This is a genomic window from Paenibacillus sp. J23TS9, from assembly GCF_018403225.1.
Classification (GTDB): domain Bacteria; phylum Bacillota; class Bacilli; order Paenibacillales; family Paenibacillaceae; genus Paenibacillus_AQ.
This window is the reverse complement of sequence record NZ_BOSG01000001.1, coordinates 3,050,992-3,108,662: the sequence shown is the minus strand read 5'-3', so window position 1 is coordinate 3,108,662 and position 57,671 is coordinate 3,050,992. Positions and strand designations below refer to the sequence as shown.

Here is a 57,671-nt window from a genome sequence, read left to right as displayed (position 1 = left end):
GGAAATACGTAAGCTTGGACTTGTGATCCGCATTCTGCGGACGCCGTCATCAGCCGATATTGACAAGTCTGGAAGTATTTCGGGTTTTGAAGCGATGTGGCTCGGGATCGCCCTCTCATTGGATGCATTTGGAGCGGGCCTCGGTGCTGCACTACTCGGATTCTCACCTATCTGGACGGCCCTTGTCATCGCGCTGTTCAGCGGTACCTTTTTAGTGATCGGCATGAAGACCGGCTTCCGGTTTGCATCCAGATCATGGATGCGGCATTTTACGGCTCTTCCGGCGTTATTATTAATAGCTATGGGAATAATAAAGCTGTTATGAGGTGAGTTTAGCACATGAATATCGGGTTAACCGGAGGTATAGCGACTGGAAAAAGCACCGTATCCGCTCTCTTGATAAACAAGGGAGCCCTGCTTGTTGATGCTGATGTAATCGCCCGGGAGGTTATGCTCCCGGGTCATCCCGTTTTGGCGGCCGTTGCCGATCATTTTGGACAAGCTATGATTCTTGCGGATGGTACTTTGGACAGAAAAAAACTGGGAGACATTGTTTTCCATGATCCTTCCCAGCGTCAAGCTTTAAATGATATTACGCATCCGGCAATCCGCAGTGAAATCCGTAAGCAGATGGAGTCTCTGGAACGGGAGCACCCAAACCGGCTTGTGGTTGTGGATATTCCCTTATTGTTTGAATCGGGACTTGAGCACATGTTTGAACGAGTCATGGTGGTATATGCCCCGCGGGTCATTCAATTGGAGCGCTTAATGCAGCGCAATCAATTGAACAGAGATGAGGCGTCAGCACGGATCGGGTCGCAGATGGATATTGAAGAAAAGAAGATGAAGGCAGACATTGTGATTGATAACAGCGGAGATGCTGAACTAACGGAGCGTCAAATTGATGATTTCTGGATTCAGTCAGGATACGCATGAAGTATTTACAATTTTTGCGGAAAAAGAGAGTCCTTCTCGTCCTGTTTCTCGGTTTTGTCGTTGTCCTCTTCTTCAGCACCAACTGGATGTCCTGGTTTTATCCCATTTATTATAAGGAAAATATCAGAGAGCAATCCGAGCGTTATAATGTAGATCCTTTTTTGATTGCATCCATCATCCGGGTGGAGTCCAATTACAAGCTGGGTAAAGAATCGAAAAAGGGAGCGCTAGGTCTTATGCAGCTTATGCCGGATACGGCCCAATGGGCTATGGAACAGGCTAGGATTCCGGAAGTTACGATGGATCACATCAAGCATAAGCCAGAATCCAGCATCGAAATCGGGACCTGGTACCTGAATAACCTAACTAACCAGTTCAAAGGAAACCGGATTGCGGTTATTGCGGCTTATAATGCGGGGCCTGGTAAAGTAGACGGATGGCTTAAAAAGGGAGTCTGGGATGGGACTCTGGAATCCGTGAAGAACATTCCGATCGGGGAGACGAGGCACTACATACAACGGGTAGTTTATTATTATAATCAATATACACGTATTTACAGCGATTTCTGAGTAGACAAGCAAAGAAGTATTGAAGCGGCTTTTGGGCCGCCTCAATACTTCCTTGAATACAGATGTATTATTTGAATTGACCAGCCAATTGTTGTTCAGCCAGGGTTACAAGACGTTTTGTGATGTATCCCCCGATCGAACCGTTCTCATAGGAAGTCATGTTACCTTGGTATCCGTCTTGAGGAATACTGATACCCAGCTCTTGGGCAACTTCATATTTCATTTGGTTGAGGGCTGCGGTAGCTTTAGTTACTACCAGGTTGTTAGAACTGTTGTTTTGAGCCATTGATGTTCACCTCCTCGCTGTTGGTAAAAGTATTATGTCTCAAAATTTGAATCTTCATAACTTTTTTTATATATTTTTGATTGGAAATATAAGTTATTTCCCGTGCGGCCTTATAGGAGGCGGCTTTACCGTCTTTTTAAGTGTGATTAAGCCGGAATGTAAATACCATTGTGAATGATAAAGGAAGTGAGTTTGCATGAAATGCCCGTACTGTGATTATGCAGGCACCAAGGTGCTGGATTCCCGTCCGGCCAATGATAATAAATCGATTCGCCGCAGACGCGAATGCGAGAAATGCAGCAGGCGCTTTACGACGTTTGAAATGGTGGAGGAAACGCCGTTGATCGTCATCAAGAAGGACGGAAGCCGTGAGGAGTTCAGCCGGGATAAAATTCTGCGCGGTCTCATCCGTGCCTGTGAGAAGCGTCCTGTTTCCGTGGAACAGCTGGAAGCCATTGTCTCAGAGGTAGAGAAGGCGCTGCGGAATACAGCCGTAGCAGAAGTGGAGAGCCGCCAGATCGGCGAACTGGTCATGGAGCAGCTATATCCCGTGGACGAGGTGGCTTACGTTCGCTTCGCATCCGTGTACCGGCAATTCAAGGATATCAATATGTTTATGAAAGAGCTCAAAGGATTGTTGTCCAAAAATACAATGCCTGATTCAGGCGATTAATCTCGGTGCCAGTAAGAAAGCATTAAAAAAGGACTTTAGACTGGATGTTCATGCGGAACAGCTCCAGTAACTGTCCTTTTTTTATTGTCGAGGCAGCCTCATAAGGTAATTCTTAGCTAGAAAAATGTTGCGTGAGCTTGTCTGATATGCTATATTATAGGAGTGCTCTTTTTGAAAGAGAATTGATTATATGGGGCCTTAGCTCAGCTGGGAGAGCGCATCGCTGGCAGCGATGAGGTCAGGGGTTCGATCCCCCTAGGCTCCACCATACACTTCATACAATTATGGATAGCGTGGATTGTTAGCTCAGTTGGTAGAGCATCTGACTCTTAATCAGGCGGTCCAGGGTTCGAGTCCCTGACAATCCATTTTTTAAAGAAACGGCAGAAATGCCGTTTCTTTTTGTTTCGCAATCATTCTCACGACAAAGACCGGGCAAGGCGTAATCCAAGATCATCGATGCTAAATGATGGGTGACTGCGACGACGACATGAGGCCCCACAGCCTCGCTTCTCTTCAGCCCAACTGCCACCCCGAAAAATACGGTAGGAACCATATACTTTCTCGTCATATAAATCCCAGCACCACTCCCAAACATTTCCCAGCATGTCATACAGACCCCATGCATTCGGTTCCTTTGTTCCTACTTCATGGATTTTGCCTTCTGAATTTTCCTGATACCATGCGATCTGATCAATTTCTCCATATCTATATCCGGTAGTTCCTGCTTTACATGCATGCTGCCATTCTGCTTCAGAAGGAAGGCGATATCCGTCTGATCCCCAATCGCAGATGATTTCTTCACTGTCATGATTTAATGAATAACATTCATTCAATCCGGCTTTCTGAGAAAGTAGATTGCATAAGCGAATGGCTTCATTCCAAGAAATATTCACAACTGGCCTTTGATTTCCGTAGATAGTAGCGGATGCTTTTCCCGTAATCGTACAATACAGTTCCATGGTTACAGGGTATTGGGCAAGAAGGAACGGTTTTATTTCGGTTTTCCATACCTTTTTTATTCGATCATCTCTTAATTCTATTTCTCCACCAGGAATGCTGATCATTGGATAATCAAAATCTTTCTTTAATGCATCTGACACTCCATGCGCCTCCTCAATTTCAGAGCTAACGAATGCTCAATTTATCCAGAGCTTGTTTTTCATTCGACAAGAAGAATAGATCCTTTCCTTTGTTACTTTCATAGATGAAATCTTTGAAATTCTTACTAGAATACTCAGAGAAATCACCAATGATCGCAATTTTCACGTGATAGTTAACAAACTTTTGCAATATTTCACCTGCAAGCCGCGTTTTTAAGTTGAAAAAATCCTCACATACGGCTGACTTATTTAAAATAATTCGATGACAACCTGCTTCATAATTTACGGTTGCTATCAAATCTAAAGCCGACTGAACATCCGTAATCAGCATTTCACTGCTGCTTATAACGGCAATTTCTGCATCATTCTCTTTTATTTTGGTTATTTTCATCATGTTCCTCCAATTAGCTTTTTGAGATAGTCCTTACAGATCTATCGATTATCCTCAACGTTCGTGATATTCATCCTTTCAATACCCTCAAGATCCGATACATTTGACCCTACCCTTGAGTATCCTCGCTATGAAGCGGGAGGATGTTCTTCAGTGCGACCTGCACTGCCTCAGGAATCATTGTATTCGAATTTGAGAATTGATCTTCAAACCATTATAGGCTATGAACGACTGAAAGTCTCAATAATCAAGTTATCCTTATCCAATGCTTGAAAGACACTACAGAAGCATCCTGGGTGCAAAAGGAAGCTTTCGAAGAGGTGTGAGACAAAGGAAAGGATGCTGAAAATGACGCCGTGGGTACCCCCAATCAATCTTCTCCGGAGGGAACGACCATGACCGAGATATTCTCCATGCTTCAACAGCTAGACGAAAGGCAGCTCAAGAAGGCAAAGGCTTTGATTCAAATGGCGTTTTTGGATTAATAGGAGGTATTTGGCGTGTTTTTATGATAGTATCGTAATCTCCAATAAGGAGCGAATCCTGGCGCTTAGGCAGAGCATGGCTTCAAGTTTTGATAGACATACCCTTGTTCGGGAAGGAGGCTCGCGTTCACTCGTCGAATGAAATGGAATGCAATGCAATTTGTGTATTCATATCTGGCCGTAGGAGTGTGTGCATATGGATAAACCTCTGATTGACCTCTTGGAATATTCTCATGAGGAACTGATGGGAATGTTATCGGAGCAGCAAGGCATGACGTTTAAATTCAAGAATATTGAAGGTCAGTTCATACATACATTTTGTGCGGGTCAATTATTATCCAAAATCGGATTAACGTCTCAGGAAGTGATTGGCAGACGGCTGAAGGACTTTCTCCCTGAAGATTTCGCTGCAAAAAAAGAAGTGTTTTATAGCGAGGCCTGGGAGGGGAAGGAAGAAGTAAGTTATGAAGGCGAGCTGCTTGGCGTGTCCTATTTGGCATCACTGCGGCCGATCAAGCGACAGGGTGAAGTCGTTGAAGTGATTGCCTCTTGCGTAGATATTACGGAGCGAAGGACCAGCGAAAAAGAGCTGATGGAAACGAAAGAGCTGCTGGAATCCTTATATGAGAGCTCGGTCGACGGCATTTGCATTATGGATACAGAAGGCAACGTCATTCGCATTAATCCTGCCTTTGAGAAAATATACGGTTGGTCCGAGGCTGAACTCCTTGGCAAACCGGCACCCATGTTTCCTGCACATTTGGGGAGTCGTCCTGAGGAAATTTGCAGGCTTTTGCATTCCGATAAGAAATTGATTCATTTGGAAACCGTGAGGCCGCGGAAAGACGGAGAAAATATACATGTTTTTTTAACTGTGTCCCCTATTAAAGCTGCTAATGACGATATAATCGCGCTGACCGGCATTGCGCGGGATATTTCCGAGCGCAAAAAAATGGAGGACTTTTACCGGAAGGCGGATAAATTGAATGCCGTTGGCCAATTGGCCGCCGGACTAGCGCATGAGATCCGGAACCCGCTTACTTCCTTACGGGGATTTTTGCAAATCATGCAATCCGGGCAGGTTAACAAGGCAGAGTATTTTAACATTATGCTATCTGAAATCGATCGAATAAACAGTATCGTGAATGAATTTTTGGTGATTGCCAAACCCTATCAATCAAAATTTCAAAAAAATAATCTTATCCGGATTCTACAAGGCGTTGTGACCTTATTGGAGGCCCAGGCTGCGCTCAATAATATCAAAATCATGACTGAAGTCGAAGGATGCTTTCCCTGCGTTGAGTGCTCGGAAATGGAAATCAAGCAAGTCTTCGTCAATATTTTAAAAAACGCGATCGAGGCAATGCCATACGGCGGAGTTATTCGTATTTATGCCTGTGTACAGGAAGGGAATGCTCTGATTCGTTTTGTCGACCAAGGTGTTGGAATTAACGAAAATCAGTTTCATCGGCTGGGCGAGCCTTTTTTTACGACGAAAGAAAAGGGGACGGGACTCGGCTTAATGATGTGCTACAAGATCATCGGAGATCATAAAGGCGGAATTAACATCCACAGCGTCGTTCATGAAGGAACAACATTTGATATCACGCTGCCTTTGCAGGAGTAAGGTTCTTGCAGCAAAAGCAAAAGTCATTCTTTCTTTTACATTCGAGGGCGATGGCTTTCATGCTGATCATGATGCCAACATTGTTTTTATGCTCATTATTCAGTAAAATTGGTGTAATTTATATTTTCTAAAGGAGAGCGTATGAGTGCTGGAACTTAGCTTTAACGACCCGGACAAACTGGCAAGTGTTGCCCGCGCCTTGTCGACCCGTTCCCGGATTGATATCCTCCAGCTTTTAGTTTCACACAAATTAAATGTGATCGAAATTGCTGAAGCGCTGAATCTCCCGGTTTCAACGGTGGCAAGTCACATCAAGGTGTTGGAGGGCGCAAAACTGATTCATACGGAGATGCTTCCGGCATCCCGTGGAGCGATGAAGGTATGCAGCCCCAATTATGAGGGGATCCACATTGCATTGAATATGAAAAGGAGAATTCCCAAAGGGGAATTAAACCACTATGAAGTAGAGATGCCGATTGGTCATTACAGCGACTGCGAAGTATCGCCGACCTGTGGAATGGCAAGCGCGAAAAGCGTAATATTAAATGAAGATGAACCGGCCATTTTCTATCATCCCGAGCATATTCACGCGCAAATCATCTGGTTTCGCAAGGGATATGTGGAGTATTTGCTGCCAATGGAGATTCCTCCCGAAGCAAGAATAGAATCGTTGGAGCTGTCGTTGGAGATGTGCTCCGAAGTATCGAGTTATAATAATGATTGGCCCTCTGATATTTCCTTGTGGATCAATGGTGTTGAGATCGGGACGTGGACGAGTCCCGGAGATTTCGGGGATCGCCGGGGGAAATTGAATCCCGAATGGTGGTCTGATTGGGCGACGCAGTACGGACTTCTGAAAACATGGCATATGGACTATGAAAAGACGATGCTGGATATGGAGAAGGTGTCGGATGTAACGTTACATGATGTGAATCTCGCCCAAAGCCCCAAACTGCGGTTGCGGATCGGAATCCAACCGGATGCCGTTCATCAGGGGGGCGTAAACCTGTTTGGCCAAGGGTTTGGCGATCATGAGCAGCATATTGTTATGCGAGTCAATTACACCTTCGATTCAGACGAACAAAAACCTGCGGAAAAGTAACGTCGCCGCGAGCTTAAACGGGACGTGCTTGATGGCGAATAGTGAACAAGAAAGCTTGCAACAACGAGCCTTTCTTGTTTTTTTGCGTATACAGACAACCGCCTCTGGAATCCACAGGGACATGGCTTCGCGTTCAAGCCTTCTGGCATATCCATACCGTGATTAACTTTTTAGTTACAGGAAAGTTGTAATAAATGAATTTGTTATTCACAAGCAATAGTTAAGCGGATCTAGCGTATACATAAGGACATAATTTGAAAATAACCTTTATATATAAAGGGTGTAAAGTCGTTTTTTCTAAGATAAACTTATAAGAAACCATGCCGACAAAAGATTTATAGAACACCTTGGAATTATATTAATTACATTAAACCTGAATGAAAACGTTGACAGTGTTTAGCGTCATTATTATACTTTCAATAAAGATAAAGAAAAGCACTTTTTATCTAAAAAACCATAAAAGGAGTTTTTAAAAATGAAGCATCCTTCAGCACTTCCGCGTCCGGAATATCCCCGTCCCCAATGGGTTCGACAGGATTGGATCAATTTGAACGGCCCATGGCAATTCGAAATTGACCATGGCAAGAGCGGAAAAGAACGCGGGTACCAGGAATCCGGCAATGATTTGTCGGGAACGATCACGGTACCTTTTTGTCCGGAAAGCAAGCTTTCCGGTGTGGAATATAAAGATTTTATGGCAGCGGTGTGGTACAAACGGGAATTTTCCGTCCCCGAAGCCTGGACGAACGGCAGAATTCTGCTTCATTTTGGCGCTGTCGATTACGAAACCGAAGTATGGGTGAACGGGATATCCGTAGGGAAGCATCGCGGAGGGTATAGTTCATTTTCCTTTGATATTACCGCGGCTGTCTCGATGGGCACGAACGTCGTTACGGTCTACGCGGAAGACGATACTCGTTCCGGACGCCAGCCCCGCGGCAAGCAAAGCGGAAGATACTACTCGCATGGCTGCGATTACACGCGCACGACGGGGATTTGGCAGACCGTATGGCTTGAGCAAGTGTCAGAGTCCTATTTATCCGATATGAAATTGGTGCCTGATCCGGATAATAAGTGCGCGCATTTGGAGGTGCAGATTAGCGGAAACGCAGCAGGAGGAACGCTTAACGCATCTGCCTTTTTTGAGGGTAATCCTGCAGGGAATGTCAGCGCCGTTGTCTCCGGTCCTTCCGTCAAGCTTACACTTCCGCTATCCGAAATTCACCTGTGGGAAGTAGGTAATGCCAAGCTGTATGATCTGAAGTTATCCCTGCATCATGAGGGTCAGGAAAGAGATACCGTCGAATCATATTTCGGTCTCAGGACGGTAAGGCTCGATGGCATGGCTTTTCGGATCAACGGAAAATCCGTGTTTCAGCGTCTTGTGCTGGATCAGGGCTTTTACCCAGAGGGTGTCTATACCGCCCCAAGTGATGAAGACCTCCGCAAAGATATCGAAATTTCAATGGGGCTTGGCTTTAACGGTGCGAGACTTCATGAAAAAATGTTTGAACCCCGCTTTTTGTACTGGGCTGACAGACTTGGTTATCTGGTGTGGGGAGAGCATGCCAATTGGGGACTGGATATTACGACAACGGAAAGCCTGGCTTCATTTTTGCCGGAGTGGCTTGAAGGGGTGGAACGGGATTTCAACCATCCGGCACTCATCGGCTGGTGTCCTTTTAACGAGACTTGGGATCAAGACGGCACCAAGCAGCATAACGATGTGCTGCGTATTGTCTATGAGGTTACGAAGCGGCTCGATCCGACGCGCCCCGTCATCGATACCAGCGGTAATTTCCATGTCGTGACGGATATCTTCGATCTTCATGATTATGACCAGAATCCGCAGACGTTCCGGGCAAGATATGAAGCGATGAAAACCGGCGGGGAGGTATATAATACTTTTCCGGATAGACAGAAGTATGAGGGGCAGCCTTATTTTATCAGCGAATATGGCGGGATTTGGTGGAACCCGGATCAGAAGGACGAAAAATCTTGGGGGTACGGCGACAGACCGGTATCTGAGGAAGGGTTTATCGAACGTTATGAAGGATTAACGAATGCCCTTCTGGATCATCCGATGATGTTCGGATTCTGCTATACCCAGTTATATGATGTGGAGCAGGAAGTGAATGGATTGTATACGTATGACAGGCAGGCGAAATTTAATCCGGAAGTGATTCGCCGCATCAATGCCCGGAAGGCAGCGATTGAAGAGATGGACCCGTCGAAAAGCTTGGCGTAATTTTGGGTTCGTACCGTGACTTCAGGCGACTGTACCCCACTTGAGAACGGATGATAACAAATTTGTGCAGCCGGCGGCATTCCCATTATATACATTCGGATATACCAAAGGAGATCGCAATCATGGACAGATTTAACGGTCTTAACATGGGACTCGGAAATTTACCTCAGCTTTCAGATGCCAAGACAAGATCGATTAGCCCGGAAAACTTCACCGGATCAAAGGGGTCGGGAGGTATGGCGACCGAAGGCACGGGGGCCGGATGTGCACGTGACTTGGGAACCGGCTGGAAGGTATCGCCGTCGGTCGAAATCGAGCCTGGAGCCACGTTCACGATGGCGGCTATTGAAGGTCCCGGAGCGATTCAGCATATATGGCTGACGTGTTTTCCTACTTTTTGGCGTAATCTGATTTTTCGCCTTTATTGGGATGAAGAAGATGAGCCGTCGGTTGAAGTACCGGTCGGGGATTTCTTCTGCAATGGCTGGCAGGAACGAAGCAACGTTAACTCATTCCCTGTTGCCGTGAACCCGGCCGGGGGCATGAACAGCTATTGGCTGATGCCGTTTCGCCAAGCAGCGAAAATCACGATGGAGAATACATCGGCGGAAAAAGCCGTCCTCTATTATCAAGTGAATTACACATTGACTGAAGTACCGGCAAATATGGCATATTTCCATGCTCAGTGGAGAAGAAATAGCCCCGTGCCCTATAAAGAAGTGCATACCATTCTTGATGAAGTGAAAGGGAAAGGGCATTATGTCGGAACCTATCTGGCATGGCAGGTTAACAATAACGGCTGGTGGGGTGAAGGGGAAATTAAGTTTTTCATGGATGGAGATCAGGAGTTCCCGACGATCTGTGGAACCGGTACGGAGGATTATTTTGGCGGGGCGTGGAATTGGGAACAGCCGAGCGGCCAATATTCCACCTACTCAACGGCTTTTCTCGGCATGCATCAGCTCATTAAACCGGACGGCTTGTACCGCAGCCAACAGCGATTCGGGATGTATCGTTGGCATGTACTCGATCCGATCCGCTTTGAGCATGATTTGAAGGTGACGATTCAGGATCTTGGCTGGCGTTCCGGCCATCGTTACTTGCCGCAGCAGAGCGATATCGCTTCCACGGCGTTCTGGTATCAGTCCGAGCCGCATTCCCGTTTTCCTGATTTGCCCGATAACGACAGCCGTGAGGTCATTTAAGGAATGAGCTTGCCGCTAAGCAAGCGCCATTATACTCAACCATGGATTACATTCGAATTCATTTCCGGTTATTCATGATTTTCATTCCTGGGGAGGTCATTCCTTTGACGTTGTATCACAGTGCATTCAAAACGTTGCCGCTCGGCAGCATCAAACCGCTCGGCTGGCTGAAAAATCAGCTGCAAATTCAAGCGGACGGTTTGACCGGACACTTGGAGGAGCATTGGCCTGATGTCGGTCCGGACAACGGCTGGCTTGGCGGGAAAGGGGATAGCTGGGAACGCGGCCCCTATTATCTGGACGGGCTGATCCCTTTGGCTTATTTGCTGGAGGATGAACGTTTGATTTCCAAAGCGAAGCGATGGATTGAATGGGCGCTTGCCAGCCAGAAGGAAGATGGTTTATTCGGTCCGGAACGAATTGTCACCGTCAACAATGACATTGACAAGCGTTTCGATTGGTGGCATTACATGATTATGCTCAAAGTCATGACGCAGTATGAAGAGGCTACCGGAGATGACAGGGTCATTCCTTTTATGACTGGATTTTTCCGGTTCGCCATGGATTATATTCAACTGAATCCGCTCAGGGATTGGGCTGAGGCACGGGGAGCTGATATGCTCGTAAGTATTTATTGGCTGTATCGCCGCACCGGCGACGACTTCCTGATCAGGCTGGCGGAGGAAGTCGCCTCCCAGACTATGGATTGGACCGGGATTCTATATGATTTTCCGTTTTGGCGGAAGGTTGAGCATTGGGATCACCGCACGCATGTAGTGAATGTGGCGATGGGGATCAAGACACCCGGCATTCTCTATGAAATCTCGGGTGACTCCAGGCAGAAGGAAGCGATCAAGCGGGGCATCCAAAGTCTGATGAACTATCACGGGCAGGCGCATGGACTATTCTCTGGAGACGAATGGCTGTCAGGCACACATCCGAGCCAGGGCGTTGAGCTGTGCGCAGTTGTTGAGTACATGTATACGATGGAGCAGCTGGTTCGGGTATTCGGCGATGGAGCCTATGGGGACATCCTTGAAAAAATTGCTTTCAACGCATTGCCAGCCGCGATTGCAGCCGATTGGAAGTCGCATCAATATGATCAGCAAGTGAATCAAATCATGTGCAATGTGGCGGAGCGGAATTGGAGCAACAGCGATGATGCAAACTTGTTTGGACTCGAGCCGAATTTCGGCTGCTGTACGGCAAATATGCATCAAGGATGGCCCAAGCTTGTTTCTCATCTCTGGATGGGAGATGGAAGCGGCGGTCTTGCTGTTGTTTCCTATGCGCCTTGCCGCGTGAAGACCAAGGTCGGGCAGGGCGTGAACGCGGAACTGACGGTGAGCGGGGATTATCCGTTCCGGGATACCGTTCGAATTGAAATGAAACTGAGTCGTCCGGAGACCTTCGCCATTCGTCTTCGGATTCCTGAATGGTGCGCTTCCCCTACTTTGACGGTCAATGGGAATGTGTTAGAAGTAAACGTCGTGAACGGTTATACCACCATTCTGAGAGAATGGAAGAGCGGTGAGCAAATTCAGCTCTGTCTTCCAATGGAGGTTCGGACCCTTTCGCGAGGTTCGTACGCGGTCAGCATCGAGAGAGGGCCACTGCTTTATGTGCTTCCGATCGGCGAAAGCTGGCAGCTGCATGTCAAACGCGAGCTATTTCATGACTGGGAGATTTATCCCACTACTCCCTGGAAGTATGGCCTTCAGGCAGGGGGAGATTTTGAAGTGGTATTGTCCGATATCCCGACACAGCCGTTCAAATCTGCCGATACGCCGATTAGATTAAAGACAAGAGGGCGCCTGGTGCAAAATTGGCGAATGGCCGGAAACAATGCGGATGCGCCACCGCTCAATCCGGCCGTAGACGGTTCACCACTCCAATCTCTTGAACTCGTTCCTTATGGGAGCGCCAAACTGAGAATCGGCGAATTTCCGTTGCTGAAGTAAAAAGATTTTGCATAAGAAGCTGTCCTTTATTTGAATGATCGTTCAGACAAAGGACAGCTTTCTTTCATTTTGGCGGGCAAAAAAACGACCGCGAGCTTATTCAAGCTCGCGGTCGCCATGAACGTTATGTTATAGAGGCTTCATAGATGTCCTGAACGGATTTGGCCAGCAGGGTGTTGAATTCTTCGTCGGTTTGTGCGGCGAGTAGTCCCTGCGATAAGGCACGCGAGAAACTGGCGATGAGCCCGTGGTTATGGGCAAGCTTTTCATTTGCTTCCGCTTGCGAGTAGCCGCCTGATAAAGCCACAATCCGCACAACATGCGGATCCTTCATCAAATCGCTGTAGAAATTGTTTTCGGTTGGAATGGAGAGCTTCAGCATGACTTTGACGTCTTCTCCAAGAGCCGACAATTGAGCGGAAATTTCGTCTTTCAACAGTTTTTCCGATGCTTCCTTATCCGCGCTGTTGATATCGACTTCCGGTTCGATAATCGGAACCAGTCCCATCTCTGCGATTTGTTTGCCGATGGCAAATTGCTGCTCCACGACTTTTTTGATTCCGGCAGGATTGGCTTCTTGAATCACGGAGCGCATTTTCGTTCCGAAGATGTTTCGTTCGGCCGCCCGCTTTAGAAGGTCGTTTAAACCGGGAATGGGTTTCATGAGCTGAACCCCGTCTTCAAGGTCGGCTAGCCCCTTATCGACTTTGAGAAAAGGCACGATGCCCTTCTTCTCCCAAAGATAATCGGCGGTAAGCTGCCCGTCAATGGAACGATCCATTGTATTCTCGAAAAGAATCGCACCTAAAATATACTGGGAATCAAACGCTGGACTTTTTATAATGCGCGTTCTCATCTCGTGAACCACTTGATACATCTCTTCCTCATTGGCGTATCTGTCTTCCTTAATCCCATATTGCAGCAGAGCTTTCGGAGTACTCCCGCCGCTTTGGTCCAAGGCTGCGATAAAGCCCTTTCCCGTACGGATTCGATTAAGCTGCGTTGTATTCATGAATGCATCTCCTTCCCTTTTATGGACTGAATGACATCTTGAATCTTATTCATTATAGCACTTCTAGTCATTTTAGCAGTATTTACTAACCTTTCAGAAAAAGCTTATTCTTTCTACGAAAATACCCTCCCTAAAATAATACTGTCAAATTCCTCAATATTCGGCTTATTGTTCATTTTATATAAGTAAAAAAAGTCACCTATAGGGTGTTTTTTTGTGTGTATTGTTAGTAGTTAGGATAAAGTATATTTGTTATTGACCCATGTTAAAATCTGACATATTATTACTTCAATATGTATTGTTCTGATATTATTTAACCAAAATTTTTGCTGAATATATTAAAGTTTGAGTCGAAGGAGGTATAGCTCCATTGATGAACAATTCGGAGGATCCACAATGCTGTATTGAAAAAGAAAGGCAAAGACTCTATCGAATGGTTGAACAATACGGTGCGGTACGTAATCCAAGAGTGATTAGGCAGTCTATGGTGCTGGATGAGCTAATAAATAACTATAATAGGAGTCATAGAACCCGTTGCCTGAACAATCCAATGCTGTCCAAAAGCAGAAATGTTCCTGTGGAATAGGGAACGGATAAGATCGGATTCATGTAAAAAGACGCTAAACATCAGGGATTTCTTGAGTGTTTAACGTCTTTTTTTGTAAACAGACATCGTGGGGACTTGCTACGCATCATATGATGATTCTATGTTAATTCAATCCAAGGTAAATGGGATGGCCAGGTAAATGGAAAAAGGAGGCTTGAGATGAAGGAAAAAATCGTCATCATTACGGGAGCTAACTCAGGGATCGGTAAAGCCGCAGCACTAAAATTTGCGACAGAAGGATTTCGTGTTGTAATGGGTTGCCGGAATATGGAGCTCAGCAGGGTGGTACAAATGGAAATGATTCAGGGCTCAAATAATATGAACGTAGATTTGCTGGAGCTTGATGTTTCTTCTTTCGATTCAATTCATGCATTTTGCGGTGCCTTTATGAAAAAGTACCCGCGGCTGGATATTTTGATCCATAATGCAGCTTACTTAAACCATGGCGAAAAAGAGTATAAGCTTAGTCCCGAGCATATCGAATTGACCTTTGCCACGAATACCTTTGGACCCTTCTTAATGACTCATCTGCTCAGGGAGCATCTGGAAATTTCAGAAGACCCGAGAGTCCTTCATGCTTGCACGACGAACATTAAACATTTCTTCGATCCTAAAAGGAAAATCGATTTTGATAATCTGCGCGGCGAATTCCGCGGCGTGAGACCGTTTAGCGTGTATAAAATGTACGGAGACTCTAAAATGGCGCTGCTAATGCTAAACTTTAGGCTGGCAGAGGAATTGAAGGAACAAGGAATCAAAGTCAATGCCCTTCAGATTAACCGAGTAAAGCTATCTAAAGAGACAATGCAAAAAATGAGTCCATTGTGGAAAGCGCTAGCACGAACTCAAAACCTGACTAATCCTTTACCGGCAAGCATGGCGGACAACTATTTTCACATATGCACCTCGGATGAATTTAAAAATGTGACAGGCCAGTTAATCAATCATAGGAGAGAATGTGTTCAGCCATCCACTAGCGAAAAAGGCATTGCGCAGTTGAAGAACATCTTTGGCTCGAACCGTTATCCAAGCTACGCCGTTGATACCCAAAATATCGATCGGATTTGGAACCTCGCTACTGCGCTGACGGAGGGCTAAACTTGTTATCATCCCAAAAAAGATTCTCAACGATCCGCATGAGGATCCTTTTCCTTATCTTCGAAATCCTATTGTTCGGGGCGGGATTGACAATAAGAACAATCATTCATTACGATGAAAGAAATAAAGCGTAGGCCTCATTTACTTAACCATCCCAGAGAAGCTGCATGGCCAAGTCAAATCCAAAAAAGAGAGTGAATCCGATGGACACAGGCTATCAATTGAACAGGCATATGATGCCTGGTAATCAAAGCAGAATTGTTCTTTCCACCAAAGCTTCCGTTCCTCTGATGGCAGAGAAGGATGTCATCCGAACACGATTAATGAATAGCCTCGATGAAAGCATCCGATGTAAACTCACGTTGATCACTGCTCCAGCAGGCTTTGGGAAGACGACCCTCGCAAGCAACTGGATTCATTTTCGCTCCGTTAAAGCAGCGTGGGTATCGCTGGATCAGGGTGACAGCCAATTTTTTCGCTTCTGGAGCTGCATAATCGAAGCACTCGAGCGGTGCGTCCCCGGTTTTGCCGACAACATTGCCCGCGAGCTGCATTCCTATCGCGGTTCCTCCATGGAAACGACCATATCTTTTTATTTAAATGAAGTAAGCCAAATAACGGAGCCTTGTGTCCTTGTTTTAGATGATTATCATGTCATTACGGAACCTTCCGTCCACGATAGTCTTGCATTCTTCCTCGAATATCTTCCAGAACATATTCGTCTCATCGTCATTAGCCGTACGGTTCCCCCGCTGCCATTATCCCGTTTAAGAGTAAGGAAGCAGCTGGCACAAGTAAATGCGAACGATTTGCGTTTTACACTGCAAGAGATGGATGCTCTGCAGGGAAAATCGTTGAAACAAATGCTTTTGCCTGGGGATATGGCCTTGTTGGAGAGGAAAACAGAAGGATGGGCAGCCGGTCTGATCCTGGCGTTCCTATCCATGGAAGGACGAAAAGATGTTACTTCGTTTATTGAATCCTTTTCCGGCAATCACCATTACATATTCGATTACTTAATGGATGAAGTTCTGCTGCGGCAGACGGAAGAGCTACAGCTATTTTTGCTGCAAACTTCGATATTGAATTACATGTGCCCATCTCTTGCAGAGGCTGTCTCAGGCCGCAGTGATTCACCGCGGTTATTTGCGCTTTTGGAAAGTTCCCACATGTTTTTTATTCCCCTTGACGATACCCGATCCTGGTACCGATATCATCATCTTTTCTCCGAAATGTTAAACAATCGATTACTGGATCGATACAGTTCCGAAGAACGGGATGAGCTCCACCGCCGAGCCTATCGATGGTACGAGGAACAGGGATTTACCACGGAAGCGATAAACCATATGCTGGCTGCCGGTGATAAGGATCTTGCTGCGTCATGCATGGAGCGGAATTTATCCATCATCATACAGAATGATCATGAATCTATCCTGCTGCGCTGGCTTGGGCAATTGCCGCTCAAAAGTATCGTAAGCCGGCCGGATTTATTTTATTACCAGGTTGGAAGGTTGGCGGCATCGGGACAAATTCGGGAAGCGAAGAGTTTACTGGAGCGCAGCCTGCACTTGCTTGAACAGGAACAGGACTTGTTTCCTGCCGGAAAGCGGAACGAATTGAAATTAAGAGTGGGTCTATACCGGGCTTCAGTAGCTTATTATCAAGGGGATATCGACGCTTTTATCGATCTGCTGGACGCTAACATGGAAGGCCTGGAACGATTCCCCTCTATTGTGAATGTCGTTAATTTGGGTGAAGCTCTTCTGTATCGCGGACCGATTGGATTCGGAGGCAGATTGAAGAAAATGGCTTATTTATCCGCCAGAGCATCGGAATCGGAACAAAGAAGGGGAGCCATCCATTATGCACTTCAAGGGCTTGGCTATATTTTCCTGGCTGATTTGTATTATGAATGGAACCGGCTGGATGAATCACAAGCGATCCTGAATCAGACACTGGCCGCTCTCGATAACAAAGCAGTACAAAATTTGGGGGGTAATCACGCCAGCCATTATTTTGCTGTCAAAAATAAAGCAGGCTCAAGGAAATCTCATTGAGGCTGAGAGTATGCTTCAACAAGCCATTATACATACCAAGACGCTGCATTCACCCCATTGGCAGCTGTTATTGGAAGCATGTCTTGTCCGAGTCCGGCTGTCTCAAAACAATACTGATGCTGCGTTACAGTGGGTGGAGCATCGTCATATTCAAGTGACAGATAAAACGAGCATTGCCAGGGAATATGAACATTTGACCTTGGTACGCCTATTCATTTTCCAAAAATCAACGGAGGATGCTATCCGGTTGTTAAACCGGTTAGAAAAAGACGCAAGTCGGGCGGATCGCCTGGGCAGTCTGATCGAAATTCTTCTATTATTGGCACTAGCCTACCAGGAAGAGGGAAAGCATGTAAGTGCTGTTGAGTCGTTAGAGAAAGCACTTCATTTAGCGTCAACGGAAGACTATGTCCGGATCTTTCTGGATGAAGGAGAGTCACTTTTCGTTCTTCTATCCCAATATTTGAAACAGTACTCGAATCGGAGCGACGTCGCATCCTCTTATGCGAAGCAATTGCTGCCATTATTCATTGACTATAAGGGTAAAGAAAATTGTGAATCCATCACAGCAGAGGCAGCCGATGCGGTCTCTCTAACCAATAGGGAAAAGGAAATCTTGAGACAAATCGCTGGTGGATATTCTAACGATGATATTGCCCGCAGTTTGTTTCTTTCGGTAGGAACAGTCAAAGGGTATACCTACAACTTATATCAAAAGCTTAGAGTTAAAAACCGGGTGCAAGCAGTCTCTAAGGCCTTGGAAATGAACTTATTGTAGCATTGAGGGAAAGATCGCCTATTTGGCGGTCTTTTCTTTATTGATGGATATCCTTAGAAGCCAGACTTCTTTTACCCAGCTCATTTTTAAGGTTCGTTTAATATTCAAAGGGTATACTTGCGCGTAACTGCAAATGAAGGAGGATTATTAATTCATGAGCAAACCGCGTATCGAAGAGTGGACGCAGTTGAGGGGGCTTGCTTTTCTGGCTATTGTGATGCAGCACTCTATCGCTGAATACATTTACAGAACCGATATTGAGCCAGCCGACTCCATTATGCTGACGATGATTTATCATTTGACCCGCTTTGGAACCCCGACATTTGTCTTTTTGTCTGCTGTACTACTGTTTTATAACTATGGTGAGAAATTTCATTATGTCCGATTTATCCGGAAGAGGCTAGGAGATGTCTATGTTCCTTTTCTGCTCTGGACGCTGATCTACTGGCTGTACGTCCGCATATTTACACCATCATTCTGGCAGAAGGGCGGGCAGGAGTGGAGCACATTACTGCATGAGCTGATCGTCCCGCAAACCGGTTATCAATTATGGTTTATTATCATGATCATTCAATTCTATATTTTCTTCCCGGTGATGGCTGTCGTTTTCCGGGTGGTCCGCAGCCGGCTTGAACCGCTGAATGAGCAAAGCCGCAATCGGAGTGTCTTCGCGATCATAGCAGGCACGGGTGTGTTTTATATGGTTTTGCTATATCTTTCTTATCATCAAATGGGCAACTGGAGTGAAAAACTTGGCAGTCCGTGGTCGGATTTGGTCCAATATCGCAGCTATTCATTTCTCATGTATGGATTCTATTTTGTGATCGGTGCGGTATGCGCTGCAAGCATAGGGAAGTGGCGTACCTGGTGTACAAGGCTGCTGCCATGGAGCGGGCTTGTCTTTCTGGGGATGTACATCCGGCTAGGGTATGATGTCCTGCGGGGGTCGGGAGAGGTTGTAAACCTGAATATTTCCACATACCTGAAGCCTTCAACCTTTATTATTATTGTGGCACAGATGCTGCTGTTATATGGACTCTTGATTATGATGCAAGGGCGCAATAAAATGTTTTTACGTTTGCTTGCTTGGATCGGAAAATATTCATTCGGGGGTTATCTTGTACATGCCCTGATTATTTATGTCATCGCGTATTTTACCCGGCCTATGGCACTTGAGGGCAGTCATGTTTCATTCACACTGCTGACCTTTATCTTAACCGTTCTTGCCGCGCTTGGAATAAGCTATACGCTGTCCCATATGCCTGGTTCCCGGTGGACAGTAGGGGTGAGACGCCGGAGTTCGCACCGCGGAGCTTTGAAGGATTCTGATTTCCGGACTGAAGCACCGGCCCTCCTGAATGCCAATACAGGACAGTTTACGCAATCCCAATAATTATGGAAGAGAGTGCAGTTAAACATACTCCATCAATTATCCATCACAAAAGAAAGAGGTTATTCCTGCGAAGGTCTTCACGACTAACGCAGGGAAAACCTCTTTCTTTTTCTGAATTTGTCAATAAGTGGAACGTTTCGATAAGATCTAATTATAGGTTTAAATAACCATCGGTTTAACGAAAAATACGTTTGACAGCGGTTACATTTAGTACTTATAATCAATATTGAAAATATATTGAAACGTTTCGATACCCGTGAAAGCAGCGCATTTATATGCTGAAAACCAAGGAAGAGGTTGCCCCTTGTTCAAGGGACAGCCTCCATTGCAGAGATCCGGCAATTATTCCTTAACCGCTCCGATGACAATACCTTTCACGAAGAAGCGCTGCAGGAAAGGATATGCGATAAGGATGGGCAGCGCACCAATGAAAATTTGTGAGGCTCGAAGCGTCCGTTGCGACATATTGGCGATGACAGCCGGATCGAAGCTCGTTGTGTTCCCCTGTACAATAATGGTTTGCATCAGGCTGGCAAGCGGGAGATTCTCGGCGTTTTTAATATAAATCAGTCCATCAAAATACGAGTTCCAGTGCCCCACCATGGTAAACAAAGCAATAGTCGCAATAACAGGCATGGATACCGGCAAAAAGATGGATACGAAACTCCGGAGATAACCTGCACCATCGATAAAGGCGGCTTCTTCAAGCTCTTTGGGCACGGTACGGAAGAAATTCAACAGCAAAATCAGATTGTACACGGCTACCAGACCTGGAAGGATGAGCGCGAGCAGGTGGTTCATTAGACCAAGCTTCAAAATTAAGATATAGCTCGGAATGAGACCGCCGCTGAACAGCATGGTGATGACGAAATACCAGAGATAGGAGTTCCTTCCGCGGAACACATGGTTATCCTTCGAAAGCGCATAGGCGGCCAGAGCGTTCACGAGCAAGCCCAGTGCTGTTCCGATGACGGTCCGTTTAACAGATACCCATAGCGAAGTTAAAAAGTTGATGTTATTAAATGTCTTGGTATATGCCTCAACCGTAAAGCCGATGGGCCAGAATGTAACCAGACCGGCATTGGCAGAAGCTGTCGAGCTCAGGGAAACCATCAACAAATGGAAAAGCGGCAGCAGGCAGGCGATGGATATGACCGCGAGCAGGACGTAATTAAATATGCTGAATATCCGGTAAGGCAGCGTTTTGTGATACATAATCCAGTCATCCTTTCAAGTAAAACGGATGCGCCGTCTCGGCGGTCGGCAGCATCCGCCAAAGTCTATTTCTATCTAATCGTTATTAGAAAATCCGGTAGCCTGCGAATCTGTACGCCAGACGGTAAGAGATAACGATCAGGATTAAGCTGATTACGGATTTGAACAGGCTGACAGCTGTCGCGAAGCTGAATTGTCCACTCAGAAGCCCTTCCCGATATACGAAGGTATCGATGATGTCGCCTTGCTGATAGATCATCGGGCTGTACAGGTTGAAGATTTGGTCGAAATTCGCGTTAAGCACATTGCCCAGTGCCAGTGTGGCGACCACGATGAGAATCGGCACAAGCGAAGGAATCGTAATATACATCGTTTGCTTGATTCGGCTTGCCCCGTCGACTTCGGCTGCTTCATATAGCGAAGGATTAATACCGGCCAGCGCGGCGAGGAAGATGATGGTGTTAAATCCGAATTCCTTCCAGACATCACTGAAAATTATGGTAAGCCGGAACCAGGTACCATCACCCAGGAAGAAGATCGGTTTGACGCCAAACAAATACGTTAGAAATTGGTTCACGATACCGGTTTGGGCGAGCAAATCGATCAGGATTCCCCCGAGAGTTACCCATGAAAGAAAGTGGGGCAGGTATACGAGGGTCTGGATGGATCTTTTGAATCCCATGTGTCTGACCTCGTTTAAGAGCAAGGCGAATGTGAAAGGGATAATTAGATTCAGCACGATTTTGGAACAAGCGAACAGGACGGTATTCCAAGTAATTTTCATGAAATAATCATTCTCGAACATGTACTGAAAATGTTTAAGGCCGACAAACGGGGATCCGGTAATGCCGAGCGGAGCCTTATAATCCTGAAATGCCATAATAATGCCGGACATGGGCACATAGGAAAAAACGAAAACCAGCAGCGCAGCCGGCAGTACCATCAGATGCAGGATCCAGGGTACACGGCTTCTCTTTTTCTTTTTCGCTATCCGGTTAGCCTTGAGGTTTACTTCCGGACTCATCATTTGTTCCATAGCTCTCTCCCGTTCCATAAAAATCTCGATTGTATGAGGTGAAGTTCTGATCTATATCATAGCAACGCGGATCATCATTGAACTATAAGACATTGTTAGGATCGATAGGGTTTTGTTAGGCATATTGCCCCGGGGGGAACGCGAATGAAGCTAGGACATGGTATTAGCATATTTAGAAAAAGAATAGGTGCGAAGTTCAGCTTGTCCAAGAAAATGAACATTTTGATCCTGATGTTGTTCATTCCGATGATCGCCATGTTTGCTTACTCGAACAGCATTGCGTTTAACGTGATCGATAAAGAACTGAAAGCATCGAATATCAAGCAGCTTTCGTTTCTATCCAGCCAGATCGACTCCCGGATCAATCAAACCATGGATTTCGTGCTCACGTTCTCCAAGGATCCGAATGTGCGCAAATTCAATGGCCTAAACATATGGGATGACCGCTATGACCGGATGCAGACGAGATATGTCATACAGGAAAAAATGATGCTGCAGTCGGGGATTACGAACATCTGGCCAGTGAAATTCACCGTCTACTCACAGCTGAATCAAGAGACGATAACGAATGCAAGTACGATGGCGGATTATGATGAGGAATACCTGCGAAGAAACATGACTGGGAAATGGAATTACGGTGATGGGAAAAGTCTTTCTAGCGGAGGAAAGCCGGCGTTTCATTGGTTTTATACGGATTCGATTGGGCAGCAGGTCTCATTGAATGGGAGCAATTTAGTCGTGCAAGCTACATTTGAGCATGAGAATATCCAGAACATGCTGGACACGTATAAGGCAGGCGGACAAGGCAATCCGATATTTTATCACAAGGGAGAAGCACCGATTCTAAACCGCACGGCAAGCGAGCAGCTGACAAACGAGCTTGTCCGGTATTTGCAAAAAAACAAGCTGGAGGATACTTCCCAGCAAGTCATTACCCTGAATAACAAGAGCTACCTGATCAGTACAGTGAAATCGCTCTATCTGGATTGGTATTTGGTGGATATTGTTCCTCTCGATCAGATATTGGGACCGATATCATTTAGCCGTAACCTATTTTATCTAACGATGGTGCTGCTCTTTGTCGTCGGCATTTCTGCATCTATACTGTTGTACCGAAATGTACAGCGTCCGATCCGCAAGCTGATCCGCGGGCTTCAAAGCGTGCAAAAGGGGGATTTTTCCGTAAGAATTGACTCCAACGTCAACAATGAGTTTTCTTTCCTGTTCTACAGGTTCAATGATATGTCCAGTCAAATTCAACACTTAATCGAAAATGTGCTGTATGAGCAGCTCCGTACCCGGGAAGCCACATTAAAGCAATTACAGGCCCAGATTAACCCGCATTTTTTGTATAACTGTATTGGTTACATGATTAACATGGCTCAGTTGAAGGATGAGGAGGCTGTCGTATCCATGGGCTATAACCTGAGTGCATATTACCGTTATATTACGCGTATGGAGAGGCCGTTGGCATTACTTAGCGATGAAGTCCAGTTGATTATTAATTATTTGGATATTCAGAAGCTTCGCAACGGTAGAATTCATTATCATATCGACATTCCGGAGGAGATGCTGAAGCAGGAGGTACCACGGTTAATGCTGCAGCCGATTGTGGAAAATGCCGTCATACACGGGGTTGGGAAAACCTATAGCTCGGGAGAAATCCGGATCAAAGGCGAGCTGTCAGACGGTTTCTGCAGGCTTTATGTGGATGATGATGGACCGGGAATGACCGAGGAGCAGCTGGATACGCTTAACCGTAAAATGCGGGGACCCATTCAGGAAGATATGGGCTACGGTTTCTGGAATACGAATCAACGCATTATTCATCAATTTGGGGAGCGATCGTCTATGACTTTCCGAAAATCGGATCTGGGTGGATTTCGCACGGAAATCGTTTGGGTAACTGCTTCCGTAGAAGTGCATCACGAACCTAATATTCAAAAAGGGGATCAGCACACATGCAAATGATCATTGTTGATGATGAAGCACATTGGGTGGATAACTTATCTGCAACGAAGCCGTGGCACACGCTTGGTATCGAGCAAGTTCATAAAGCATATTCCGCACAGGAAGCGCTGCAAATTTTAGAAACGCATCCGATTGATCTGATCATCTCTGATGTCATTATGCCGGAAATGACGGGAATTGAACTGATTGGAAAAATTCGTGAACGAGACAATAAAATAAAATGCATTATCCTGTCCGGGCATTCCGACTTTGAATATACCAAGGAAGCACTCCGGCATCATGCGGTCGATTACTTGTTGAAACCGCCGACCGACAATGAATTGCTGGGAGCAGTCAAGACAGCGATAGATCAGATGAAAGCTGAATGGGAAAATGTCAGTTCTTATGAGCGGACTGAATTTACACTTCGGGAAAATTTCCCGCTTTTGCGCGGCCAACTGCTCCTGAACGGGCTGCGCGGTGAGCCGTTGACGAGTGAGGAATGGATACGGAAGCTTGAAAACTATCATTTGCCTTTCCGTCTCGGGGAATGCGCACTTCTGCTTGTTCGCATGGAGGACGAATTCGGGAAGTACCGCAATAACGGACTGCATTTGATGGAATACGCAATCATTAACATGGCGGAGGAAATACTCGGGGAATTTGCAAACGTTTGGGGGGTTAAGGAGGAACATGGATATCTGGCGTTTCTGCTTCAGTTCCGAGAGGAGGATCCCTCCACCGTCAAAGAGACCCAGCTTGAGAGATTAGCAATGCAGCTGCAAGCGAAAGTGAAGCAGTTTCTGGACGGATCTCTTTCGATCGTTATGACGGAATTTTTTCAATTTCCGGATCTGCTTTCGGATCGTTATAGTCATGCATTGGCTTATTTCCGGCAGATTGTCGGAGAAGAACGTGAATTTGTCATTCGGGCTGGGGATCTGGATCAGCGGGTATCTCAGGGACCTCTTGATGTTATTCATGCTCCGCCCGGACTCAAAAACCTGCTTGAGGCGGGACGCTGGGATACGGCGGAAGAGAAGCTGAATGCGATCTTCACCGAGCTGGATGAGAAGTGGTATGACTCTTGGGAGCATTGTTTGGAAGCGGGGTATATGATCGCAGCCTCCTTCGCCCATTTTGCCCATCGCAATGGACACACGCTTGCCGGTTTACTGGGAGAGGATATTAACCTGCTTCAGAACTCTGAAGCTTTTGCCTCCATCAGCAAGCTGCGGAGCTGGTCACTCGGATGTCTGCATAAGCTGAGAGATGGCACATCTAACGAAGTGAAAGATATGAGATCTTTATATGTCAAAAAAATTCAAGCCTATATCGAGGCATATTTACATCTTGATGTTTCGCTTCGCGCTTTGGCTGATCATGTCAATTTGCATCCCACGCATCTATCCAAGCTGTATAAGATTGAAACAGGCGAAGGAGTCAGTGATTATGTATTCCGCCTACGGATGGAGACAGCCTGCGATATGCTGAAGAAGACAGAGAAAAGAGTGTACGAAATCAGCTCGGAGATCGGTTATTTGGATCCGGCGTATTTCATCAAGGTATTCAAGCGGCAGTTCGGGGTTACCCCGCAAGAATACCGGGAAGGAAAATAACAACATGACAGAGTCCTATGGAAACTAACAAATTCATATAGATGACCTCCCAGGCCCGTTGGTAAAGTAACTCTTGTAACAATCTTACAACGTAGGGGGTAAATCAATATGGGGAAAATGAGGAAGCTATGGATGCCGCTTGTTGCAATGATGCTGTTTATGTCAGCATGCAGCAGCAATTCAGGCAGCAGCAGTACTGCCACCGATGCGGATTCCACTAAAACTTCAGAAACAAAAACGGAAACGGTGTCCGAAGCAGATCAAGCTTTCAAAAACGGCAAATATGATCCGCCGATCGAAATCAGCACGGTCATTATGCCGAGGGATTATACGAAAGGCGAAACGAAAGAGAACAACGTGCATGATCGATGGATGCTTGAGACGCTAGGCATCAAACACAAGGATACATGGTATCCGGCAGGCAGTGACCAGTATAAGCAGCAGCTTCAACTCGCGCTGACATCCGGTGAAAAGCTGCCCGATTTCGTTATGGTCCCAACGGATGCGGTGCTGACCAATCAATTAATTGATTCCGGCCAGTTCATGCCGATCGATGACTTATTTAAGAAGTACGCGAACAAAGTGTGGCAAGACCATGCGGAGAAGAATCCTGAACTATGGTATCCGTTTACAAAGGACGGAAAAAAGTGGAATCTTCCGATTATGGAATATACCGACAATGACGACACGGTTTTATGGCTTCGGGAAGATTGGATGGAAAAGCTGAAGCTTGAAGCACCAAAAACGATTGCCGATCTCGAAAACATTATGGATAAATTCAAAAATCAGAATCCGGACGGACTGACTCCGAAACAAGTTTATCCGCTCGCAATTTCCCTGAAGAGTAATACCAATACATGGATGGGCGGACTGGATTGGCTGTTTGGGGCCTATGGATCTGTAGAAGAGCAGTGGAACAAGGATGCCAGCGGCAACCTTGAATACGGATCTGTAAATCCTGGCGCCAAACAGGCACTGGCCAAGCTCCAAGAATGGATGGAGAAGGGCTATATCCATCCGGATTCCGCGCTGTGGGATGAAGGGAAATCGGCTGAGCTCTGGACTAAAGGAGATGCTGGCGTTCTGCCAGGCGCCAACTGGGTTCCGGACTGGCCAGCTCCCGATCTGCTCAAAAATGTACCTGGATCGAAATATAAGGCGTATCCGGTTCCGGCAGGTCCAGATGGTCTGATCGGTACGAAATGGCAGAACTCAGGCGTGAACAGCAGCTTCATGATCAACAAGGATGCCAAACATCCGGAAGCCATTATACTGTATTACAACTATCTGCTTGATAACCTGGCGGATCCTGCTGTGGGCAGCCCGTACGAATATGGTTTTGCCAAAGGCTATGATTGGGATGAGGTTGACGGACAACCGACAAGCGACAAAGATAAGATTAAAGATTTCTTTGATAAGTTTCCATTCATTACAGGGCCGGCTCGTATTCCGAATCTGTATATGAATACACTTGTTAAACTGGCTGACGGCGCGAAGCCGGAAACGCCATATGAGAAGCAGCAGGCCCAATTCCGTAAACCGGAAAACTGGTATGCAGCCAAAGTGGTGATGTCACAGATTGATGTCCGCAAGCAGAACTACTTTACAGGTGCAGCTACACCAACCATGATTTCGAAGTGGAACCTGCTCCGTCAGTCCGAGCTTGAAACCTTCAACAAAATTATATACGGCAAATTGCCGGTAAGCGCATTTGACGATTTCGTCGCAAGCTGGAAGGCGAATGGCGGCGATCAAGTAACGAAGGAAGTTAACGAATGGTTTAAGTCCGTTTCCAAATAAATATAGTTATATATTCAGGGGAAATCGATGGATCATTCTTTATGTTAACACCGCGAAGAAGGCAGAAAGAGCAATCAACTATGTTATAATAACGTAAATAAGCCGCCCTTATGAGGCGGCTTATTTATTGTCCCCCTATCAGGTGACCCATAAATAAAGAAGTGAGGATGAAACGTTTTGAAAGTCATGAAGTATGTACTGTTTGTATTGTTAAGTAGTTTATTGCTTTTGGTCGGCTGTGGATTAAATGAGGAACAGTCACAACCAGAAGGCTTAACCACGTTTGAGGGTGTCGCAAGCTACATCAAGGCCCACCAACAATTGCCGGATAATTTTATTACGAAAGCCGAAGCGAAAAAGCTCGGCTGGGATCCACAGGGTGGAAACCTGCAAGATGTTGCGCCTGGAAAAAGCATCGGTGGCGATGTCTTCCAAAATCGCGAAAAAAAATTGCCCTACAAAAAGGGGAGGATATGGTACGAAGCCGATATTCATTACACATCCGGCCATCGGGGAAAAGACCGGATTCTTTTTTCCAATGATGGCTTAATATACAAAACGGAAGACCACTACGAGACGTTTGAACCAATAAAGTGAAGCATTGGAGGGATCAGAAATTGCGCGATATCATATTCGATGGTGGAAAAGTGGATAACATAGATCAACTGCATGCCGTCTTAAAGGAAGCTCTGCAGCTGCCCGACTTTTATGGCAACAATTTAGACGCCTTATGGGATTGTCTGACAGGGTGGGTTGAAATGCCGCTTATGATTCATTGGCTGCATTTTCAGGAAAGTGAAGAGAAGCTTGGTGAATACAGTCAGCTTTTACTGCAGCTTTTTCGTGATGCAGAAGAAGAAATCGAAGGCTTTCACTTACAGCTCGAATTATAAAGAAAAGCACTTCATTATGCACGTGAACCTAGTTAACACCCTCATTTCGAGGGTGTTTTTTTATATAGTTCTCCTACCGTTCAGGCTCGATTGTGAATATTTCCCCGTCATTTAGAGGAATGTATCCCCTTACATAAATTCCAACTAATGTATGATAAGAACAGACAGCAGAAGACGAAACAAATCACAATAAAACCATTTAAGGGGGATTTACAAGTGAAAAAGTCATCTTTACTTCTTCTAAGCATGCTGGTCGTATTCACCATGTTCCTGGCCGCTTGCGGTAGTAAAACAGAGGACAAGAATGCAGCAAGTGAAACACCAAAGACAGAAACAGAAACACCAAAAGAAACAGAAGCTCCGAAAAAAGACGTATCCCTTCGCGTGTTCTCCACATTCGGCGGCACAGACTCCGCCCGCGAAGCTTTCCAGGCTGCGCTGGATGAATTTACGGCTAAAAACCCTAACGTGAAGATTAACAATGACACCATGTCAGCAAATGATGACGGTTTCAGAACGAAAGTAAATACAGACATGAACTCCGGCAATGAGCCTGACCTGCTGTTCTACTTCGTTGGAGCCGATGCTCAAGGATTTGTGGATGCGGGTAAGGTTGTTCCTATGAACGATATTCTGGATGCTAATCCGGAATGGAAAGCGGGATTTGCACCGACGGCTCTTGAGAATACAAGAATGCAAGACGGCAATATTTATGCGATTCCGTTGACAGGATATTACGAAGGTCTGTTCGTCAATAAAAAGATCTTTGCTGACAACAATCTGGAACTCCCTACAGACTGGGATAAATTAAAAACAGCAGTATCAACATTATCCAAAAAGGGTATCATTCCACTCGCTGCTCCATTTGACCAATCTCACTATGTCATCGAGCACTTCATGCTTTCCGCAGCAGGTGCTCAGGGCCACAACAGCGGCTTGGCAGACGGAATCGATCCCAACTGGGAAAAAGGTTATGCTGCTATGAAAGAATTGTATGACCTTGGCGCATTCCCTAAAGACGCTGCAACGATCGATCTGGGTATGGCATCCAACTACTATGGCGAAGGTAAAGCTGCAATGATTATCGAGGGTTCATGGGCTGCCGGCGCCTGGAAAGAGCCAGCTGTGATCGACAATACAACGATTATGCCTTTCCCTGCAATGACTGGCGGTGCGGGTAACGGTAAAGACCTTATCGGTGGCTTTGGTAGCGGTTTCTACCTGTCCAAAGCAACGTTTGACAATGCAGACAAGAAAGATGCTGCGATTGAATTGCTCAAACATATGACTTCAAAAGCAGTAATTGAAAAGATTTCACTTGCTAACGGCGGTATTCCTGCAGCTGCTGGCGTTGAAACCAAAGGTGCAACTCAAGTGGCAACAGAAGGTTTTGCAATGGTTGCAGGTGCGCCATCGCTGAACAGACCAATTGACAACGTGGTATCCCCGGAAACATTCGGAACGCTGCGTGCAGGGGTTGCAGAAGTTGTGAAAGGCAAGAAATCACCGGCTGATGCACTTAAAGAAGCTAAGGCCATTGAGGATGCGAATAAGAAGTAATTGTTCTATGAAAGCAAGTTTGAATTTTTAACAAAAACGCCGCACTCTTTTAGAGGCGGCGTAATCTTTTAAATTGCTAGAGAAAATAAAACTCAAGTGGTGATAAATATGAAGGGCGATCGAAAGTATATCTGGATATTTTTGCTCCCTATGGCTGCATTTTTGTCGATCTTTTTATATTATCCTTTCTTCAAAAGCTTGTATCTCAGCTTTTACCGGACAAAAGGATTCTACGATAAAAAGTTTATCGGATGGGATAACTACGACCGTTTAATATCGGATAAGCTGCTTGGCGCAGCAACACTGCATACTTTAGAAATTATGCTCTACGTTATCATTTTCCAGGTAGGCATTGCTTTGGTACTCGCAGTAATGGTAGATAACATCAGTAAATTCAAGAGTTTTTACCGTGCGGTATTTTTCTTCCCCGTGGTCATCTCGGGCACAGCGATTTCGCTATTGTTCATTCTATTTTATAACTTCAATTTCGGACTTCTGAATAATTTGTTGACAAGCATGGGGCTGGAGAAAGTACTTTGGCTCAGTGAAAGCAATGCATTGAAGGCGGTTGCTGTTCCGACGGTATGGCATTATGTTGGTTTTTATTTTGTGTTATTTGTAACGGCTATGTCGAAGATCCCAGAGGATTATTATGATGCGGCCAAGCTTGAAGGAATAACAGGGTTCAAGAAAATGACGAGGCTCACGATTCCTCTGATTCTGAGTGATATTAAAGTTGTCATCACCCTTGCGATCACCGGTACCATGAAAGTATTTGATTTCGTGTGGGTTGTGACCAGAGGTCAAAACGGTACAGAAGTACTCGGAACGTATATGTACAAAAAAGCGATGGTTGATCAAAACTTCGGCTATGGCTCAACGATTGCGATTTATATGGTGGTTTTCGGGGTTGTTCTGGCTTTGCTTGCCAACCGTTTGTTAAAAAGCGAAGAAATCACATATTAAGCTGTTATTAGGGGTGTAATTGTTATGCAACCAGCGATTAGCAAAGAGCCAATCCGGCAAGTGAAAACAAAGAGCCGTTTTAGTTTAGGAACGACCTTTATGTATATTATATTGACTGCGTGGGCTTTAACGACCATCTATCCACTATTCTGGATTGTAAACAACTCGTTTAAGGTATCACGGGACGTGATGAACAAATCATTTTCATTAGCTGTAGACCCTGTAATGATCAACTATACAACAGCATTTGATCGTATAAACATAGGAAGAAGTTATATCAATAGCTTGATCATGTCAGGAGGAACGGTATTATTCGTCCTGTTGTTTGGCGGATTAGCTGCATACGTGCTGTCCAGATTTACCTTTAAAGGCAAAAGGTTTTTCTTCTCGCTCCTGTATGCGACGCTGCTTGTACCCGCATTCGCTACGGTTGTCCCTGTTTACGAATTTCTCATTAAGACAAGTTTGGTGAATACGTACTGGGGTTTGATCTTGCCGCAAACTGCGGGTAATTTGACCTTTGCGACATTAGTAATTGCCGGGTATATGGCGACCATCGCCAAAGAACTGGAAGAAGCGGCATTTATGGATGGATGCAACCGGTGGCAGATGTTTACGAAAATTTTCGTTCCCGTATCCAGGCCGGCGTTTGCATCGGTAAGTATCTTCGTATTCCTCTGGTCGTATAATGATTTGTTCTCTGCTTTGATTTTTGTGAATAAAGAGACGGTTCGTCCTATTGTGGCGCTTCTTAGTGAAATCAGCTCGCAGTACGGTACGGATTTCGGACTTATGGCAACAGCGGTTGCACTCACCGTCATGCCGATTTTGCTTATCTATCTGTTTATCTCCAAATTTATTGAAAAAGGGTTAACAGAGGGTGCCGTTAAAGGCTAAAAGGACAAATACGCACAGCATGTATAAGGCATAAAAATGAAGCCGTTAAACACACCGGAGTGTATTTAGCGGCTTTTAGCTGTGGGGGTTCGTATGGGTTATTTTTCTGTGGTTAATGTGTGCGTGAATTTTTGCGTCACATTTCCTCTGGTGTGATTAAAGTTCAGCTTGTTACCACTGCGTCCAGTAAAGTATACATGATCTCCAGGAAACATGGGGTCATTCACTTCATCCGGCTGTTGCTCATTCCATTTGAGGAATTCCTTGTATAAAAGAGTTTGATTCCCTGTAGAACGATTAACGAGCGTCAAAAGACCGGTATCCGTAGGACGAATAAGAGCAATATCCGGATACCAGGCCTCGACATTATAAGAGACCAAGTTATCACCTGAAGTACCCATTAAACTTGATAAATTGACCGTTTCAAGCACCTTGCCAGTACCATCTTCGATGATACGCAGGGTGTGTCCATCATTTAGCAGAAGTTTGCCGTCAGCCCAGAGAGCCGGTTCGCCGAAGGTATTATGGAATCCGATATTTGCCTGACGGATCACAGAGCCATTCTTTAGCAATAAGATAAAATCATCCGTATACAGATGCGGTTCGCCATATATGTTAAAAACGCGAAGAACGACCAATCCTTGTGGTGTGTGCTCGAATTTGAAATGGACGATATCAAGCCCGGTTCCGAGATTGGCTATTTTTTGTTTATTTCCTTTGCCGGATGAGACAAAGAGATCCCCGGTATCATAGGATAAGGAATATAGAGCTCCTTCGAAATTTTCCGACATGCCGGGATAACGATGCAGATGGTCGGCTTGAAGGGTACGTGTCTTGGGATCCCAGTGAACCGCTCCTCCCTGCAGAGCTTTGACGACAAATTTCGCAGGCAAATATAGCTCATCCTTATAAAGAAAGGGAGCGGACCCAAGATCAACGGATTTTCCGTCAAGCAGGCCGGTATGGCTGCCGATCCGAATAACAAGGCGCTTATCAAAACCCGTAAATTCAATACGATTACCAGATTGATTCCAGCGCATCTCAAGCTTGGCATAGTTTGTCAGTAGGGAGCTGGAGAGGTAGGAGACCCCATTCTTGATGATTGCATCCTGGCTGGATATCATTAACCCTGCGTGGTTAAACGTAAGTTGGACGTTGACCTTTTCTGGCGCACTGCTGGCCGATGCTGGAAGGAGTGTTTGAGCCGATAAGGCGGATATAAGCAAGAAGCTTGAAGCATATGTTATCAGCTGTTTTGTATTCAAGTGGGTAACCTGCCTTTCCGAAAAATGAGTTGATGATCGATATCATGTTTGCTTTTCTAATTAGACGTTGAGTCTATCCGGGATGTTTCGGAAATTATGTTAAAATATTCTTGTATATTCTGATATGACATGACTTTCTTTATTAGAATGAAGCTATAAAGCGTTACAACAGGTTCTTGCCACCAGTTTACCGATTGTAATACAATGCTTTTAATTTAAACGTTCACGTTATAATCCATAAGCGATGAAGGAAAGAGTAAGCGGAGTAAGCTCTTGACAGGGACGGCATGCCGATAGACTGAAAGCATCCGAGGAACACTGTCCGCCGAAGTTCATTCCTGAGCCGGTATCTGAATGTCTGCTTGCAGATGGTAGGAATACCCGTACCCTTGCGTTAAAAGGTTTCAAGTGAGATATGCTGCAATTCGGGCATGTCTAATAAGGGTGGTACCACGACTCCTCGTCCCTTGACGGACAGGAGTCTTTTTGTTTTTTTATTAGACTATAAAAAGGAGAGATTGAGATGAACCAGGGAAGATTAGAAGAGCTGCGCATGAAATTGGATGAGGTAAATCTTCAGCTGCTGGAGCTGTTATCGGAGCGTGCAAGAATTGCACAAGAGCTTGGGGTTGAGAAAGAGAAGCAGGGTGTTCCTAAATTCGATCCTGTACGTGAAAAAGAAATGCTTGAAAAGCTGGTTGCGAGTAATGAAGGGCCGTTTGATCATGAGACCGTGCGGCATTTATTCAAGCAAATTTTTCAAGCATCCCTAAAACTGCAGCAGGTGGATCACAAGAAGCATCTGCTGGTTAGCCGTAAAAAGAAGCAGGAAGATACGCTTATACAACTTGGTGATGTGACGATCGGTGGCGCCAAGCCAATCATGATCGCTGGACCTTGTTCTGTCGAGAGCTACGAGCAGGTGCGAACCGTCGCAGCTGCACTGAAAGAAGCTGGTATTACCGTCATGCGTGGAGGAGCGTTTAAGCCGAGAACTTCACCGTATGATTTTCAAGGCCTTGGCATTGAGGGTCTGAAGATCCTGAAAGAAGTTGCATCTGAGTTTGGTCTGAAAACGATCAGTGAAATCGTGGATCCGGCCCATATCGAGCTGGCTTGCGAATACATTGACGTTATTCAGATCGGTGCGAGAAATATGCAGAACTTTGAGCTATTGAAGGCGGCAGGGGATGTCAAAACCCCAATACTCCTGAAACGCGGTTTGGCAGCAACGCTCGATGAATTCGTTCACGCGGCGGAGTACATTGTATCCCGCGGAAATACGCAGGTTATGCTGATTGAACGGGGTATCCGTACCTACGAAAAAGCGACACGCAACACGCTGGATATCTCGGCGGTGCCGATTCTGAAGCAGGAAACACATCTTCCGGTACTGGTCGATGTCACACATTCAACAGGCCGCAAGGATATATTAGCACCATGCGCCAAAGCGGCTCTGGCCGCAGGAGCAGACGGTGTGATGGTCGAGGTTCATCCAGACCCGGCAACGGCTTTATCAGACGCAGCGCAGCAGTTGAATATTCCGGAGTTCCATGATTTTTATCATGTGGTCAAGAATTCGGGATTGATGTAATGATAATGAAGCGGGACAGTCGGACCTAGATTACCCGTTCATTTCATGAATGATGAATAAAACCCATGATCCGCTAATAAGCAGCTCATGGGTTTATTTCATTGAAAGGCTGACAATCTTAACCTTCCTTTGGAGGATTAATAAATGGTTTTCTCATGAGTTGGAGTCCTGTGTTCTTAAGCCTGGAATCCAGCTTAAATTCAATCGTTGCATGCTGGTAGAGCTCGGGCCAGCGGTTAAACTGACTTGCGGGAACCTTGCCTCTGAAGTGATTTCCAAGCTTGAAGATATCTGTTTTTTTCTTTTGGGTTTGTTCGAAAATCTTAACGGCCCGGTTTTCCAGAAGGCGATTAATGGAAGCTTCCAGCTTGTCCGGCTTTATGGTTATGCCCTGGGCAGAATCCATTAATGTCATGGTTAATTTGGCTTGAATGCGGATGACAGGTTTGTTGTTTTTCATACGGGTATGAATGGTTGCCTCCGATTCAAGGATTTTCACATTCATTTCCTGAGCGGTTTCGATTTCGAAGGGAGTCATTTGGTTCGTTACGATTTCATAGATTAACGTCTCTTCGGGAGTGAGCATGCCGATCATCCGATCCCCTTGAAAAAAAGCGTTGCCTTTTAGTTTAAACAAGGTGACCGGATCACTGATTAATAACGGGACAAGGTTTTCTTCTAAGGGATTAAAGTATCCGCTGAATAACCCCCACAGAGGCACCATGTTTTTTTGTGCCGTTCCTCCTGCATAACGTTCGAAAAAAAGCTTCGTGTAAACGCCGGATAATTCACCCGACGGGTTTGGCTTGGTGAAAATGGGCTCCATATCACCGGATACTAAGGCAACGACGGTATCCAAAGGCAGTAACCGATCCCGAATGGTAAACTCCAAGTAAGGCAGGAAGCCTTTTTCCGCCAGTCTTTGGTCCAGAAATATGGTTCTGGTTCCGGACATATCGAGATATTTGGGCAGCTTCAACCGAAGGCTGTCAAAGGCTTCAACGACAGTATTCCCGAGCTGATTGGTTGTAAAAAAGTCTTTACCAGGTCCACTTGAGGAAGATTGGGGGGATTGGGGAATCGGAAACCTTGTCCAAATCCGAATCTTATTATCGGGAGCTTGTTCAATTCCAATGGCCGTGACCAAGAGCCGGTTATCGATATCCTTTACATCCCAGCAGCCCTGCAGCAGAAACGCAAGGATAACAAGACATAAGGTGAGAAATGTTCTTCGTATCTTTATTCTCATGAACGTGATTTCATCCTCTCCGTCATAAAGGACTTGATAATCACGGCTAACGGGAACAAAAACATCAGATACAAGCGGAAAGGCGAATCCCATTCGACCGATTTCACAATCTCATTCCAGGAGATAATGAAAAAGGTGGAAGCGTAAGTCGCCGCTCCGATCAGCAAATAGAGCAGTTTTTCGTTCCAGCTCGGAAGCATCGTCTTAAGGGCAGTGACGAAGCAGTGCAGCATAAGCGACAGCACCAAAATAAGATACAGCATCGATGCTGAGATAAATACGGCGGTCAAATTTTCAACGATGAGCCAATAATGATTCACAGAATCCATTTTGGATATATAAGGAAGAGCTAAATTCCGGGACATTTCGGCACTAAATGTAAGGACCGGCAGATACACCGATCCGGCGATTAATGGCAAAAAACAAACTGCAGCAATCATGTAGGGCTTCCAGAGCTTGCCCGGTTTCTTCGTGTACTTGCCGCTTGCCGCATAGTATAGATAACCTAACCAAATGCAGGACGACGCATAAAATTTGGAGCTGGTGATGAAATCCCCGTTCGTATGTATCCAAGGCTTGCCCAGATAGAGATGGATATCACTTAGGCCAAGAAGGGTTAAAGCAAACGATAGGGGTAAACTGACCAGAAAGAAGACTCCGGCCGTCCGTACAATGGGGACAAGCCCTCCCATTGCCAAAAATACGGAAATCAGGATGACTCCATTCAAGCACCATTGCGGTGTTGTGTGCAGGATCGTCATCGAAATAATTTCGGTATGAGCCCGGATCATAATGATCATCGATCGCCATATGAACCACATCATGGGCAGGATGAATAGAATCATCCCTGGCCATCCTAACTCCTGCTTGGTAATGGCAAAGGCATCCATGCCCTGGTGCAGCGCCATCATCCGGCTGAACAACCATGCTCCGAGCAGACCCAGCATCATCCAAATCAGGATCGGAATCCAATAGCTTTGGTTGGTGGCATTGATAATGAAATATGGGTACAGGTAAAAAGAAATCGCCCCGAATACCATAATCTGCAGAATAAAATATTGGGGCATGGAAATTTGCGGATTTGCTGCCGCCTGTTTCATTTTCTCATCCCTTTTCCGAAGGTTATCCAATTCGTGAGCGAAAAATGATGGGACTTTCCGAGGAGACCCAGGCTTCTGGATCGAACTCTTGCCCCCGGACCTATCGGCGTCAAATAAGAGATCCCAAAAGATTCTACCCGCGCAATGCAAATGACCAGAATGGCAAAACAGAATACGATCCCCAGGACACCCAATATACCGGCTCCGATCAAAATGAAGTATTTCAATATGCGCTGAACCAATCCCATTTGATAATCCACAACAATAAAATTGGTTAAAGCAGTCGTTGCTGCAACAATGACCAGCAGATTGCTTACGATGTTCGCCTGAATGATCGCTTGGCCAAGCACCACACCACCAACCATGGTTACTGTTGAGCTGATGGATCTGGGCAGGCGGACGCCTGCTTCTACGATGCAATCGAGCAAAATGAGCATGAGCATGGATTCAATCCATACGGGGTATGGAACGCCTTCTCTACCGGCGGCCGCTGCCAGGCTGATTTCCAGACGGCTGATGTCGATGTTTACAGAGGTAATCGCGACATAAAAGCCCGGTAAAAACAAATTTAGCATTAATGCCATAAACCGCAGAGTTCTTAGAAAGACCGCAATAAACGGCGTCAAATATTGATCCTCGGCGGATTCCCAAAAATCAAAAAAGGAACCCGGGGCCATGATCGAAAACGGAGTTCCGTCCATAACGATAACGATCTTGCCGTTTAATAAGGAGGCCGACACCCGGTCCGGACGCTCCGTCGTCACGGCAGCGGGGAACAAACCCGTTTTTTCGTTCAGCAGCCGCAGCAATTCTCCGGATTCCTGAATGCCGTCCGTATGGATCTGGCTGATTTTATCGCAGGTATATTGGATAAGTCCCGGATCTGTAATGCCGTCCAGATACAGCACGCCGATTTTAGTATTTGCGATTTCGCCGATCGAGACCTCCCAGATTTTCAAACGGGAGGTCTGCATTCTTTGCCGAACCAGAGCAATATTCGTTTGGTAGTTCTCATTAAACGAATACATCGGACCCTGGATCACGTTTTCGGTTTGCGGCTGCTGCAGCCCACGCTGCTGTGGATTTCCCGTTTCGAGGATGATGCCGTTACAGGAATCCATGGTGCACAGGATCGTTTTGCCGCTGCAGATTGCCTTCTCACAGGTCTCAAAGTCTCCTGCTGAATACTTTTTGCCGGAATAGCTGCTTAAATTCGTCTGGAGTTCATCATCCAGCGTTGGTTGGAGCTGGAATTTCAGGTGATCGGAGCCCGCTATTGACGTCAGATAACATAGATAAATTTGCCGGGAGTCTGAAGTGCCGATACAGACCTTTTGGAAATCAGCGGCGTTCTGGAAGGCCTCCTCAATCTGTGGAAGCAGGGGATGATGAACGGAATAGGTTAAGAGCTGAAGGAAGGTTTTAAACGTTTTGTTGTCATTGGATTCCAAGTTCATTCATCTTCCTTTCCTGCCAGCTCGATCTAGTTTTCTCCTAATTATTCCATGGGAAGGCCCTATTTATGCGGCAGGATAAGGGTGAGAAAATATTGCGCAGCTGATCAAAAAATGTTGCTTGCTTTGAATATAAGGCCCCCTATATCATGAAGCATGCGGAATGGGCCCACATTTCCCGCAAGGCTTTAGTGAAAGGGGAAGATCATGAGAGCAACCAGTCAACCGCGTAAGAGATCATCTTTTCGCTTACGTGAAAATATGCAGCTGTACTTGATAATGCTTCCCGTTCTACTTCATATTTTTATTTTCAGTTATATTCCGATGTACGGGATTGTCATCGCATTTCAGAATTATTACCCGGGAAAACCTTTTATCTCTTTTCATGAAAGCGTTAACTGGGTCGGATTCCAGCACTTCATCGATTTTTTTAACGGACCTTATTTTGGCAGATTGATGCGCAATACATTTTTACTCAGCTTTTATTTTCTGGTGTTCGGGTTTTGGGTGCCGATTTTGTTTGCTCTTTTGCTTAATGAATTGAAGAGCGGCATTTTCAAAAAGTATGTGCAGACGGCAAGCTATCTGCCTCATTTTATTTCCAACGTCGTTGTTGCGGGCATGGTGTTGTCTTTTATTAATACAGACGGCATCGTAAATGCCATCGTCAAGCTGTTCGGCGGAACAGCGGTGGCGTTAAATACGGAACCGGGTTATTTTCCGGCGATCTATACCATTACGAGCATATGGAAAGCATTTGGCTGGAGCAGTATTTTGTATTTGGCATCGATGTCATCCGTCGACCCGCACTTATATGAAGCAGCCAAAATGGACGGAGCGAACCGCTTCAAACAAATGCTCCATATTACGCTGCCATCCATACGTCCGACGATCTTCATCCTGCTTATATTCGCCATCGGCAATCTGCTTTCGGCGAACAGCGAGTTTATTTTATTGATTTATAACCCGATGGTGTATGAAACCGCGGATGTCATAGGCACCTATCTGTACCGCGACGGTCTGCTTGGCGGGAATTTCAGTTCGGGAACGGCAGTCGGATTGTTTATATCACTCATCAATTTCACACTGCTGTATATTGCAAATACGCTAAGCCGCAAATATTCAGACTATGCCTTGTGGTAAGGGGGAATATGATGGCCTCGGTCAGGAGAAATCCGAACAAGATCAAGCAAGGCTCAGTGGCGGTCGATATTATTCTGTATGCGATCGCACTCGTCATCTGCTTAATCACGCTGTATCCTTTTTATTTCGTTGTGATCATGTCGATCAGCTCGCCTTCGGAAGTAGCGGCCATGAACGTTTTTTGGTATCCGAAAGGTTTATTCTTCGATTCCTATGAATTGATCATAAGGGACTCGAAAATGTGGTGGGCGTACTCCAATACATTGATTTATGTTGTGGCTGGTACGATATTAAACTGCTTTACGGCCGTATTGGGCGCCTATCCGCTAACCGTGCGCAATCTCAAGGGGCGAAAATGGGTGATCGCCTTTCTGCTGATCCCCATGTACTTCGGGGGCGGATTAATCCCCTCCTATCTGCTTGTGAACAAGCTTGGGATGTATAACACCATGTTCGCAGTCATTATCCCCGGGATGGTCAGCATCTGGAACATCATCCTCGTCAGAACGTTCTTCACGACAATTCCGGATGGGCTGAAGGAATCCGCTTTTATCGACGGCGCATCCCACTGGCAGCTGCTGTTCAAAGTCATCCTTCCCATTTCCAAGCCGATTCTTGCCGTCATTGCGATCTATTCGATTGTCGGCATATGGAACAGCTGGTTCGATGCGCTAGTTTATTTGCCGAACGAGAAACTTCATCCGCTGCAAATGTATTTATACCGGGTCGTCGTCCAGCAATCGGTAGATTTAAAGATGTTATCGCTGGAGGATACCAAGAATGCGGTGGCCAACATGCTGTCAAACATTCAACTGAAATATGCCATTATCGTTTTTACGACATTACCCGTTATTTTCACCTATCCATTCTTTCAAAAGTATTTCATCAAGGGAGCGCTTCTCGGTTCGTTAAAAGAATAAAGATATTCTCATTTCGAGGGGGAAACTAGAAATATGAAGCGATGGAAAAGAACAATCGTATCCGCTATGGCGGCAGTTCTCGTGATCGGTGTTGTCACTGCATGTAACAACAGCAGCGGCGAGAGTACAAAGAAGGAAATCGGCGACTCCGCCTCATCCGGGCAGCAGAACGGCAAGCTTCGGCTGCTTGGCCCCGCAGGTTCGAACAAGTATATCAAATTCGATGACAGAGCGAAGTACCCGGTGTGGGGTGAAGTCGACAAGCTGCTCAGTGATGCCGGGCTGCAGCTCGATTACGAGCTGGTACCGAGCGAGCAATACAGTGTCGTTATCAAAACCAGAATGGCTTCCGGGACCAACCTTCCCGATATCGTGAATATTTCTGCGCTGGATAATACGACGGTACTGAATCTGGCGAAGCAGGGGGTGCTTCTTGACCTGAAGCCCCTGATCGAGAAGTACAGCAACGGCAATATTAAAAAAATGTATGACGTAGAATTCCCTTATGCCAAGAAGTCAACAACATCCCCTGACGGCAAAATGTACTGGTTCAGCGATCTTCATAAAAAAACATACCAGGGAAAAGATCCGGCTCCTGTTTCTCTAACCATGCTGATCCGCAAAGACTGGCTTGAAAAGTTGAATCTTTCGGTTCCCGCCACAGCTGAAGAATATCTGCAAACATTAAAGGCGGTGCGGGATCAGGATGCCAACGGGAACGGAAAGAAAGACGAAGTGCTCGTGTATGATCCAAGCAAATTCGATGGCGCCATTGCCCAATGGTTCGGGCTGGGCACAGACATCACAGCTGTGGATGTGGAGAGCAAAAAAGTAGTGTCTCCTTGGTATCAGGATGGAATCAAGGATTACTTCCGGTATTTGCAGCAGCTGGTGAAAGAAGGGATTCTCGACACGAGTCTCATTGGGGGAACAGCCGAACAAAAACAACAAAAAATGACCGAAAATCAGGTTGCCTCCTTGAGCGATTATAATCTTGAAACATACCAGGAACCGACCATCCAGGGAGGCGGGGAATACCTGCCGCTCATGCCGCTCAAAGCAGTTGATGGCATCACCCCGGCAGCACAGCTGGAACCGCCGTTTCTCGTATGGCAGAAGTACGCCATTACCAAAGACGCCAAGAATGTGGAGGCGGCCATTAAGTTTTTTGACACGATCTACTCGGATAAATACGCCGATCTTCTGTATTGGGGAATCGAAGGACAAACATACAAAAAGGATGATAATGGTGCAAACGTATATATCAACAACAAATCAGACGAAGAATTGGCAAAAATAGGCCAAACCCCCGGAGTCAAGCTGTTTGGGGATACGGTTTTTCCTCGAGTTCAATTTGCCAATCTTGAGTTTGAACTGTCCAGCGTACCAAAATACAAAGCCGATAACGAATTAAGTATTTTGAAATACAAGCCGTATTTTGTCAATATGAACGGCAACTATTTGGCAATTCCGGATGATAAGCAGCTGGAGACAAAGACCAAAATTCTGACCAATCTGTCCACCTATTCCACGGAGCTAGCCACCAAACTGGCTCTGGGTCAAAAATCACTTGATCATTGGGATGAGTATATCGCTGAAATGAAAAAGCTTGGACTGGACCAGTTGATTGAAATCGATCAGCAATTGTTTGACAGATACAACAGCATCCAGTAATTTGATTCCAAGCAGGAATATGTATTGGGAAAGTGGCAGTCTCCGCTTCAGATGCCGGATGATCTGCCATTTTCCTCCTTTTGCTTCATGATACTATGGGATCGAATCCGAAGGAGGGGACGGCTTTTGCGTAACAGGAGCTTCGGTAGCGGTACGTTTCGAAAAATCTTTTTGTCTTATACCGCGATATTAATCATCCCCATCATTGTGTTCAGCGTCTTAAACGTACAGCGAAACATCATGGAGGAGAAGCAGCAGCTGTACGAAAAACATGCTCTGGATGCTAAACGGATTGCGGATATCGTGGACAACAAATTAAATGAGCTTAAAAATTTAGGTAAAGTGCTGAGCAGCGAACCTTGGGTTAATAAACTGATGCAAAATACGAACGTATACGATGAGGAATTTGATTTATTAAAGATGCTTGAAATCAGAAAGAGTTTGGAAAATGATGTGAGTTCGCTGAATATCCTCTCCTTCGGAACGATTATTTTTCCCGAAAAGCAGCAGGTCCTGTCTTCGTTGGGCACCTATCCGGAAAGTGACTTCTTTTCCACAATAGCCGTCTTCGACGCGGATACCCGACAAATGATCGAAAGCTCCCTTCAGGAACAGCAGTATTTCAAAATCATGCCACCGGTGACCATGAAGCTTTGGGGCGGCAGCAAGCGCGTGATTCCCGTACTTCAAAGCTTGGAGGTCGTCAATCACCCGCGTGCGGTTTTGGTTCTATTTATTGATAGCGCTTACTTTTCCGAATATATCGGCCGTTTCGGAAGTATCGAATCCAAGGATATCATCATTTCCGCTCACGGCTTCACCCTTTACAAGCAAACGCGGAACGCGGCTGAAGGGATTCTTGATGATCGGCGAAGCTACGAGCTTGTTCTGCCGTCTCAGGCCAGCGATCTGCAATACAGGATTTCCTATTTCGATTCCAGTGTCATCGGGATCAACAATCTATTTGGTTCTCTTCTTGCTATTATGATTTCTATCGCTGTTGGCATGTGTTCGGCTTTCTTGTTAGCCAAAGTCAGCTATCGTCCTCTCGGAATCTTGCTGAACAAGCTGTCTGGCTCGGTTCGATACGAGGATGCCAAACAGAGTCTTGTCTTTGGTTCAGAATACAATTATATCGAAAATTCGTTCGACAGGCTGCTGCATGAAAACCGGAAGCTGCAACAATCCATGCAGGACTACGAAAGCGCAGCTAAGGCGAACTTGTTTCACCGCTTGCTTAAAGGATATTTTACGGGCGATCAAGACATGAACGGACTGAAAAAATTCGGAATCAGCTATACCGAGGATATGCATTATGGCACGATGCTTGTCAGCTTTCACGTCATTCGCGATTTTTCTGATTTCGAGAAAATCCGGAAGATCGAAATGATGACGATCGTGATTGTTGAAAAGGTGATGAGCCGTTATCGGCTGGACTATGAGCTGTTCGAGGTGACCAATGCGGATAAAGCCTTGATCATGTCTTCCGAAAACGCATTTGGAAACGATGGAATGATGGAGCGAATTGCTTCCGAAATTGCAGGGGAAATTGAACAGACCTGCGGATTTCAACCCGATGTCTTGCATGGAACGGTAGAAAAGGGGCTTGTCGGCATCAGTAAATCGTATTATGCAGCGAATGAAGGTCTGCAGTATACCTTATTTTCACGAGAGCATCTTCAGGGTTTGCAGGAGGAATCGATCCAGGCAGGAGTGGATTATTATTATCCGACGGATTGGGAGGTTCAGCTGATCAATAACTTGAAGATCGGAAATCTCGACATGTCCATACAAATACTCCACGAAATAAGCGCGGAGAATAGGAAACGTCAGCTGCCCGATGCCTGCACGTTCAAACTGGTATCTCTATTAATGGAGACGATGCTGAGGGTGCTGCACGAGTTGAATCTTGATACGGGCATCTACGCCAGACAATTCAAGAGCAAAGCTATGGCGGCGGACATCGAAGAGATGTGGAGCTACGTATTTGAAGTAGGCACATTAATATGCGAGCGAAACCGGTATTCTAACACGTCATCAACGATTGCCGTTGGCGGCCAGTTGCTGCAATACGTGAATCAAAACTATACATGCGCGGACATCTCGTTAAAACATCTGGCGGAAATATTTCAGATGTCGGTATCCAATATTTCCAAAATATTTAAAGAGGTGACAGGTATCAACTTCTATGACTATTTATGCCGGCTGCGCATGGAAATGGCCAAAGAATTGCTGAGAGAGAAAACATACGCCATGGATGAAATCGCCCGCCGGGTAGGATACCAAAATCTGTATTCTTTTAAACGGGCATTTATCCGATATGAAGGAATTAAGCCGGACGAATATGTAGGGCTCGCGATTTGAAATTACATTTGCAAAATCCGATCATCTGATAGATTATAATGAAAATAGCATTGAACCAGAGAAAGGGATCAGAACATTGACACTACAGCAACTGAAATACGTGATCGAGGTCGCTAACCGCGGATCTATGAATGAAGCAGCCAAAAGGCTATTTATATCCCAGCCGAGTCTTTCGAATGCAATCAAGGATCTGGAGGAAGAAATCCGGATCCAGATTTTCGAGCGTACCAACAAAGGTATATCTCTTTCCAAGGAAGGGGCGGAGTTTCTGGGGTATGCCCGGCAGGTGATTGAGCAGGCGGAGCTGCTGGAGAGCCGCTACTTGAACGCCAAGCCCTCGCCTCAGCATTTTTCCGTATCGACCCAGCATTATGCTTTTGCCGTCAATGCCTTTGTAAACCTGGTGGGAGAGTATGGTCAGGATGAGTATGAACTGGCTCTGCGAGAGACCAAAACCCATGAAATTATTCAGGACGTCAAAAGCCAGCGGAGCGAGATTGGCATCTTATATCTGAATGAGTTCAACAGCAAGGTGATAAACAGACTTCTGAAGGATGCGAATTTGAAATTTACGAGTCTGTTCACGGCTAAACCGCATATTTTTATCAGTATCCATAATCCTCTTGCCAAGCAATCCGTCGTAACCATCGATCAGCTCCAGGATTATCCCTATTTGTCCTTTGAGCAGGGAGAGTTTAATTCTTTTCATTTCTCAGAGGAAATTTTGAGCACCCTTTCACATCCAAAAAGCATTCGTGTCAATGATCGGGCTACACTTTTCAATCTGCTGATTGGTCTGAATGGCTATACGATTTCTACAGGGGTTCTGAGTGCTGATCTAAATGGCAATGAGATTATCCCTGTCCCTTTGGATATCGAAGAAACCATCAATGTCGGCTGGATTTGTCATCACAATGCGGCCTTGTCCAAGCTGGCGACAGCTTATATCGAGGCGCTTCATGACGCAATTTCCGAGTAAAGGATGTTGTATGCCGTTAATGAAAAAGGAGATTAGAATGTTCTAATCTCCTTTTTGCAATGGTCAGAAGTACCACAACTACTAAACCTTAATTATCAATCTTTTTGATAAAACTACAACATTTTGTTTACGACAAAGGCCGCCCCGCCGGGAGTGGCCTTCAATTCTAGTCTCGTGTTTGTATCCTTAGAAGATCACTTCAAACCTCTTCCCCTTGCTGCGATAATATTCGAATATCATGAAGTCTATCTCTATAGGTGTCTCCCCAATTCCTCATGGACAAAATGATTGGTTCCAACGTTCTTCCAAATTCAGTCAGTGAATATTCCACCTTAGGAGGCACCTGTTTATAAACTTCGCGGTGAACAATGCCGTCCCGTTCAAGCTCACGGAGCTGCAGTGTAAGCATGAATTGCGTTATTCCCGGATAGAGGCGGCGGAATTCATTAAATCTTCTCGGACCATCGATAAGATGATAAAGAATGATTCCTTTCCATTTTCCCCCAATTACATCTAAAGTTGTTTCTACAGGACACCCTTCCGTACTCGGAGTAATGCTGCTCTTCTTCCTTTGATCGCCCAAAAGCCCCTACACCTCCAATAGTTTGATTTTTAATACTATATTATAAAATTATGCGTACTATTATAATTCGAGTATACATCATATTATATAGCGGTAACAACAACGCTTTTCATTTGGGAAGGATGGTTTGATCATGCGTCAGAGGATGGAGGTGCTTTGGGAGAAGGACCGTAAGTGGACATATGAAGTAAAGATTACTGAAGAGAGAAGGGTTAATCGTCATGAGCTTGAAAGGTTTGCTAATAGGTATAATTTTTACTATTTTATATTCATCTGGAGCTATTATTATGAAAATCGGCTTACTATCAGCGCCCCCATTAACATTAGCGACATTGCGTTTTCTTATCGCCGGGTTGTTGCTGCTGCTATATATTTACGGCTTTAAAAAGGGGAAATATACTTTACCAAACAAAAGAGAATGGAAGTTTTTAATTTTGATGGGTTTATTAAATACCACGTTGTTTGTTGGGTTAGGCAATTTGGCTCTTCGGACCATTTCCGCTGGAATATTTAATCTCTTTCTCCCGATCAACCCTTTCCTTTTTGCGCTCTTTTCTCTGATTTTCATGGGAAAACACATTCGGCCGAAAGAGTGGGTGGGTATGGTAGTTTCCGTCATTGGTCTGTTCATTGCGACTTTCCCGTCATTGACTGGCAGTCATGCCACCCTAAGCGGCATATTGTTTCTTACTTTTGCGATGGTCTCTATGGCTGTTGGAAGCCTCATTTTCAAAAAAGCTGATTTACAGCTGCCTAACCTAGTGATAAACGCGTGGCAGGTATTCATCGGAGGCATTCTTTTATTGATCCCAACTCTTTTCCTAGAGTCTGGTAAGCCTATCAACCTGGATATCCATCTTGTAGAATACCTTCTTTGGTCTGTCTTCGGTCTCTCAATTATTAGTATGAGCATCTGGTATTATTTGTTAAAGCAGGATGCCGTCAAAGCAAATAACTGGCTGCTTTTAAATCCTGTCGCAGGCTATATCCTTGCTGCCATTGTACTAGGTGAACCCATTACATGGTATGGTGTCATCGCCACCGTAATTGTGCTTTTGGGATTATATCTGTCGGGGAATTTTCAAATTAAAGAATCGGCTATGGTTCAGCAAAAAAAAGTAGTTTGACTTTAGGGTGAAAACCGAATATTGTCTCCTTCCTGCCCCCAAAAGTTGATCGTTTAATGTGCCTAAAGATTTAGCACTTTATTATAAGTAAGATTACGATACAAGTAGTAAAAAACATGAAAACCGCCACTGAAAACACTTCAGAAGGCGGTTTTTTTATAGGTTTTCTAGAAATACTGCCAGTGGATTTTGCCATAATGCTGTGATTTGGATACACAAGGAACATAAACAAAAGAGAAATAGAGATAAAGGAAGCAATTGAATGACAAAACCGGATAAGTGATGGGTATTCAATCAAAGGTATCAAAATAGCCCCGAATTCTGTATTACCCATGCTTTACAGTTCGCCTGCTCAGGCGTATATTCAGTTCATTATTAACAATTTTAAAGGTACGTCTTTGAATTACGCTGAGTTTTCATTGTGAAAAGCGGGGGAACCACAACAGCATTGAGCGATTATCCTGTCAGAGTACGGGATGATGTCACTGCAAGGGGTGAATCGGATCAGGTTTGTCAATGACATGACTGGTTCCGTAGGGCAACTCTCACTGCCCGAATCCGTCAGCTAACCTCGTAAGCGTTGCTATGAGAGAGGAGTGAAACTGTGAATTTTTAGACTTAAAGCACAGGGTAACCGCTCTGTGTTTTTCTGTGCGCAAATTGAATCGATGTCTATTTCGCTGAATTTCCGCTGGATAGCGGAAAGCGGGGGAACCGGCCGTGATGATGTTATGAACATTGTCACATGGGGTGAATCTCATGCATTTGAGTAGGGCTACTCTTTTAAGTCCGAATCCGTCAGCTAACCTCGCAAGCGTTTAAAGAGAGGCAACCTGTATATATGCATTTTTGAACAAGGCTTTTTTAGTCTTGCCCAAAGAAGCATTGAAGAGAGGTCCTCTTTTCGATGCTTCTTTTTTTGTTGTTTTTTTATCTGTCTGAAGGAAGGCATTATGTACATCATGCTAGGTAGAGAGGAGAAGGAAGTTGCCCAACATCCAAGTGAACGGAACAACATTATATTATGAGACACATGGCAGCGGCGTGCCTATCGTCTTTATTCACGGACATCTTTCGACTCACCATATGTTTGAGCCGCAGGTCGAATATTTCAGCAAAAGGGCTAAAGTCATTGTGCTGGATTTAAGAGGCTACGGGAATTCAGGGAAATTAAATGTGGAAGTTGAGGACATTATAGATACCCAGTGTAAAGATTTATCTGAACTGCTCGAAAAGCTTAATATCCCTAAGATTACCTTGGTAGGCTGCTCGAGCGGCAGTCTGCTTGTGCAAAAATTTGCAGCGTCCCACCCGGATAGAGTTAACGCGCTTGTTCTGGTGGACAGCTATTTTTATGGCCCTTATGGTCCTTTTGGGACAAAAAACGGTATTTGGAAAATTATCGAAGCATGCAGCTGGTTGTCTTATTATCTTCCTGCCGAATTTTTCCTCCGTTCGCTGCGGGTGACGTATAATCGTTGGGTACCTGCGTACAGCATATTAAGGGATGAACTGTTCCACAAGCGGCCGACGGAATCGATCAAACAGCGGATGGCATTGCTGAAAATCGACATCGATTCGAATTCATCCCGGTTGAGGATGCCTATTTTATGCGTGGCTGGCAGACAGAGCGAATGGTTTGTCAAGCAGATGAACAAGGCGGCGGAGAGATTCGCCTGTGCGCAGAAGGCTGTCATAGAGGATGCCATTTATCCGAGCCATCTGTGCCAGCCTCAGCAATTCAACCGTGTTTTGCTTGACTTTTTGATCGACCAGCGCATTTTCAGGATGGAAAAGCAGTTGGTCTGAATTTGGGATGCAGGTGATGGAATGAATAAGGAATACAGACAATTAAAGTCGCTGCTGGGCATGCTGGATCGGGAAGAACGCTGGTTTACGCTTGCGGAGATTGAAAGGGAGCTGGGTGTATCCGGCAAATCCATCAAGAAAATCGTGGAGGAGGCCGCTCCGCTGCTCCCCGAATCCATGCATGTGGAGGTGTCGAGAGGGAGAGGGATCAGTTTTCACCGCGACAGGCATGGTGCGACCGTCCGCGAAGTCCTGGCGGCTCTTTTCAGGGAAACTTCCTATTTCCGCCTGATGCAGCTTGTTCTTGCGCATAACGGGAAGAGATCCGCCGAAGAAATGGCCGAAGCTCTTTTTATGAGCTTCTCGTCCTTTAAAAAGTGGATCATACATCTCAATCGGGATGAACTTCGCCCTTTTCATCTGCGAATGACGTATTCCTCACCCACCCTCAAAGGAAGCGAGATTCATGTCCGGTATTTTTTATGGAAGTTATTTACCGAGGCGTACCCAACGGAGGGCTGGCCATTTCCCGGTATGGACGAACGGCAGTTGGACGGTTGGGTGACGGAGATCGAGCAGGAGAGCGGGATGATCTATTTTTTGAATTCCAAGCGCAATTTATCTTTTTTGCTGGCCATTGTACTGGAAAGGGTTCGGGGCGGGCATGGCGTCTCATTGAACGGCGGAAGCTACGCATGGGAGCATAATGTATTTTACGGGCCGATCAATCGCCTCGCCGAAAAGCTGATGCGGCGTTACCAAGTTGAGCTAACCTGCGATGAGATTTATTTTCTGCAGTCGATGTTCAGCCTCAGCCAGTATCATGAACGGGACGGGATTCAACTAAAAGACGGTGAGAAGCGTACAACGGAAGAGGGAAGCCGCATGGCCCAGCAGCTTATTCCGTTGTTGTCCAAGGCGTTTCCCACATTAAATGCAGGTCCGCGTTTTCGGGCAGAAATCCATGAATTTATTGACAAGCTGCGGATTGATCATGCCATTCCCGAATTAATGGCCGTCTCCCACAGCCATCTGACCGATTATATCCTGAAGGAAGAACAGCCCATTTTTAAAACCGTTTCGGATTGCATGCACAGCTGGCAGAAGCTGTTCCCCGCCATGTCATGCAACGATTACCACTTGACCAAACTTGCGTTTATTATCAGCTCGAGCCTCAGATATAAGAGCAAGAAGGCTTTTCTCATCGTCGGTGAAGAATTTTCGGTCCGGCATTACGTCGCGAATCTGATCAAGAGGGAAATAGGCGATGATCTGACGATCGAGACCTCGATTCTGCACGGATTAACCGACGAGATCGTTGCGCAGCATCAGATCGATTTCATTATCAGCACGATCCCCGTTTCCTTGTCCCGCATTCCGACGGTCATTATTTCAACGATTCCAACGAAAAGAGATCTGGAAAATATCCGACTGGAGCTGCTTAGCTGAGCGCTTGGTCCTTTTTCTTCCGTTTGCAACGGCGGTAATTGGACTAGTTTCCTCGCCCGGCTCCTTTTAAGATGAATATTGTAAGCGATTACGATTCGCAGACAGCCATCTTGAAGGGGGAAAACAACATGAGTATTCATATGGAAGCCAAGTCCGGAGACATCGCGGAACGGGTTCTGCTGCCTGGCGATCCGCTGCGCGCCAAATTCGTTGCCGAGCATTTCCTGGAGAACGCCCGCTGCTATAACGAGGTTAGGGGAATGTACGGTTATACCGGGTTATATAAAGGAGTTTCTGTTTCGGTGCAGGGGACGGGGATGGGCAATCCCTCGATGAGCATTTACGTTACGGAGCTGATCCGGGATTACGGCGCGAAGAAACTTATCCGGATCGGCACCTGCGGGGCTATGCAAAAGGATCTGCAAATCCGGGACATCGTTCTCGCACAAGCGGTTTCCTCGGACAGCAACATGACGGAGAAAATATTTATGGGCTGCAATTACGCGCCTTCAGCCGATTTTGGCATGCTGATGAAGGCCTACCAGCAGGCAAAGGCCTCCAGTGCCAACGTATTCGTGGGGAACGTTTACAATTCCGACGAGTTCTACAGGGAGACCATGGCAAGACTGCACAAATTCATGGAGTTCGGCGTACTGGCCGTGGAGATGGAAAGTACGGCGCTGTATACCCTGGCTGCAAAGTATGGGGTTAAAGCGTTGTCGATTCTAACGGTAGGGAGCCAGCTGCTGACGAACGAGCGGTCCGCACATAAAGACAGTGAGCAGTCGTTTAATCAAATGGCCGAGATCGCGCTGGACACCATTATAGCGGAGGCCTAAAGTTCAAACTCAAAGAGTTTGTGATTATATTCACGTGTACGAAGGGGGAGCAACATGAAATATGTGATCGCTTTGCTTGGACTGGCCGTCGTGTTGGCGTTTGCCTGGATGGCCAGCTCTGATAAGAAAAATATTAAATTCCGCCCTATCCTCGTGATGATTATCCTGCAAATCGTGCTGGGATTGGTTCTTCTCAAAACAAACGTCGGCGAATTTCTGGTAAGGGGGTTTGCGGACGGATTCGCCAAAATCCTGGATTTTGCGAATGCGGGTACAGAGTTCGTGTTTGGCGGCATTGTCAATGAAGGCATTCATTCGTTTTTCTTCCATGTGCTGATGCCGATCGTATTCATGTCGGTGCTCATCGGGATATTGCAGCATTATAAGATTCTGCCGTTCATCATCAAATACATCGGCCTCGCGCTGAGCAAGGTCAACGGCATGGGCAAGCTGGAATCCTACAACGCGGTAGCCTCGGCGATTTTGGGGCAAAACGAAGTGTTCATTTCCATCAAAAAGCAGATCGGGCTGCTGCCGCGTGAACGCCTTTATACGCTGTGCGCTTCGGCCATGTCCACGGTGTCGATGTCCATTGTCGGCTCGTACATGACGATGCTGAAACCGGAATACGTCGTGGCTGCGCTCGTACTGAACCTGTTCGGGGGCTTCATTATTTCTTCCATCATCAATCCGTACCGGGTTCAGCCGGAAGAGGATATCTTGGAAGTACAGGAAGAGACCAGACAGACCTTTTTCGAAATGCTTGGCGAATACATTATGGACGGCTTTAAAGTGGTCGTCATCGTCGGCGTCATGCTGGTCGGCTTTGTCGGCTTGATTGCCATGATCAACGGTATTTTCAGCGGCATTTTCGGAATTTCGTTTCAAAATTTGCTGGGCTACGTATTGGCGCCATTCGCTTTTCTGATGGGGGTTCCCTGGCATGAAGCGATCAAAGCGGGAAGCATTATGGCTACCAAAATTGTGGCCAATGAGTTTGTAGCCATGCTTGATTTCGTGAAAATCCAAGGGGATTTCAGCGAGCGCACCAAAGCGATCGTTTCGGTGTTCCTGATTTCCTTCGCGAATTTCGGTTCCATTGGAACGATTGTCGGGGCCGTTAAAGGCCTGCATGAGAAGCAGGGCAATGTGGTCGCGGGGTTTGGCCTGAAGCTGCTGTACGGTGCGGCCCTGGTCAGCTTCTTGTCGGCAACCATTATCAGCATAGTATTTTAAAATGATCATTTTTTTATAGGACTGAATGCAAAAAAAACCAGGATTGCTGATCATCAGCAGCCTGGTTTTTATATGTATATTAACTCCTATTTCATTATTCGTATGCCTGTTGATGCTGTAAGTTCTTGGATGGATGCTCCGTCATCTTGAATGAAAGCGCTTCACCCCCTATAATGGATGAGAATCCATAAATAACCATTAGAGTCTGGGGGAGTCCTGCATGAAGCTTTTGGCCGCAGTGACCGTTCCGAGCGTCAAACCGCGCAAAAAACGCTGGCCGCGCGTCGTCGGAATCATTGTTCTGATTATTGTGCTTTTGATTGCCTGCGCAGGTGGATACGTGTACTGGCTGGTGAATAAAAGTTTGCCGGTCATTAAGGGCGAACTCCACATTTCCGGACTGGAAAAAGAAGTAACGGTATGGAGGGATGAATCCGGCGTGCCGCATATCGAGGCGCAAAGTGAGCAGGACCTGTATATTGCCCAAGGGTATGTGACAGCGCAGGACCGCATCTTTCAGATGGATCTGAGCAGAAGGCAGGCTTCCGGACAGCTGAGTGAAGTGGTGGGGGCAAAAGCGATCGACCGCGATAAATTCTTTCGCAGCTTCGGTCTGCGTAGAGCGGCTGAGGCTTCCTTAGCTGCCTATTCGGAGGAATCCAAGAATGTACTGGAATGGTATGCGCAAGGCGTGAACAATTACATAAAGCAAGCAAAAGAATCCAAATCACTGCCGGTTGAGTTTACGATCCTGGGGTACCAGCCAACGGAGTGGCAGCCGATTGATTCCTTAACGATTGGTAAATATATGGCTTATGATCTGGCAGGCAATTGGGAGGGGCAGGCCTTCCGGTACAGCATGGCGCAGAAGCTATCGCCTGAGAAGCTTCAATCTTTAATGCCGACTTATCCGAAGGACGGGGCTACGATTATTCAGGCACTAAAGGACAATCCGGTTGACCTGACCGCACTCGCTGCCGCCGCTGTAACTCCTGATCCTTTTAATGGCAGCAACAACTGGGTCGTATCCGGTGAGAAGTCGGCTTCAGGGAAGCCGATGCTGGCGAATGATCCGCATCTGGGACTGGCTACACCGTCGATCTGGTACGAGACACATCTTTCGGCACCGGATTTGAATGTGAGTGGCGTTATTTTCGCCGGAGTTCCAGGAATTATTCTAGGACACAACGAGGATATTGCCTGGGGAGTGACAAACTTAGGCCCGGATGTGCAGGATCTTTATATAGAAAAGAGAAATCCGGAGAATCTGAATCAGTTTGAATACATGGGTAAGTGGGAAGATGCCAAGGTGTATAAGGAGGAAATAAAAATAAAAGGTGAGGAGCCGGTATCCTATGATGTCGTGGTGACCCGGCATGGACCGATTATTTCCGAGTTCGCCAAAGATCAGCAGCAGGATACTGCGCTCGCCATGAGGTGGACGGCCTTGGATTCGACGACGGAGCTTGAGGCCATCCAAATGTTCGCCAAAGCACATAACTGGGAGGATTTTAAGAAAAGCTTGGAGTTTTTTGATGCTCCTGCACAGAATTTCGTCTTTGCTTCCACAGATGGTACAATCGCGTACCGGGGAAATGGCCTGATTCCGATCCGCAAAAAGGGCGACGGCTCGGTTCCCGTACCTGGATGGACGGATGAATATGAATGGACGGGATATATTCCCTGGGATGATCTGCCTACGACTGTGAATCCGAAAGAAGGGTTTATTGCGACCGCGAACAATAAAGTCATCGATGACAACTATCCGTTTCACTTGACCGACAGCTGGGCTCAGCCATACCGCGAAGCGCGTATCCAGCAGGTATTGTCCGGTAAGGATAAGTTGACCGTGGAGGATATGCAGAAACTGCAGTTTGATCGCAATAACCTTCAGGCTGAGGAGTTTTTGGATGGCCTGATCGGCAAGGTCAAAAATAATTCGGATCTTCGCCCGGTAGATAAGGAAGTACTGGGACTGCTGCAAAATTGGAATAAAGTGAATGACCCGGATCAAGCGGCACCTCTTGCTTATGAACTGTGGATGCAGAGATTTGATGATGTGCTGTTCAAGCCGGAAATCAGCGATGACATGATGAAGCTGTTTAATAATAAAGCCATCGTAAAGGATGAAATGCTTCGCAAATCGCTGCAAGGCGAGCAGGAGCCATGGATGGATGAAAAGGGCGGGCTGGAAATGGTGGCGCTGCAGGCACTTCAGCTGGCGGTCGATCAGGCTGTTTCTCTGCAGGGGAAGCATCCATCCAAATGGCAGTGGGGGGAGTTCCATCAGATAGACTTCCCTCATCCGCTTGGCTCGGTGAAGCCGTTGAACCTGATCTTCAACGCCAAAGCCGTTCCGATGGGCGGAGGACGGGTAACCGTTGGCGCGGCAGGTTGGGATTCGGCAACCGGTGAAGTGAACCACGGCGCTCCATGGAGAACCGTGATTGATCTATCGGATCCGCTGAGGTCGTTTAATGCGGTCGGGCCGGGTCAATCCGGTCATCTGCTGAGCAAGTGGTACCACAATCAGGTAGATGACTGGACAACGGGCCAATACCATATGACCAGCATCTTGCCAACCATTTACCGGAGTGCCGGAAATGAGTTGAAGTTATTTCCGAAATAAGTGATACAAAAAAGCAGCCCTTTGGGCTGCTTTTTTGTATCAACGCTCCTCCCTATTGATGGTGTATCGAATCATTGATATGACATGCTGTTCTGCTTACAGCTGAAAGCATTTTCTTCTTGACGGCTCAATGCTTTAGTGCTAACTTATTCATAATTCATATCGGCTTACTGGTAATTAAAAGGAGGGATCATCTTGCCGGTTCAAAAGAGTATTCCTTTAATGGAAATTAATCATATTTCAGTAGCTTATCAGGATAATCGCAGCATTCTTAACGATATTCATTTAACGATCAATCAAGGTGAATTTGTGAGTATTATCGGTAAAAGCGGATGCGGCAAGAGCACACTGCTGAATGTGATTGCCGGATACATCAAGCCGAAGCACGGAAAGATCACGGTCCAAGGGAAGGAAGTCACCAAACCGGGGCCTGACCGCGGCTTTGTTTTTCAAGATTTGGCACTGTTCCCTTGGCTCAGCGTCCTGGATAATGTCTCTTTCGGTTTGCGAATGGCAGGAGTGAGCAAACAGGAAATACGGGAACGCAGCAAGGAGGCCATCCAAATGGTTGGATTATCGGGTTCCGAGCACAAGAGTATCAGCGATCTCTCGGGCGGGATGAAGCAGCGGGTGGCGATTGCCCGGACACTGGTAACCAAGCCTAATATCCTGCTCATGGATGAGCCCTTTAGTGCTTTAGATGAGCAAACCAGGGAATCGCTCCAAGAAGAACTGCTGCGAATTCAGAAGGAGACAGACATGACGGTCATTTTAGTGACCCACAGCATTGATGAAGCCATCTATCTGTCGGACCGGGTCGCTGTATTTGATGATCGGGGCAGTATTCACAATATGATACATATCGGCCTTGGAAAGCCGAGAATCCCGGAAATTCGTGTCTCATCGTATTTTAATGAATACAAGAAGCAGCTGATGCAGGATCTGCGATATGATTTTCAAATTCAATACGAGTCGGAAGGCTCAGGGATATAAAAAAAGGGGAATGTCACAATGAAAAAGAGATCGGTATACAGCAAAATATTCAGCATGGCGGGAAGTCTTGTACTGGCTGCTGCGCTGACCGCAGGATGCGGGAGCAAGGATACGGACAAGTCGTCAGAAGATGCAGCCGGTACAGGCCAAAAAGAGCAGGTCCAGGAAATCAAGGTAGGGTATGTGAATCTGCTCGCGGCGGCTCCCGCCATTATTGCGAAGGAAAAGAATCTGCTTGACAAGCAGGGCTTAAAAGCGGAGTTTTTCTCTTTTGCCAATGGCCCTGATCTATACAAGGCCCTCTCTTCCGGCAAGCTGGATGTGGCCTATTCGGGTATGCCTGCAGCGGTGAACTGGGGCTCGCGTGGAGCGGAGTTTAAGATCATTGCCAAAGTGGATGATGGTAAAAACGGAGTGTTGACCAAGGACTCTTCAGATATACAGCAGCCGGCAGACTTGAAGGGGAAAAAGCTCGGTAACTTGGTAAAAGGCAGCGGCGTGGATTACCTGATCCGTGCGGTTCTGCTTCCGGAAGGGCAGCTGAGCGATCAGGATGTCACTTTGGTGCAGATGGAGACAGCCAATATGGAGACAGCAATTACGAATGGGACAATCGATGCGGGGGTAGCCGGCGAGCCGTTCTTAACATTTGCGGAGCTTCGGGGATTGAAAGTGGTGAAGGAGCTTCCGGATCCGGCATTTGTGGTTTTGGGCTCGAACACGTTCTTGAAGGATCATGCGGATGCCGCAAAAAAATTCATCCAGGGACATATCGCCTCGATTGATGATTTGAATCAAAACACGCAGGAGGATGCTGAGGTACTGGCCAAAGCATTTAATGTGCCTGATATCAAGGGATCTGACAAAACGTATACACCTGGTGAGGTCATGGCTCAGGCTTTGAAACGCAATACATTCTCTTATCAATTTACCGATGAAGATTTGAAATATTACCAGGAGATCGCGGATAACAGCTATAAAATCAAATCGCTGGAGAAGCAGCTTGATGTAAGCAGCATTATCGATACCACCTGGGTCAAATAACCGAGCCTACGAAGGCAGGGGGAAAGATATGAAAAAATTTCATTTTGGCATTCTTGCCGTGCCTTTTATTATCGTGGTCTGGATGCTCGCTGCACGCCATTATCCGCCCATTATTTTTCCGGGACCCTGGCGTACCTTGCTGGAACTGAAGAAGCAGCTTATGTCACCGGACTATTATCATCATATCGGGATCAGCCTGTACCGTTTGTTCTTTGGCTTTGTGATCGCAGCTGTGTCGGCATTTATTTTAGGGCTGCTTGCAGGCATCAGTAAAGCCTTCCGGCAGTTCTTAACACCGATGGTGGCGCTGTTCCAGGCAACGCCGCCAATGGCCTGGGCACCGCTGCTGATATTGATGCTGGATCTGGGAAGTGCGCCGATGATCGCAGTCATTGTGATCGCAGCCTTTTTCCCGATTGTCGTTAATGTCATTCAGGGCATGGAACGCATTAAAATATCGCATATCCGCGCGGCTCAGACACTTGGCGCAAGCCGGCTTCAGCTGGCCTGGCATGTGTATTTACCGGAGGTTATGCCGTCTGCGTTCACCGGAATCGTGGTCGGCTTCGGGATCGCCTGGCGTTCCCTTGTAGCGGCGGAAATGATTGGGGGAAGTGCGGGAATCGGCTGGCTAATCTCTTCCAGCGGGCAGATCGGCAATTCGCCTCTTGTAATGGTCGGTATTATTACCATCGGTATTTTGGCGATGTTCTTCGAATTTGTACTCATTCATCCGTTGAAGAAGCGGTTCGC

The 57,671-nt window shown here is 46.1% G+C and carries 48 protein-coding genes, 2 tRNA genes and 2 riboswitches (2 of these 52 only partly in view); of the genes, 39 read left to right on the top strand and 11 right to left on the bottom strand.

Annotated elements, in window-relative coordinates; all coding sequences use genetic code 11:
* The 3 genes in view from ytaF to KJS65_RS14555 are tightly spaced (at most 14 nt apart) and all read left to right on the top strand, a layout consistent with a single transcriptional unit that may run on beyond the window.
* On the top strand, positions 1–325 hold the final stretch of the coding sequence (gene ytaF, locus KJS65_RS14565; protein ID WP_213650418.1) for a sporulation membrane protein YtaF. 368 nt of this gene lie to the left of the window's left edge; the window shows 325 of its 693 coding nt (coding positions 369–693); its start codon lies off the left edge, out of view; it ends in the stop codon at positions 323–325.
* 14 nt (positions 326–339) lie between these two features.
* On the top strand, positions 340–936 hold the full coding sequence (coaE, locus tag KJS65_RS14560) for a dephospho-CoA kinase (RefSeq protein WP_213650417.1): 597 nt from the start codon (positions 340–342) through the stop codon (positions 934–936).
* On the top strand, positions 933–1,505 hold the full coding sequence (locus KJS65_RS14555; protein ID WP_136604187.1) for a lytic transglycosylase domain-containing protein: 573 nt from the start codon (positions 933–935) through the stop codon (positions 1,503–1,505). Before coaE ends, KJS65_RS14555 begins: the two co-directional genes overlap by 4 nt.
* Before the next feature lie 67 nt (positions 1,506–1,572).
* Here the strand turns inward: KJS65_RS14555 and KJS65_RS14550 are convergent, their stop codons facing one another.
* Positions 1,573–1,791, bottom strand: coding sequence for an alpha/beta-type small acid-soluble spore protein (locus tag KJS65_RS14550; RefSeq protein WP_136604188.1), 219 nt, complete (start codon positions 1,789–1,791; stop codon positions 1,573–1,575).
* Between the two features lie 196 nt (positions 1,792–1,987).
* On the opposite strand from KJS65_RS14550, the gene nrdR reads away from it, so the two are divergent.
* From nrdR to KJS65_RS14535, 3 genes are all read left to right on the top strand, one after another.
* Entirely contained in the window at positions 1,988–2,464 is a 477-nt protein-coding gene (gene nrdR / locus KJS65_RS14545; RefSeq protein ID WP_136604189.1) for a transcriptional regulator NrdR, read from the top strand.
* Between the two features lie 192 nt (positions 2,465–2,656).
* Positions 2,657–2,732 (top strand) — tRNA-Ala (locus KJS65_RS14540).
* 27 nt (positions 2,733–2,759) lie between these two features.
* A tRNA-Lys gene (locus KJS65_RS14535) sits at positions 2,760–2,832 on the top strand.
* Positions 2,833–2,883: 51 nt separating this feature from the next.
* On the opposite strand, the gene KJS65_RS14530 is transcribed toward KJS65_RS14535, so the two are convergent.
* Positions 2,884–3,531, bottom strand: a complete 648-nt coding sequence (locus KJS65_RS14530; protein ID WP_213650826.1) for a formylglycine-generating enzyme family protein — start codon at positions 3,529–3,531, stop codon at positions 2,884–2,886.
* Positions 3,532–3,592: 61 nt separating this feature from the next.
* Positions 3,593–3,958: a DUF4180 domain-containing protein gene (locus KJS65_RS14525; protein WP_213650825.1), complete on the bottom strand. Its 366-nt coding sequence runs from the start codon at positions 3,956–3,958 to the stop codon at positions 3,593–3,595.
* Positions 3,959–4,639: 681 nt separating this feature from the next.
* Between KJS65_RS14525 and KJS65_RS14520 the strand changes: the two genes are divergently transcribed.
* From KJS65_RS14520 to KJS65_RS14500, 5 genes are all read left to right on the top strand, one after another.
* Positions 4,640–6,070: a PAS domain S-box protein gene (locus tag KJS65_RS14520; RefSeq protein WP_213650416.1), complete on the top strand. Its 1,431-nt coding sequence runs from the start codon at positions 4,640–4,642 to the stop codon at positions 6,068–6,070.
* A 145-nt stretch (positions 6,071–6,215) separates the two neighbouring features.
* Entirely contained in the window at positions 6,216–7,172 is a 957-nt protein-coding gene (locus tag KJS65_RS14515; protein WP_213650415.1) for an ArsR/SmtB family transcription factor, read from the top strand.
* A gap of 475 nt (positions 7,173–7,647) precedes the next feature.
* The gene (locus KJS65_RS14510; RefSeq protein WP_213650414.1) at positions 7,648–9,420 is read left to right on the top strand and encodes a glycoside hydrolase family 2 protein; all 1,773 of its coding nucleotides are present in this window, start codon (positions 7,648–7,650) and stop codon (positions 9,418–9,420) included.
* 122 nt (positions 9,421–9,542) lie between these two features.
* Positions 9,543–10,625 (top strand): glycoside hydrolase family 172 protein, encoded by a 1,083-nt coding sequence (locus KJS65_RS14505; RefSeq protein ID WP_213650413.1) that lies wholly within the window; start codon positions 9,543–9,545, stop codon positions 10,623–10,625.
* 104 nt (positions 10,626–10,729) lie between these two features.
* A complete protein-coding gene (locus tag KJS65_RS14500; RefSeq protein ID WP_244864524.1) occupies positions 10,730–12,586 on the top strand; it encodes a beta-L-arabinofuranosidase domain-containing protein in 1,857 nt (618 codons plus the stop codon).
* A 124-nt stretch (positions 12,587–12,710) separates the two neighbouring features.
* On the opposite strand, the gene KJS65_RS14495 is transcribed toward KJS65_RS14500, so the two are convergent.
* Entirely contained in the window at positions 12,711–13,598 is an 888-nt protein-coding gene (locus KJS65_RS14495; protein WP_213650412.1) for a fructose bisphosphate aldolase, read from the bottom strand.
* Between the two features lie 373 nt (positions 13,599–13,971).
* Between KJS65_RS14495 and KJS65_RS14490 the strand changes: the two genes are divergently transcribed.
* The 5 genes from KJS65_RS14490 to KJS65_RS14470 all read left to right on the top strand — a co-directional run bounded on the left by KJS65_RS14490 (position 13,972) and on the right by KJS65_RS14470 (position 19,531).
* Complete coding sequence (locus KJS65_RS14490; protein WP_213650823.1) at positions 13,972–14,184, top strand: aspartyl-phosphate phosphatase Spo0E family protein; 213 nt, start codon at positions 13,972–13,974, stop codon at positions 14,182–14,184.
* A gap of 180 nt (positions 14,185–14,364) precedes the next feature.
* Positions 14,365–15,303, top strand: a complete 939-nt coding sequence (locus KJS65_RS14485) for an SDR family NAD(P)-dependent oxidoreductase (protein WP_213650411.1) — start codon at positions 14,365–14,367, stop codon at positions 15,301–15,303.
* Positions 15,304–15,470: 167 nt separating this feature from the next.
* Positions 15,471–17,360: a winged helix-turn-helix domain-containing protein gene (locus KJS65_RS14480; RefSeq protein ID WP_213650410.1), complete on the top strand. Its 1,890-nt coding sequence runs from the start codon at positions 15,471–15,473 to the stop codon at positions 17,358–17,360.
* Positions 17,320–18,138: a LuxR C-terminal-related transcriptional regulator gene (locus KJS65_RS14475; protein ID WP_213650409.1), complete on the top strand. Its 819-nt coding sequence runs from the start codon at positions 17,320–17,322 to the stop codon at positions 18,136–18,138. The genes KJS65_RS14480 and KJS65_RS14475 overlap by 41 nt, the downstream gene beginning before the upstream one ends.
* 154 nt (positions 18,139–18,292) lie before the next feature.
* Positions 18,293–19,531 (top strand): acyltransferase, encoded by a 1,239-nt coding sequence (locus KJS65_RS14470; protein ID WP_213650408.1) that lies wholly within the window; start codon positions 18,293–18,295, stop codon positions 19,529–19,531.
* A gap of 342 nt (positions 19,532–19,873) precedes the next feature.
* Here KJS65_RS14470 and KJS65_RS14465 read toward each other — a convergent pair whose 3' ends face one another.
* Both KJS65_RS14465 and KJS65_RS14460 read right to left on the bottom strand, forming a co-directional pair.
* Complete coding sequence (locus KJS65_RS14465) at positions 19,874–20,746, bottom strand: carbohydrate ABC transporter permease (protein ID WP_136604253.1); 873 nt, start codon at positions 20,744–20,746, stop codon at positions 19,874–19,876.
* An 85-nt stretch (positions 20,747–20,831) separates the two neighbouring features.
* On the bottom strand, positions 20,832–21,689 hold the full coding sequence (locus tag KJS65_RS14460) for an ABC transporter permease (RefSeq protein WP_244864582.1): 858 nt from the start codon (positions 21,687–21,689) through the stop codon (positions 20,832–20,834).
* A 237-nt stretch (positions 21,690–21,926) separates the two neighbouring features.
* Between KJS65_RS14460 and KJS65_RS14455 the strand changes: the two genes are divergently transcribed.
* From KJS65_RS14455 to KJS65_RS14420, 8 genes are all read left to right on the top strand, one after another.
* Positions 21,927–23,753 (top strand): sensor histidine kinase, encoded by a 1,827-nt coding sequence (locus KJS65_RS14455; RefSeq protein ID WP_244864523.1) that lies wholly within the window; start codon positions 21,927–21,929, stop codon positions 23,751–23,753.
* Positions 23,744–25,351, top strand: a complete 1,608-nt coding sequence (locus KJS65_RS14450; RefSeq protein WP_213650407.1) for a response regulator transcription factor — start codon at positions 23,744–23,746, stop codon at positions 25,349–25,351. Before KJS65_RS14455 ends, KJS65_RS14450 begins: the two co-directional genes overlap by 10 nt.
* A 108-nt stretch (positions 25,352–25,459) precedes the next feature.
* Positions 25,460–27,151, top strand: a complete 1,692-nt coding sequence (locus KJS65_RS14445; RefSeq protein ID WP_213650406.1) for a type 2 periplasmic-binding domain-containing protein — start codon at positions 25,460–25,462, stop codon at positions 27,149–27,151.
* A gap of 186 nt (positions 27,152–27,337) precedes the next feature.
* Complete coding sequence (locus tag KJS65_RS14440) at positions 27,338–27,748, top strand: ribonuclease domain-containing protein (RefSeq protein ID WP_213650820.1); 411 nt, start codon at positions 27,338–27,340, stop codon at positions 27,746–27,748.
* 20 nt (positions 27,749–27,768) lie between these two features.
* Positions 27,769–28,044: a barstar family protein gene (locus KJS65_RS14435; RefSeq protein WP_213650405.1), complete on the top strand. Its 276-nt coding sequence runs from the start codon at positions 27,769–27,771 to the stop codon at positions 28,042–28,044.
* Between the two features lie 216 nt (positions 28,045–28,260).
* The gene (locus tag KJS65_RS14430; RefSeq protein WP_213650404.1) at positions 28,261–29,604 is read left to right on the top strand and encodes an ABC transporter substrate-binding protein; all 1,344 of its coding nucleotides are present in this window, start codon (positions 28,261–28,263) and stop codon (positions 29,602–29,604) included.
* Positions 29,605–29,712: 108 nt separating this feature from the next.
* Complete coding sequence (locus tag KJS65_RS14425) at positions 29,713–30,570, top strand: carbohydrate ABC transporter permease (protein ID WP_213650403.1); 858 nt, start codon at positions 29,713–29,715, stop codon at positions 30,568–30,570.
* A gap of 24 nt (positions 30,571–30,594) precedes the next feature.
* On the top strand, positions 30,595–31,467 hold the full coding sequence (locus KJS65_RS14420; protein WP_213650402.1) for a carbohydrate ABC transporter permease: 873 nt from the start codon (positions 30,595–30,597) through the stop codon (positions 31,465–31,467).
* 98 nt (positions 31,468–31,565) lie between these two features.
* On the opposite strand, the gene KJS65_RS14415 is transcribed toward KJS65_RS14420, so the two are convergent.
* The gene (locus KJS65_RS14415; RefSeq protein ID WP_213650401.1) at positions 31,566–32,732 is read right to left on the bottom strand and encodes a copper amine oxidase N-terminal domain-containing protein; all 1,167 of its coding nucleotides are present in this window, start codon (positions 32,730–32,732) and stop codon (positions 31,566–31,568) included.
* Positions 32,733–33,255: 523 nt separating this feature from the next.
* Between KJS65_RS14415 and KJS65_RS14410 the strand changes: the two genes are divergently transcribed.
* The gene (locus KJS65_RS14410) at positions 33,256–34,326 is read left to right on the top strand and encodes a bifunctional 3-deoxy-7-phosphoheptulonate synthase/chorismate mutase (RefSeq protein ID WP_213650400.1); all 1,071 of its coding nucleotides are present in this window, start codon (positions 33,256–33,258) and stop codon (positions 34,324–34,326) included.
* A gap of 118 nt (positions 34,327–34,444) precedes the next feature.
* Here KJS65_RS14410 and KJS65_RS14405 read toward each other — a convergent pair whose 3' ends face one another.
* From KJS65_RS14405 to KJS65_RS14395, 3 genes are read right to left on the bottom strand one after another with little or no spacing between them, the layout of a single operon-like run.
* Entirely contained in the window at positions 34,445–35,575 is a 1,131-nt protein-coding gene (locus KJS65_RS14405; RefSeq protein WP_213650399.1) for a Ger(x)C family spore germination protein, read from the bottom strand.
* Positions 35,572–36,675, bottom strand: coding sequence for a GerAB/ArcD/ProY family transporter (locus tag KJS65_RS14400; protein ID WP_213650398.1), 1,104 nt, complete (start codon positions 36,673–36,675; stop codon positions 35,572–35,574). The genes KJS65_RS14405 and KJS65_RS14400 overlap by 4 nt, the downstream gene beginning before the upstream one ends.
* Complete coding sequence (locus KJS65_RS14395; RefSeq protein WP_213650397.1) at positions 36,672–38,132, bottom strand: spore germination protein; 1,461 nt, start codon at positions 38,130–38,132, stop codon at positions 36,672–36,674. Before KJS65_RS14395 ends, KJS65_RS14400 begins: the two co-directional genes overlap by 4 nt.
* Before the next feature lie 204 nt (positions 38,133–38,336).
* On the opposite strand from KJS65_RS14395, the gene KJS65_RS14390 reads away from it, so the two are divergent.
* The 5 genes from KJS65_RS14390 to KJS65_RS14370 all read left to right on the top strand — a co-directional run bounded on the left by KJS65_RS14390 (position 38,337) and on the right by KJS65_RS14370 (position 45,209).
* On the top strand, positions 38,337–39,272 hold the full coding sequence (locus KJS65_RS14390; protein WP_136604266.1) for an ABC transporter permease: 936 nt from the start codon (positions 38,337–38,339) through the stop codon (positions 39,270–39,272).
* Positions 39,273–39,280: 8 nt separating this feature from the next.
* Positions 39,281–40,192 (top strand): carbohydrate ABC transporter permease, encoded by a 912-nt coding sequence (locus tag KJS65_RS14385; RefSeq protein ID WP_244864522.1) that lies wholly within the window; start codon positions 39,281–39,283, stop codon positions 40,190–40,192.
* 33 nt (positions 40,193–40,225) lie between these two features.
* Positions 40,226–41,866 carry an extracellular solute-binding protein gene (locus KJS65_RS14380; RefSeq protein ID WP_213650396.1) on the top strand — a complete coding sequence of 547 codons (1,641 nt, stop codon included), beginning with the start codon at positions 40,226–40,228 and terminating at the stop codon, positions 41,864–41,866.
* Between the two features lie 126 nt (positions 41,867–41,992).
* A complete protein-coding gene (locus tag KJS65_RS14375) occupies positions 41,993–44,230 on the top strand; it encodes a helix-turn-helix transcriptional regulator (RefSeq protein WP_213650395.1) in 2,238 nt (745 codons plus the stop codon).
* A 76-nt stretch (positions 44,231–44,306) separates the two neighbouring features.
* Positions 44,307–45,209, top strand: coding sequence for a LysR family transcriptional regulator (locus KJS65_RS14370; RefSeq protein WP_213650394.1), 903 nt, complete (start codon positions 44,307–44,309; stop codon positions 45,207–45,209).
* Positions 45,210–45,408: 199 nt separating this feature from the next.
* Here the strand turns inward: KJS65_RS14370 and KJS65_RS14365 are convergent, their stop codons facing one another.
* Positions 45,409–45,792, bottom strand: coding sequence for a winged helix-turn-helix transcriptional regulator (locus KJS65_RS14365; RefSeq protein WP_213650393.1), 384 nt, complete (start codon positions 45,790–45,792; stop codon positions 45,409–45,411).
* A gap of 221 nt (positions 45,793–46,013) precedes the next feature.
* Between KJS65_RS14365 and KJS65_RS14360 the strand changes: the two genes are divergently transcribed.
* The 9 genes from KJS65_RS14360 to KJS65_RS14320 all read left to right on the top strand — a co-directional run.
* Positions 46,014–46,919: a DMT family transporter gene (locus tag KJS65_RS14360; RefSeq protein ID WP_213650392.1), complete on the top strand. Its 906-nt coding sequence runs from the start codon at positions 46,014–46,016 to the stop codon at positions 46,917–46,919.
* A gap of 396 nt (positions 46,920–47,315) precedes the next feature.
* A riboswitch (cyclic di-AMP (ydaO/yuaA leader) is annotated at positions 47,316–47,514 on the top strand.
* Positions 47,515–47,587: 73 nt separating this feature from the next.
* Positions 47,588–47,752, top strand: a riboswitch (cyclic di-AMP (ydaO/yuaA leader).
* Positions 47,753–47,906: 154 nt separating this feature from the next.
* On the top strand, positions 47,907–48,728 hold the full coding sequence (locus KJS65_RS14355; protein WP_213650391.1) for an alpha/beta fold hydrolase: 822 nt from the start codon (positions 47,907–47,909) through the stop codon (positions 48,726–48,728).
* Positions 48,729–48,749: 21 nt separating this feature from the next.
* Complete coding sequence (locus KJS65_RS14350) at positions 48,750–50,177, top strand: AcpB/EbpR/MafR family transcriptional regulator (RefSeq protein WP_213650390.1); 1,428 nt, start codon at positions 48,750–48,752, stop codon at positions 50,175–50,177.
* Between the two features lie 128 nt (positions 50,178–50,305).
* Positions 50,306–51,016, top strand: coding sequence for a purine-nucleoside phosphorylase (gene deoD, locus KJS65_RS14345; protein ID WP_213650389.1), 711 nt, complete (start codon positions 50,306–50,308; stop codon positions 51,014–51,016).
* Between the two features lie 54 nt (positions 51,017–51,070).
* Positions 51,071–52,252 carry a NupC/NupG family nucleoside CNT transporter gene (locus tag KJS65_RS14340; RefSeq protein ID WP_136604273.1) on the top strand — a complete coding sequence of 394 codons (1,182 nt, stop codon included), beginning with the start codon at positions 51,071–51,073 and terminating at the stop codon, positions 52,250–52,252.
* Positions 52,253–52,472: 220 nt separating this feature from the next.
* Positions 52,473–54,881, top strand: coding sequence for a penicillin acylase family protein (locus KJS65_RS14335; RefSeq protein WP_213650388.1), 2,409 nt, complete (start codon positions 52,473–52,475; stop codon positions 54,879–54,881).
* Between the two features lie 195 nt (positions 54,882–55,076).
* On the top strand, positions 55,077–55,874 hold the full coding sequence (locus KJS65_RS14330) for an ABC transporter ATP-binding protein (RefSeq protein ID WP_244864521.1): 798 nt from the start codon (positions 55,077–55,079) through the stop codon (positions 55,872–55,874).
* Between the two features lie 18 nt (positions 55,875–55,892).
* Positions 55,893–56,918: an ABC transporter substrate-binding protein gene (locus tag KJS65_RS14325; RefSeq protein WP_213650387.1), complete on the top strand. Its 1,026-nt coding sequence runs from the start codon at positions 55,893–55,895 to the stop codon at positions 56,916–56,918.
* A 28-nt stretch (positions 56,919–56,946) separates the two neighbouring features.
* Positions 56,947–57,671: the 5' portion of an ABC transporter permease gene (locus KJS65_RS14320; RefSeq protein WP_213650386.1), read on the top strand. The gene runs 22 nt beyond the window's last position; 725 of the gene's 747 nt are visible here — the first part of the coding sequence; its start codon is at positions 56,947–56,949; its stop codon lies off the right edge, out of view.

What these genes read in the sequence shown, in the direction of transcription:
- KJS65_RS14525 (WP_213650825.1), bottom strand. Translation starts at nt 3,958, where the DNA reads ATGAAAATAACCAAAATAAAAGAGAATGATGCAGAAATTGCCGTTATA.
- KJS65_RS14550 (WP_136604188.1), bottom strand. Translation starts at nt 1,791, where the DNA reads ATGGCTCAAAACAACAGTTCTAACAACCTGGTAGTAACTAAAGCTACC.
- KJS65_RS14340 (WP_136604273.1), top strand. Translation starts at nt 51,071, where the DNA reads ATGAAATATGTGATCGCTTTGCTTGGACTGGCCGTCGTGTTGGCGTTT.
- KJS65_RS14465 (WP_136604253.1), bottom strand. Translation starts at nt 20,746, where the DNA reads ATGTATCACAAAACGCTGCCTTACCGGATATTCAGCATATTTAATTAC.
- KJS65_RS14530 (WP_213650826.1), bottom strand. Translation starts at nt 3,531, where the DNA reads ATGATCAGCATTCCTGGTGGAGAAATAGAATTAAGAGATGATCGAATA.
- KJS65_RS14455 (WP_244864523.1), top strand. Translation starts at nt 21,927, where the DNA reads ATGAAGCTAGGACATGGTATTAGCATATTTAGAAAAAGAATAGGTGCG.
- KJS65_RS14555 (WP_136604187.1), top strand. Translation starts at nt 933, where the DNA reads ATGAAGTATTTACAATTTTTGCGGAAAAAGAGAGTCCTTCTCGTCCTG.
- KJS65_RS14405 (WP_213650399.1), bottom strand. Translation starts at nt 35,575, where the DNA reads ATGAGAATAAAGATACGAAGAACATTTCTCACCTTATGTCTTGTTATC.
- KJS65_RS14445 (WP_213650406.1), top strand. Translation starts at nt 25,460, where the DNA reads ATGGGGAAAATGAGGAAGCTATGGATGCCGCTTGTTGCAATGATGCTG.
- KJS65_RS14520 (WP_213650416.1), top strand. Translation starts at nt 4,640, where the DNA reads ATGGATAAACCTCTGATTGACCTCTTGGAATATTCTCATGAGGAACTG.
- KJS65_RS14440 (WP_213650820.1), top strand. Translation starts at nt 27,338, where the DNA reads ATGAAGTATGTACTGTTTGTATTGTTAAGTAGTTTATTGCTTTTGGTC.
- KJS65_RS14335 (WP_213650388.1), top strand. Translation starts at nt 52,473, where the DNA reads ATGAAGCTTTTGGCCGCAGTGACCGTTCCGAGCGTCAAACCGCGCAAA.
- KJS65_RS14450 (WP_213650407.1), top strand. Translation starts at nt 23,744, where the DNA reads ATGCAAATGATCATTGTTGATGATGAAGCACATTGGGTGGATAACTTA.
- nrdR (WP_136604189.1), top strand. Translation starts at nt 1,988, where the DNA reads ATGAAATGCCCGTACTGTGATTATGCAGGCACCAAGGTGCTGGATTCC.
- KJS65_RS14410 (WP_213650400.1), top strand. Translation starts at nt 33,256, where the DNA reads ATGAACCAGGGAAGATTAGAAGAGCTGCGCATGAAATTGGATGAGGTA.
- KJS65_RS14380 (WP_213650396.1), top strand. Translation starts at nt 40,226, where the DNA reads ATGAAGCGATGGAAAAGAACAATCGTATCCGCTATGGCGGCAGTTCTC.
- KJS65_RS14325 (WP_213650387.1), top strand. Translation starts at nt 55,893, where the DNA reads ATGAAAAAGAGATCGGTATACAGCAAAATATTCAGCATGGCGGGAAGT.
- KJS65_RS14460 (WP_244864582.1), bottom strand. Translation starts at nt 21,689, where the DNA reads ATGGTACTGCCGGCTGCGCTGCTGGTTTTCGTTTTTTCCTATGTGCCC.
- KJS65_RS14480 (WP_213650410.1), top strand. Translation starts at nt 15,471, where the DNA reads ATGGCCAAGTCAAATCCAAAAAAGAGAGTGAATCCGATGGACACAGGC.
- deoD (WP_213650389.1), top strand. Translation starts at nt 50,306, where the DNA reads ATGAGTATTCATATGGAAGCCAAGTCCGGAGACATCGCGGAACGGGTT.
- KJS65_RS14390 (WP_136604266.1), top strand. Translation starts at nt 38,337, where the DNA reads ATGAGAGCAACCAGTCAACCGCGTAAGAGATCATCTTTTCGCTTACGT.
- KJS65_RS14385 (WP_244864522.1), top strand. Translation starts at nt 39,281, where the DNA reads ATGATGGCCTCGGTCAGGAGAAATCCGAACAAGATCAAGCAAGGCTCA.
- KJS65_RS14510 (WP_213650414.1), top strand. Translation starts at nt 7,648, where the DNA reads ATGAAGCATCCTTCAGCACTTCCGCGTCCGGAATATCCCCGTCCCCAA.
- KJS65_RS14485 (WP_213650411.1), top strand. Translation starts at nt 14,365, where the DNA reads ATGAAGGAAAAAATCGTCATCATTACGGGAGCTAACTCAGGGATCGGT.
- KJS65_RS14400 (WP_213650398.1), bottom strand. Translation starts at nt 36,675, where the DNA reads ATGAAACAGGCGGCAGCAAATCCGCAAATTTCCATGCCCCAATATTTT.
- KJS65_RS14395 (WP_213650397.1), bottom strand. Translation starts at nt 38,132, where the DNA reads ATGAACTTGGAATCCAATGACAACAAAACGTTTAAAACCTTCCTTCAG.
- KJS65_RS14505 (WP_213650413.1), top strand. Translation starts at nt 9,543, where the DNA reads ATGGACAGATTTAACGGTCTTAACATGGGACTCGGAAATTTACCTCAG.
- coaE (WP_213650417.1), top strand. Translation starts at nt 340, where the DNA reads ATGAATATCGGGTTAACCGGAGGTATAGCGACTGGAAAAAGCACCGTA.
- KJS65_RS14470 (WP_213650408.1), top strand. Translation starts at nt 18,293, where the DNA reads ATGAGCAAACCGCGTATCGAAGAGTGGACGCAGTTGAGGGGGCTTGCT.
- KJS65_RS14420 (WP_213650402.1), top strand. Translation starts at nt 30,595, where the DNA reads ATGCAACCAGCGATTAGCAAAGAGCCAATCCGGCAAGTGAAAACAAAG.
- KJS65_RS14350 (WP_213650390.1), top strand. Translation starts at nt 48,750, where the DNA reads ATGAATAAGGAATACAGACAATTAAAGTCGCTGCTGGGCATGCTGGAT.
- KJS65_RS14490 (WP_213650823.1), top strand. Translation starts at nt 13,972, where the DNA reads ATGAACAATTCGGAGGATCCACAATGCTGTATTGAAAAAGAAAGGCAA.
- KJS65_RS14495 (WP_213650412.1), bottom strand. Translation starts at nt 13,598, where the DNA reads ATGAATACAACGCAGCTTAATCGAATCCGTACGGGAAAGGGCTTTATC.
- KJS65_RS14360 (WP_213650392.1), top strand. Translation starts at nt 46,014, where the DNA reads ATGAGCTTGAAAGGTTTGCTAATAGGTATAATTTTTACTATTTTATAT.
- KJS65_RS14425 (WP_213650403.1), top strand. Translation starts at nt 29,713, where the DNA reads ATGAAGGGCGATCGAAAGTATATCTGGATATTTTTGCTCCCTATGGCT.